This window comes from Arthrobacter sp. JUb115, assembly GCF_004365035.1.
GTDB lineage: Bacteria > Actinomycetota > Actinomycetes > Actinomycetales > Micrococcaceae > Glutamicibacter.
Genome location: NZ_SOBS01000009.1, coordinates 1 through 57671, shown reverse-complemented (window position 1 = coordinate 57671; position 57671 = coordinate 1). Strand labels below are relative to the sequence as shown.

Below are 57671 nucleotides of genomic sequence, written 5' to 3'. Positions count from 1 at the left end.
CACAAGGCGCCCAAATGACTGACGAGGGCAAGGAACGGATTGCCAGCCTCATTGCCAACGCAGCTCAACACAGCGCACTGCAAATCACTCGCGAACAAGTCGTTCGTCCCGGAATGTATGCAGCTTCGTTAGACCAGGAACAGTAGATGAAAAATCAGCGCAAGCTTCCTGAAAATCACCAGTTCCAGCCCTGGCCAACGCAGAACAGCAAGGCACCGTGGCGAGGGACAAATAAATTTTCGCCAACTGTGACCGGTTTTCACCCAGAGAGGGGCTATCCCCTGATGGAAGGCGTTGTTTGCGTTTCACAAGGTGGTACGTCCCCCTTGGTACAAGGATCGAAGATTGAGGTCAACGATGAAATTAGTTAAAGGCCTAGCGGCCCTCATAGTCCTTCTTGGGCTCATTGCGGGTCTGCCATTTGCTCTTTTCGCTGCAGCCGGCAACCCACTAGAACGCCTGCCTGATATCCTTCAGCTAGCATCGCGCCCAGACTACGGGCTCATCATCACGATGAGCACAATTCTCCCGCTACTTGGCTGGGGCTTCTGGCTCTATTTCATGCTCTCAGTGCTTATGGAGTTGCCAGCAGCCATCAAGGGGATCAAAGCCCCACGCATCAAGGGCTTCGGCTCCGCCCAAGGCATCACCGGGGCATTGCTGGCAGCTGTGATCGGCATCTTCGGTATCGCTGGCCCAGCCAACGCCGCCACTGTAGACACCTCCATGAGCAGTCACACGGTGATCTCTGCACCGCAACAATCCGGCAATGTCACCATCGACCAAAAGGCAGCTGCGACCGCAGCACAGAAAACCGACGGCCCGGAAACGTTCAAACACACTGTCCAATCAGGCGATACGCTCTGGGGACTGGCAGAAAAGCACCTCGGTGACGGCGCAAAGTACAAGAAGATCCTGGACTGCAACCCAGGCATCACCGACGCCGACGAGATCTACGCCGGCACCACCATCAACATCCCCAAGATCAAAGCGTCCACTGCGAAATCCGCACCGAAACCTGTCAAGACAGCACCCACCAACGAGTCCGTTCAACAGACCCAGAAAGACACCGCAAGCTCCTCTGAGCAAGACCACACCAATAAAGACGTCTCCGAGGCACTCAGCGCTCCAGCACCTGTTGCTACCCCAGAAGTGCAGGCCGCAGACGAAGCTCCCGCTGTTGAAACCTCCGAGGGCGATCAAGCAGATGACAGCTTCATGGGCAATCAGCTGCTCCAGACCGCTACCGGCATTGGTGGCCTGCTCGCAGCAGGAATCCTGGCACTACTAGGCCGCCGCCGCTTGCACCAGCGCCGCATTCGCACCGCAGGGCAACGCACAGAAGCAGTGAGCGAAACAGCCGCGCGAACCGAACGCGAACTACGCGATGTCGAAGACCCGCTAACCCAAGCCACCATCGATGCAGCACTACGCTTCCTCGGATCCTGGGCCAAAGAAAACGGTACGTCCCTCCCCAAGATCTTCTGCCTCCGCGCAGCCACCGGCAGCTTGACGTTCTACCTCTCAGAAGCCGCAGAACTACCTGCGCCGTGGACTAAAGACGACGTCGACGGTACGGTATGGAGCCTAGCTCCTGACGACGTACCAGACGCCGAAGAAGGCAGCGAAGCACCGTACCCGGCCATGGTCACTTTGGGCGAAGACACCAAAAACGCCCAGATCCTCGTCGACGCCGAGTACATCGGCGCCCTCGGCGTGGAAGACCACCACAACGGAACCAGCCACGAAATCCTCACCGCACTGGCCGTAGAGATGGCCTGCAGCCCATGGGCCGAGCAACTGACCCTGAGCCTTTGCGGAGTTGCAGATGACCTCCCATCAGCCCTCGGCACCGGACGAGTCACCAGCTACGAGAACATCCCAGAACTGCTGACCATGCTGGAAGGCAAAGCAGCTGACGTCAAAGCTGCCATGGAAGCCGCCGGTACCGAAACCATGCATCAAGCAAGGGTGCTCTCTGGACAATCCTGGATGCCAGAAATAGTCCTACTGGGAATTGAACCCACCGACCGGCAGCGTCACCAACTACTGAACCTCGTTGGCCAGATCCCGCGCCTGGGCATCGCAGCGATCACTGCAGGCTTCACCATGGGCGACTGGAAGTTCAATGTCGACGATGACGGCTATGCCACCCTCGACCCCTTGGGTCTGTCGCTGAAACCACAGAAGCTTGACCAAGAACAACAGCAAGCTGTGATGGAACTGCTGGCCAAGAGCAGCAAGCAGCCACAAGCACCAGCAAACGGTACGTCCCCTCAGAAGGAATTCAACGACGAAGAGTTCGTCGTTGAGCTTCGCGCCGTCCCCGAAACAAATGAAACGCTCGTTGAGCCTGGGACAACTGGCCAAGCAGAGCCGGAACAGCAGGAGGTGCCTGCAGAACCAGTTGGCTCCGAACAGCCGGAAGAAGAGGCCTCCTCACCTCAGATCGAAGCAACCGATGCCATCGCACAGGAACACGAAGCTACCGAAACGATTGCGTCTGCAGCCGACGAAAACGCGGAAAGTCCAGATAGCTCACTAGAGCCAGAGGCTCTAGATGCTGCTGGCGCAGAAGACGCGCAGACTACCGTCAGTGACGAAGCCAAACCAAGCCTGGAGATCGTCAAAGACCAGGAGCCTGCAGCTGTTCCCGCAGACGGTATGTCCCCTGTAAACAGCGACGAGCTCGATAACCCTGAAGCTGAGCTGGATTCAGAAGCCCAGCAGCTATTGGCATCCCTCGCTGAAGAAAAGGTCCCAATGATCCGTCTTCTGGGCACCGTCGATGTCCTCAATACACGGGGCAAAATGCCGCTTTCGCCAAATAGTGGAAAAGAATCACCAGGTACTGCAGCCCGCTGCATCTCACTACTGGCCTATTTGGCCATGAATCCAGGGGCAACCACCGAGCAGTACAACGAAGCCTTCTGGCCAGGAACACAACCTTCAGGAGCCAAAGGCGCGCAGAACCGCAACAAGCTGGCCAACCTCACCCGTGACTATCTTGGCCAGGATGAAGATGGCACCATGCTCTTCCCGCACGCCCGCAACGAGCGATACAGCCTCGACGAACGAGTGATGTGCGACTGGACTATTTTCACCAAGCTCATTGGGAACAACGTCTACACCGTTTCCCTGCCTCGACTCATCGCCGCCATAAAGCTGGTCCGCGGTGCACCATTCGAAGGGATCCGCCCGAAGAACTACCTCTGGAACACTGAGCTGCACACCGAAATGATTGAACTGATCACGGAAGCAGCGCACGAACTAGTAGACCGCGCCATGGCCATGAAGAACCCAAAGCTTGCCCGCCTCGGAGCCACCGTCGGTCGTATCGTCGACCCTGCCAACGAGCAGGCCTGGCGAGATGCGTTGAACGCCGAGTACATCGCCAAGAACCGCAACGCGGTACAAGAAATCGCTGACAAGTTGCAGGACTACCTGGGCGCCTACGGAGATGACGACGAGCCAGCTGACGAGACTCAAGAGCTGATCAACCAGCTGCGAGAGGTCGGATATGTCGCCTAACCCCGGAACCCCAGGCACCAGCCGTGGTGCGGTGGCCTTCATGAAAGCAGAAGCAGCGCGCATGAAGGCCAGCGATGGTATGTCCCCGGCCGTAAGCATTCCCATCAGCGTTGCCTGCACACTGCTCCTGGTACTGCTGATGCAACAGACCATCCTGCTGTACCAAATGCCGGCCATGGCACTATCGCTAGTTTTCGGTGCACTGGTCAGCATCAAAGACCTCAAACAGCGGCGGGTCCCAGATGCCTACACTCTGCCTTGGACCGCAGGGCTCCTGGCAGCCTTAGCCATGGTCATCGTCATAGTGCCCCAAGGATGGTCTATTGCCGGGCAAACCCTGGCTCTTACCGGCGTACATGTCGGCTTCTACGGCCTGCTGCTTCTCGGCAAGGCCACCAGCATGGGGGACCTCAAGCTCAGCTTGCCACTCGGCCTGCTCCTAGCTCCCTTAGGCCTCGGTCCCATGATTTGGGCTGTCGCCCTGGCCGGAATCACCGGGCTGATCCACGGCTTGGTACTCAAACGCCAAGGCCAAAGCTCCTATCCGGCAGCTCCCCATATGGTAGTTGCCGCCCTACTCGTTTCCACTCTGGCGATCCTCGCCGAGCTTTCTCAAGTACTTCTCTAACCCAAGGACGAGACCATGGACAATGAAGAGCAGCACCTAGACGAGCTATCCCAAAAAATCCTGGACTTCGAAACCAAGCACTGGAAATACGCGGGCGCCAAAGAAGCGGCTATTACCGAACAGTTGGGCCTGCAGCCAACGCACTACTACCAACTGCTCAACCGCCTTATTGAATCAGACCAAGCCCTGGCCCATAATCCCATGCTGATCAAGCAGCTTCGCGGTAAACGCAGCACCAGGCGCCGACTGTAGTTCAAGTAAAGCTGGCTCATACAGGAACCCCCATGGCTGAAATGCCACCCGTTGGCGACCGGCAAGCTAAGCCACCACCAATCAACGAATTCCGGAAAGATGAGATTCATGAGTTCCCCAGCAACTGGCCGTTCCCGTACCGTCAACGAGATCTCCAAAACTCCGTGGTGGTATGTCCCCGGTGCTGCAGGAATCATGGCGGCAGCCTTCTCCCGGCACGAGCCAGGAGCAGGAATGATGCGCGTGATCACCTACCCGGTTTACCTTTCCCTTGCCTTCGGAGCGAAGCTTCGTGGACGGCTCTATCAGCAGAATCATGCGGTAGGGATCGTCAATGACCTCAAGCCATCGGCGGCCCATAGGCTAGCCGACATGCTCGGCCTTCTAATCGTTTTGATCTCACCTTTCTTGGCGGCTTCGCTCATTGATCCTTTCGGTATCTGGTGGGGCCTGGCACTGGCCTATGCTTTCGTGCCGGTCCTTGCCGTCCGTCGGCAGGGGAGCAGGAGCGCTGAACGGGAAATGAGCCGGAAGAAGCTCGCTAAAGATCTTGGACCGACTGGTGTTGAACTCAGCTGCATTGCCCGCGGAAAAAAGTCGGCTTCTGGTGACGGAAAACTTCTCATCCAGGGGCTAGCTCATCAATACCAGCAGAACCATACTGTGGGGTTGGTTGCTCATACTGACAAGCACCTGACGTTGTATGCGCTCATGGGATTCAAACGCATTGGAACCACGCTGGCCATGAAATATCCAGCTGCAGGGGAGTAGCGACAACTACGATACGTCCCCTCTAAAAGAAGGGGACGACCATGCTAGAGCTATTCTCGAAACCACACTGCGGCCCATGCACCGGAATAAAAAACTACCTGGAGAGCCGCAACGCCGATTTCAAGATCCACGACGTTACCGCTGAGCCGGACGCACTCGAACGCCTGAAAGACCTCGGCTACATCCAAACCCCTGTCGTCTTCGATACCCATACAGGCGATCACTGGTACGGATTCGACCCCACCAAGATCGACGCGGCCATCACAGCAGCGAACGCCCTGGAATTATCGGTTCATTAGACGGCCAGGTCCCCACAGACATGAGCTAACTGAGGGTGGCAGTCGCTGGAAACCTCACCTTATTAACCCGCCATCTTGTCGGAGGAAGAAACTTATCAGCGCAGCCGGTTATAAGGCAACAACCTTCACTCGATGAGAGCGCATGAAACAGGAAAGATTCCTGTTTTACCCGAAGGCAGATATACGGAGCCTAGGGGATGGGTAGCGGTTGAATGTCGACATTCGTGGTTCGGGGCTGGCGCGATTGTCGAGCTTCCGTAGGAGGAAGGCGAGAACGAGTCAGTAGCCGAACTTCTCGCCCACTTGCTTACGAGCGCAGGTAATAACGGATAGGTTTTCTGCTGCAGTGACTAGCGAATCAGTCAGAACAAGGGGAATGGATAGGTTCAGGACCTTCAACCGTTGGTTCCTAAACCGTTATGTCGAGTCCAAACCAATATCCCGATCCTGAATCATCGCATGAAACAGATCAGAATATTAATACCGAAAAAGTGCCTATGATTACAGGAAGACTTAGGACCAATGAAAGTAACATGGCATATTCAGATAACCGATGGTTCCTGGGGAGGGAATCCTTGAAATCTCGCGAAATCAAAAATGACACGAGAAGTCCGATCGGAGGGATTGCGACGGCGAGGACAAATAGGAGTACAGTACGGAACCTTACAAACTCCACTGAACTGGTCGAGTCAATGATAATCACCTATCCCTAAGAACCTTAGACATACCCTTGTAAAGTATGTGGCACTTCGAAAGTATACCAACAACTAGGCCCCTAACGCCCGGCCAGTATTAGGCTGTAAACTATGTATCTCGTTTCATGTTTTTCAGTTGTTTGCCCGAAGTGATAATAAAACAGAGAATTAACGAACAGCTGATACCCAAATAAAATGTCTGCAAGATATTGGTCACCCCTATGGCAAAGTCGTAAAAGACAAAGCCCATTAAAGGCGAAACTGCAGAAAGTATTGAAAATGCAAGTATAAGAGCGAAAAGTTGAATCAAAAATATTTCAATAACTGCAACGATCGTTGATTCGTGCCTTCTGAATCCCAAAGTCATATACAAGAAGAACTCGTGCCGACGAATAAAAATACATAAACTGGCAATCAAGCCAGTCAAGACCCCGGCAGCTACCCAATAATATTGTGATTGCCTTTGGCTCCAACGCTTTTCGATACTTTCAATATCAGTATCAGAAACTTTTTCAAGGGATAGACTTTCGATCTCATGAAAAAACGAACTTAATAACGGGATAACTTTCGTTTGCATTGCTGGAGAAATCTTTATCCAACATTCGGCTACATCTGACGTAGACCTGTACTCTTGGAATACCCACCTGTTCATACCCTCAGAAATAGGTGTAGAGGTCACTCTGTTCAGAGCCTGGGGTTCCCTGTCGCCAGGGAACTTGATCTTCGTCTCGCCAATTTCTTTGATAAGCTCCTCTGTCACCGTATATTTAGTTGCAGGATCAAAATGCTTTTCAAAAACAATTAACATGAAATTTCCGTCTACTTTAGAGACGGTTAGCAAGGTTCCAGGTGCCTTATTGGAAGGCAAAGATTCCTTTTTATATAACATGCCAACTGTTTCGACACCTGAAATATTTTCCGTTCTCTTGCATAGTTCATTGTCTATTCCGCCATCTGCGCGTGCGACAACAATTCCAGCACCTGAGCTAATTGCGACTTCAATTTCAGTGCGATATGTGCGAGCAGCTAATGATTCAGTTAAACATACCCCAAACAAGATTGAAGATAATAGAATTTTCGAATAAGTTGAGACCATTCTGTAATAATCATTGAACTGACGACAACTTGCCCTTGTTCCTTTCTTGCCCGAATCCTGGCAACTGTTACGAATACCGGAAATTCATTCCGTTCGCTTCAGTATCTTCGCAGCACAATGGTCACCGTTAGACTATTTTCCGTTCCTTCACTGTTCAGACATGTTTCAGATCGATGATCAGTAACTTCATGTTCTACCGTCAGTTTTGGCATTTTCGATCCGGTAACCGGTGCCGCGAAAATGGAATCAAGTCATAATATGAGGCTATAGAGGGCCTGTAGGTCAAAAGTGAGTTCGTTTCAGGCAAGAAAAAGCGCCCCGGAGAAGAGGTTGATTGTCAGATCATTCCTCGCAGCTTCACCACAAAGGGAAGCCTCGCGAACGGGGCGCTTTCATATAAATTGTAACAGGCTAGAAGCCTTGCAGGCAGGCCAAACTGGTATGTCCCCGACTATTTACCTGCCAGCAATTGCTGAATGCGTTGGGGAGTCATTCCCATCGCAGCAGCGATCTCATTGTTTCTCCAACCGGCCTTGACCAAGCCCCGAATTCCTTCCAACCGATGCTGCTCCGCCTTCAGGCGTGTAGCTTCTGCCTCGACTGCGAGCTGGCGCCCTGTCTCGAAGTGCGCAGCTTGTTCAGCGGGGAATTCAACGGTGACGTCGACAACCAGTTCTTCTAGCTCGATCCCTAGTTTTTCCGCAGCTTTCATGCGACTCAAGGACCAAGCCCGCTGTAAGGTGTTGGCCTCTACCAGGATGGATGGATCTTCAACGGAAACAGTCCACCCGTTGCCATTGGTAGTCCTGACCGCTGTTCCGGCCACGTGCGTCTGCGCATCGGTATCTTCTGGAACCGAAGTCCGCTCAGACGCTGGAAGCGGCTTCCCGTTCTTTATCCAGGCTGCAAGCTTCTGCGGGCTGTACCGGCGAGCGCGTTCGCCTGGTTCTGGTGGGGTGCGTAGGTCGAGGTTGGTGCCGTTGAGTTGGGACATGAGGTAGCGGAAGTAGGCGGGTTTGATGCCTGCTTTGTCGGCTGCTTGTTCGAGGGTGAGTCCGCGCATGGGGTTGTCCTTGGGTGAGGTTGATCTGACCTTCCTAATTGTAGCAAATTGTATTTTACTAAATTCCGACGATGGTTGGTTGGTTAATGTTGCCTACAAAGGTGTGGCCCTGTGTGGGTTTGCGGGTCGATGTCATGCGATGAACCTGATGGTTGTTTTGGCGCTGTTCGTTTCGATTGTGTGGTCGTGGTTTGGTTGGCGGAGAGGGTTTGTGTGCGGCTCAATTTGGGAGTGTTGCGCGTCTCATTATTCTGGTACAGTCTGTACATACCAGCCAGGCAAGAGTTGTGCGATCTGTCCGGCTTCCTGCCGTCAAGGCCACACTCGCGGATTACCGCTCGGGATCAGAAGGAATCGCATGTCTTCAACGACGAATTCGGGCTCTTATCAGCCCTCTCAGGGGCTCATTGAAAAACTGGGCCTGCCTCGGCCGCTTGTCTGGGGCTTCGTAGGCCTACTCCTCTTCATGATTGGCGATGGAGTGGAGTCAGGGTACATCGCTCCGTACCTTGCTGCCCACGGAGCCGGGTCGGAAACCAACGCGGCAGTCATCATCTCCGTCTACGGACTCATGGTCACTCTGGGTTCTTGGCTCTCCGGAGCATTGTCGGACGTCTGGGGTCCCCGGCGGGTAATGCTGATCGGCCTGGCGTTATGGGCCGCACTCCAGGTTGTTTTCCTGGCTGTCGCACTGCCCGCCGAGAATTTCACGCTTATGCTCGTTGTTTACGGGCTTCGCGGTATTGCCTACCCGCTTTTCGCCTACGGCTTCCTGGTATGGGTTCTTGGCGCAAGCCCTGCAAACCGCCTCGGCTCCGCAGTGGGATGGTTCTATTTCGCCTTTACCGGCGGCCTGCCCACGCTGGGTTCCCTGGTCGCCAGCGGAACCGAGCCCTTGATCGGCCAGTACCTGACGTTCTGGGTCTCCTTGGGATTGGTCATCCTCGGCGGCATCGTTTCGCTGGTCGGGCTTCGCAAAGCGCAGGGCGGCGAACGGCTCGTTCCGCAGGACGTCACTGTCGGACGCAGCCTCGTCAACAGCGTCGCCATCGCATTCACCAACCCGCGAGTCGGCCTCGGCTGCCTGGTTCGTGTCGTCAATACCGCACCGCAATTTGGCCTGTTCGTCTTCTTCCCGGCGGTGTTCGCCGATGATCTGGGCTTCGGAACTTCAGGATGGCTCCAGCTCGTCTTCATCCTGGGCGCAGCCAACATCTTCGCAAACCTGTTCTTCGGGGTGCTCAGCGACAAGCTCGGCTGGCACCGGACGCTGCGCTGGTTTGGCTGCATCGGCTCAGCCGTCGCTGTCACGCTGTTCTACTTCCTCCCGCAATATGTCAACGACGATTATTGGGTCGCAGCGCTCTGCTCCGCGCTCTTCGGTATTACCTTGGCTGGATTCACCCCGATCTCCGTGCTGATGTCCCTCATGGCACCCGGCCAGAAGGGCAATGCCATTGCGGTGCTCAACCTCGGAGCAGGCGCCGCGACGTTCGTTGGACCGCTGATCGTCGCGATCTTCCTGGCACCGCTCGGTGCCGGTGGAGTCACCATCATCTTTGCAGCGCTCTATGTCCTCGCTGGCATCTCGGTTCGCTGGCTCCAGGTACCGGATGAGGCGCAGAAGGCCGTGGAGCAGGGCCTGGCACTCGACGACCTGACAGATGTCGAATCCGCGAACACCGGACACACCAAGAACTCCTAACCCGAAACACCGACCCGAAAGGATCATGAATCCATGCCACTAGTCAGCGGACATGAAGTCATCGCGAAATGCACCGAGGAAAAGTTGGTTGCCGGCGCATTCAACACCACCAACATCGAAACAACCATGGGAATCGTCGAAGCCATCGAGCGCACAGGCGTCCCGACCTTCATCCAGGTCGCTCCGACCAATGCCGTCCTCTCGGGCTTCGACTACATCTACGACATGGTCAGCCGACGCCTTGCAGACTGCCCGGTTCCGGTCGCTTTGCACTTGGATCACGGCAAATCGATCCAGCCCGTCAAGGATGCCCTGGCGGCAAAGTTCACTTCCATCATGATCGACGCTTCTGAAGAGCCCTATGAAGAGAACGTACGCGTTTCCCAAATCGCTCGAGACCTGTGCGGTCCGGAGATCTCCCTAGAAGCAGAACTCGGGAGCATCGGCGGCAAGGAAGACGACCATGGGCCAGAAATCGCTAATTCAACCGACCCTTCGCAGGTCGCTGACTTCATTGCCAAAGTTGGTTGCGACATGCTGGCAGTCTCCGTCGGAAATGTCCACGGATACTCCCCGGATGCACGCATCGATTTCGATTTGCTGAGCAAGGTTCGAGAAGCAAGCTCGGTCCCACTGGTCATCCACGGCGGCTCAGGCCTGCCAGAAGAACAGCTGGCCCGCCTCGGCGAGTTCGGCGTCGTGAAGGTCAATGTAGCCAGCGACTTGCGCAATGCCATGATCCGCAGCTTTGGCGAGGCCTACAACGCCAACCCCGATGAAGTATCCCTGATTCGAGTATCGAAGCAGTCAGTAAACGCCATTGCCGACGTTGTCGAACGCCGTATTCGGATGTTCAACCCGTCAGTGAACTAGTCAAGGAGAACCTTGGTGCTCGGTACCATCACCATTGACATCGGAACCACCAGTGTCAAGCTTTGCCTCTTCCGTCCCGACGGCGGACTTGCCCTCGTACGCCGGGCGGCGACCCCCACCGTCAATGATGAATTCGGAGAGATCTACGACGCAGCAGAGCTGCTGTCCGTCATCCATTCATTCATTCGCCAGCTGGAGCCCCAGCAACGTGAATCAGTGCAGCGTATTGCCATCACGGGGGTCGGCGAATCCGGTGGACTTGTTGACGAAGATATCGCGCTGGTATCCCCAATGGTGCTTTGGCATGACCAAAGAGGTACCGAGTACCTGGCGAAGCTCAGCAAGGAACAGCGAGCCCGGGTCTACCGCGTAACAGGCCTGCCGGTCAACGGAAACTACGGCATCTCAAAAACTGCCTGGACTGCCAACCGGGCCGGAGACGCAGCGGAAGCAAGCTACTGGCTCAACATAGCTGAATACGTCGCAGCAACCATGACCGGCACGCGCTGGTCCGAGCTCTCGCTGGCCAGCAGAACCATGGCCTTGGACCTGACCAGCAAAACCTGGTCGGCTGAGGTGTGCCAGGACTTTGGTTTGCACACCTCCAATTTCCCACCCCTTGCGCCTGCGAAAATCGGGCATGAGATCACCTCGGCATTTGCCGCTGAAGTAGGCCTGGACCCGGAAACGCGCGTACATGTCGCCGGGCACGACCACATGGTCGGAGCTGTCGGTGCCTCACTCCAGCCAGGCGAACTGCTCAATTCGACTGGGACCACCGAGGGGCTGCTGATGCTGCGCGACCAGCCACGCCTTGACAAAGATGCAGAGCACGCCAAATTGGCCAACGGGATTTCGTGCACCGGGGACCACTACACCCTCTTCGCTTCGATCCCTACCGGCGGATCCGCATTCGCGACCTTGCAGAAGCTCTTGGACACTACCGCGATCACGCTCAATGGAGTCCTCGAAGATCTCCACGAGAAGTACGTATCGGGCGTTATCGACCTCGGCCACATCCCCCTGGTCCTCCCGCAGTTCAGAGGCAGTCCACCTCCAACCAAGAACTCGGGCGCTACAGCTGTTATCTCAGGCCTGGGGAACAACAGCACCATGGAACAGCTCGTCTTCGGAACCTTCTTGGGCATGGTGGCTCAGTTCCACGATGTCCTTGCCCTATTCGACGAGCCAGTTGATCGAGTGAAAGTCATTGGCCCGGCCAGCGGGAATATGCTCTGGCTCCAGTTGAAAGCTGATTACCTCGGAGTTCCGCTGGCAGTCTCCCGATTCCCCGAAGTCGTATCTCGCGGCGCCCAAGTCCTTGCTTCGGGCTCGCCCATCAGCTGGTACGAGAATGACGTCTTCGAGATCCACCCGAACCTCGAACGCCATACGCAGCTCATGAAATGGCGTGCTGATAATTCAGCCAAGTGGGAATACATGAAGGGATTCCCCGCATGAGTGCCATCAGGGTCACCGACAGCGACCACGCCTCGAACGCCACACTGATAGCCGGTATCGACTCTTCGACCCAAAGCTGCAAAGTCACCGTGAGGGATCTCGCAACAGGAAAGCAGGTCCGCTGGGGCAAGGCCTCCCACCCTTCGTCAACGATCGTCGATCCAGAAGTATGGTGGGAAGCGCTCCTCACCGCGGTTCGCCGCGCCGGAGGCTTCTCGGATGTCTCCGCGATATCAATTAGCGGGCAGCAGCACACGCCGATCTTCCTTGACGTCAACGGAAGCGTGACCACAGATTCTCCTTTATGGAATGATCTCGGCTCCCACAGCCATATGGTTGCACTCAACGATGAACTGGGGAAAGACGAATGGATCAAGCGCACCGGCTTGCCTATTACCCTCTCCGATACCGTTTCCAAGCTGCGCTGGCTGAAAGATGAGCGTCCCGACGCTGCCGACCGCACCTTTGCAGTAGCCGTGGTGCATGACTGGCTCTCCTGGCGGCTCATGGGCGAGGGACCAGGAGGAAATCTCGCCCGCCTGATGACCGACCGCTCCGAAGCAAGCGGCACCGGTTATTGGTCTCCCGACAACGGGGATTACTGCCTGGATCTGGTCAAGCATGCCCTGGGCAAGGAAGTGCTCTTGCCAAAGATCCTTGGGCCCACAGACGTTGCAGGCGTCACCGGGCGTGGAATCCCGGGGATCCCGGAGGGCATTCCCATTGGCGTGGGCAGCGGCGACAACGCAGCCGCAGCGCTCTCCCTGGGCATCAATAATGGCGATGTCGTCATGTCTCTGGGTACTTCAGGGGTGGTCTATACACGATCCGATAAATCAGTGCACGACCTCAACGGCTACGTCTGCAACTACGCCGATGCCACAGGCAAGCACCTGCCGCTGGTTGCGACATTCAATGCCGCAAGAAATTTCGAGGCCGGTGCCGCGCTCTTGAACTGCAGCTACACCGAGCTATCAGAGCTCGCCTTGCAGGCCAATCCCGGTGCGGGCGGCTTGACGCTGCTGCCCTTCTTCGAAGGCGAGCGGACCCCCGATCTGCCAACGGCCCGTGCTTCACTGCACGATGCGACGCTCGGGAATTTCACGCGGCCGAACTTTGCGCGCGCAATCATCGAAGGAACGCTTGCTAGCCAAGTTGGAATGCTGGATGCCCTCAAGCAGTGCGGATTGGAGTCGCAGCGATTGCTTCTGATCGGCGGTGCGGCGCCTAGCGCCGCAGTGCAGACAGTTCTGTCCCAGCTGGTTGATTTGCCCATGATCATCCCTGAACCGGACGAATATGTGGCCAAAGGTGCCGCAATGCAAGCAGCCGCGGCGCTTGATGGGGAATTCCCCCAATGGCAGGTCGAAGCCGTGCAGCTGCCGCCCATGGCTCATGAGTCCCGGATTCTCGACCAGCATCAAAGTGCAATGGATCGGCTCGGGTACTTGAACTGATTTGTCCATGATGCTGTTGGGGGCTGGGCTCGGCGTGAATCGCCGAGCCCAGCCCCAACAGCGTTTAATTACGCTGCGGCGGTGACGTTGACTTCCAGCGGAACCGTGTCGGTACGGACCCAGGTCTCGAAGTAATCGAAGACCCCATGGGAGCTATCCCAGGACTGCGAGCAGATCCGCAGGACCGGGAACCCAATGGAGACCCGCAGGTGCTTTGCGACGACCTCGGTCGCAGGCAAGGCATGTATCACGCGCTTCGCGCCTGCTATATTCAGGCCTTCACGGCGCAATGCAGCGTTGACAGAACCTGTGCCGTCCAGGACTGCACGGTCTTTGGCGATGAGGGTCCCGATCTCTGCCGGAAACCAGTTCACGCTATAGAGCGCTGGTTCTTGATCCAACGTGCGCGAGCGCTCGATGAAGTACACCTGCTCGTGGGCAGGAAGGCCCAGCGCCTGGGTGACGTGCTCGGCCGGCACGACAAAACCCGAACTGATGACATGGGTTTCTATTCCCGTGCGCCCATGCTGCATCTGGGATTCCAAGAAGCCTTCAGTGTCCTGGACAATCCAGCCCGACGGAGCAGGAGGCAGCGTTGCGAAGACCCCCCTCCGCGCCACTTTGCGCGCGTAGCCTTCGTTTTCCAGCTTCAACAGCGTTTGGCGCACAGTGGCCCTTGCCAAGCCATAATCGCGGCTGAGTTCGAGCTCACTGGGCAGCTTCTCTCCTTGGGGGTATTTGCCCTCGACAATGTGTTCCCGAAGTATGCCGAGAAGTTGCTCGTAGTAAGGAACTGGTGAGCTGCGATCGATTGTGATGGTCACTGAATCCTCCTTGATTCACATGGTATCGCGTTGATTCGCAGATTTGATTCCAATCTTGTATGTACAGACTAGACAATATGCTGTGCATCACGTTAGCATAAATTGGTCGGCAACCGCCGAAGCATCTTTTAGCGTCAAAGGGGAACAGAAGAAATGGCCAAAACCATGCGCGCAGCAGTTGCTGACGGCCGAGGCGGCATCGAGATTCAGGATGTTCCAGTCCCAACTGCCGCAGAAGGGTGGGTCGTCATTTCTCCGGTAGGAACCGGCGTTTGCGGTACGGACTTGCATCTGGTTTCAGGAGACTACCCGCACGGAAAATTTCCCGTTGTGCCAGGCCACGAGTTCGCCGGCTACATCACGGAAGTCGGAGCAGGCGTCACCAGATTCCACGAAGGAGATTACGTAGGCGTCAACCCCAACATTTCCTGCGGGACCTGCCAGTGGTGCCACAAGGGCGCGACCAACCTCTGCCTTGACCTGCGCCCGGTGGGTGTCGCGGTCGATGGCTCGTGCGCTGAGTTCGTCGCCGTGCCAAGCCGCATCGTCCACAAGATCAGTGATTCGATCTCGCATCGCGCCGCTCCGCTGATTGAGCCATTCTCTTGCGTCCTGCACGCATTGGAACGCGTCCCGGATTGGCGGGAGCAAGAAATCGTCATCTTCGGGGCAGGATCCATCGGCCTGATGGCCATCATTCTCGCCGAAGCCGAAGGAGCCGCAGGAATTCGAGTGGTCGAGCCGAACCAGGCACGACGAGAAGCGGCGGCAGAGCTGGGAGCAATGCACGCAGTATCGTCGCTTGAGCACCTGAACCGCGACTCCTTCGACATCGCCCTCGATGCCAGCGGCCACCCCGCAGCCATTGGCCAAGCGATCGCATCGCTCGGCACTCGGGGCCGCCTCATTCAGATGGGCGTGGCCTCCCCGGAGGCAACGGTGCAGCTGAACCCCTATGAGGTTTTTGCCAAGGAGCTGAGCATCATCGGTTCGAACTCGCTCGCTGAAAAGTACGCTGAATCAGCCGAACGCATGGTCGACCTCCAACCACGTCTTGAGAATCTCGTGACGTCCCTGTACCAACTCGAAGACTATGCCGAAGCGCTAAAAGCCGCCACCAGCCCGGACCAAATCAAAGTCCAGATCGTCAACTAGCCTTCCGGCAGCCACAACCATCGCTCCACTATGCATTCCTTGGAGCGATGGCGGTTGGCGCGCCCAATTCCACCTCTGAGGATTCCACCATGAACCAACCACCCACCAGGACTTCACACAAAGTTCTCGATAAGCTCGGCCTTCCCGCACCACTGCTTCTGGGGTTCGTCGGAATCCTCATATTCATGATCGGCGACGGGGTCGAGTCCAATTACCTCGCCCCGTTCCTCGTCAATAGCCAGGGTTTCACCGAAAACGCCGCAACGCTGACCATCAGCGCCTACGGCATCTTCGTGACCCTCGGTTCATGGTTGTCAGGTGCCCTGTCCAACGTTTTTGGCCCTCGCAAGGTGATGTGGATCGGCGCCATCAACTGGGTCGTTTTCGAAGCGATCTTCCTGGGTTTCGGTGTCCATCTGGGCATCCAGTGGATCGCGGTTCTCGCCTACGTCCTGCGCGGCATCGGCTACCCGTTCTTCGCCTATGCGTTCCTGGTGTGGATCAACCTCGCAGCACCCGCAAAACAACGAGGCACCTCCGTGGGCTGGTTCTGGTTTGCCTTCGGCGCAGGCCTGCCAACGCTTGGGTCCCTCGTCGCCAGCAAGACAATTCCCATCCTGGGAGAAGAAGGCACGCTCTGGTTGTCAGTTGCCCTTGTCGCATTGGGCGCAGCACTAGCACTCTTCGGCATTCGCGACCGCACCCATGCCGGACCAGTAGCCACTGGCAACGGAACGGTACTCCAGGGAATGGCCCAAGGCCTGAGCATCATCTGGCGCGAACCCAAGGTCACCGTCGGATCGGTAGTCCGCCTGATAAACACAGCTCCCAATTTCGCCCTCTTCATTGTGGCTCCAATCTATTTCGTTGAAGTCATCGGGTTCTCCCAAGCTCAGTATCTGCTCATCGTCACGATCGTCTACACCGCCAATATCTTCGCCAACCTCTTCTTCGGGGTCATCGGGGACCGGTTCGGCTGGCGAAATACCGTCATGTGGTTTGGCTGCGTCATGAGCGCCATCGGGCTTGTCCTGCTGTACTACGTGCCGCTGGCTGTGGGGCCGCAGTTCTGGATCACGGTACTTTGCTGGTCGGTATTCTCCATCGGACTGGCCGGGTTCGTTCCGCTGACGGCCCTCGTCCCAGCCATTGTCCAACCAAGCGAACGTGCAAATGCCCTCGCCGTCTATACGCTGGCGGCCGGCCTCTCCTCTTTCGTCGGCCCAGTCCTGGTCGGCGTTCTCGGCGGATCCCAAAACCTGCAAGCCACCATCTGGGTCTTCGCGGCGATCTACATCATCGGCGCATTGCTCTGCCTCACCCTCAAGAGCACCGAAGACCCTGGGCAGGCCAAAAAATCCCTCCCAGCGGCCCAGCAGCACTCGGCCAAGGCCTGAACCCGGCCTCCGGGCCTCATCCAGCAGCAACTACCAACTATCCATGGAGCATTAATGACCATCGCATCCCCCGCTTCCTCGTCCAAGCCCCACAAAGATCGAAATCTGGCGCTGGAACTCGTGCGGGCGACGGAGGCAGCGGCCATCGCGGCCACGCCATGGGTCGGAGCCGGCGACAAGAACAGCGCCGACGGGGCGGCCGTGGATGCAATGCGCTTGCAGCTGGCGACGGTCAATTTCGACGGGGTCGTGGTCATCGGAGAAGGGGAAAAAGACCAAGCGCCCATGCTCTACAACGGCGAACGAGTTGGAAATGGAACAGGGCAAAAGTTCGATGTCGCCGTGGACCCGATCGACGGAACCCGCCTGGCAGCACTGGGGTTCAATAATGCCCTGTCGGTGCTAGCCGTTGCCGACGCAGGGAGCATGCTGGATGCCTCTTCCGTGTTCTACATGGAAAAACTCGTCACTGGTCCCGAAGCCGCCGATGACGTTGATCTGCGTCTGCCGGTCAAAGAAAATCTGCGCCTGATTGCCAAGGCCAAGGGTCTCAGCATCAGCCAGTTAACAGTGAGCGTCCTGGACCGCGACAGGCACCAGGATCTTGTGCGTGAAATCCATGAAGCCGGCGCTCGTACCCAAGCGGTCATTGATGGAGATGTGGCCGCAGCCATCGCCGCAGTGCGTGGCAACACAGGCATTGATGCCCTCATGGGCATCGGCGGTTCACCAGAGGGCGTCGTGACGGCGTGCGCCATCAAAGCGCTGGGCGGAGTGATCCAGGGTCGGCTAATGCCAACCTCCCCAGAAGAACAGGACAGGGGCCTGCACGCTGGCTTGGACATGGAAAAGATCTATTCCACCAATGATCTAGTCAACAGCGAGAACTGCTTCTTCGCGGCGACCGGAATCACCAACGGCGACCTGCTCAAGGGAGTCACCGTCGACAGTGCTAAGTTGACTACACAATCCATTGTCATGCGCTCCAAAACAGGAACCGTGAGAACCATCGACGCAGAGCACAAGATCACTAAATGGTCTCAGGATTGATGAAAGTGGTTCTACAGTTTTGAGCTCGAATCACTGAAACTGGTTTTTCGAAAAGTGGTGCAAATGAGAACAATATAGTGCGCTAGTACAACCACGATCTGAGCTGGTCAAGTTTCTGAGACACAATCTTTGATTGTTTCCTAAATACCCTCAAGCCGCAACAGCCTGAGAAAACCTCTCCTCATACAAATCCAGGACCGCCTGAGGGCTCAACCCACCATTAGCCGTATGAGGACGCTTCCTGACTCTTCTATATCTGTCAAGATGCTTCCTGCGCCTTTTGCGCTCGTGCCGATGCTGTCAGAATTCTAAACACACGACGAGCCAGATAGCGTTTGATGCACCGCCGAATCTCTTTGTCAGTCTTGCCTTCGGCGCGACGTTTCTCAATGTAGTTTCGCGTCTCGGCATCATAGGTCATTCGGTTAATCGCGGCCATGTGAAGAGTGCTGTTGAGTCTTCGATTGCCTCCCCTGTTCAGCCGATGCCGAACCGTGTTCCCCGACGACGCTGGGATGGGATTCACCCCCGCAAGGCAGGCGAAAGCGGCTTCACTGCGAACTCGTCCCTCATACGACCAAGCCACCAAACACTTCGCCGCGGCCACGGCCCGGAAGCCCTTCTCCATTAGCAGAGGCGCAGCCTCGCTGACCTTGACCAGCTCATCCAATTTCTGCTCGTTGGATTTCAGTTGTTCTTCCAGATCCAAGATGTGCTTCGCCAGCCGAACCGCCTCGGCACGCGCGATACCCAAAGATAGTTCTTCTTCTCGTTCACGCCACCGGGAGATCTCCTCGACTTGTACCGAGGTGAGCTTCCTTCGCGCATCAACGCCAACGCCATTGCTGCGTACCAGAGCATTCAAGGCGTTTACCGAACGGGTTCGGCCTTTGCTTATGGATTCGCGAGCAGTCACCAGAATTCGCAAGCCCTGACGGATCCCCTCATTCATGCGGGGATGACGCAGTTTCTCAACCGGCAAAGGGAGAACAGCCCTAGCCAATCGGTGGGCATCTAACACGTCGGATTTGCCGATGCCACGGTGCCGGCGAGGATCGCTCCGTAGGACGCGGCCCCTTCGATGACCCAGAGGGTGTCGGCGTCGGCGTCGGTGCGCCTGGCCACCTATTTGATGGCCCGGTTGATGCCGGCCGCGGTGGTCGGGAATGATTGGGTGTCTAGCAACGCGCCGTTGGTGGCATCGAGGATAGCATAGACATGGTTGCGTGCGTGAGTGTCGACACCCACGACAAATGGGTGACATTGAGAGACGATTGACATGGCGGTCACCGTTCTTTTCCTCTGGTGATGGACTTGGTGGGTAGCCGCTAACGGCCGGCGCCAGTCCGGGTAGGAATCACGACGGAACAGAACTGTGAAGGGTCACGTCCAAAGGGGCGGACAATCTTCTAATGAAGCTACCGAGGTGGGCCGGGCGGGCACCGGCCAATCCACCACCGTGGGCGGACAAGTCAATCAAATGACACCCAGAGGGGCAGTTGTACCAAGAGTCACTCCTACGGAGGTGGGCGGCCTGCACCCATCCTGCCAGCTCGTCCCAGACCAGCTAGAAAAAGTCTCACAGTTGTACCAAGTCTCGATGTACTCCATCACCGAAGTCCGGGCCGCCATGCGGCTAGTGAACGCCCGGTGATGGAACATCTCATTCTTGATCGTTGAAAACGCTGACTCAGCTACGGCGTTATCCCAACACACCCCGGTGCGGCCCATCGACTGCCGAACCCCGTGCGCAGCGCACCACCTCTGGAATACATCCGCGGTGTACTGCGTGCCTCGGTCTGAGTGGAAAACGCTGCCAGGGCGGATGAAACCCCGCGAAACAGCCATTTCCATCGCATCAATTACCAACTGCGTCTGCATGTTCTCTGCCATCGACCAGCCCACGATCTGACGCGAGTACAAATCGATCACCGTAGCCAGATACAACCAGCCCTTACCGGTACGCAGGTAAGTAATATCGCCAACCAGCTTCGCCCCAGTGCGTGAGGAACGGAAGTCACGCTTGCCGAGCTTATCGACCATATGGTTCTTGATATGCGCCGTCCGAGCCTGATGATCACGCACTGTCGTGGTCTTGAACCCGCTCATCAGCTTGTCCTCGATTCCGAGTTCCTTCATGATCGACAGGATTGTGGACTTCGGGATCTCTTCTTCTTGGTTATTGCGGATCAAGTCCACCAGATGGCCGGCGCCAGCAACTTGGTTGGACGCCTCGTATTCGTCTCAAACTAGTTTCGACCGGTGCGCCCGCAAGACTTTAGCTTCACTCAGCTGCTTGGAGGGGTTCAGCCACCGGTAATAGGCGGCCCGGGAAAAACTGAGTTTCTGGCACATCCACTTCACCGCGTACTGGCCGGTATGGGATTTGATGAAGTTGAAAGCGGCGCTTATTTCTTGTTGTTCGACGCGAAATAGGCGCTGACATCTTTTAAAAATTCGTTCTCCCGTTTCACCTCTAGCAATTTCTTGCGCAGCATCTCGTATTGGGCCCACTCCACAGGGCCTCGTTCTTCGGTTTCCGCTTCGGGGTGCTCGGCGCGGTAGGCGCGGACCCAGTTACCCAGGGTTCCTTTATTGATGCCCAGGCTTGCTGCGACCTCCATGAGGCTCTTCTGGGACGAGATCACCAGCTCTATTGCTTCGGCACGGAATTCCGGGGTGAACTTCTGACGTCTGGTCATGCACACATTCTCCTACGAACGCGTGTCTCACAGGATCATGACAGCTCAAGTGTGATGTGAACGAACTTTCTTTATTTAGCTGTGTGTATGCCTATGCGTTATTTCGGTAGAAATTTCTGCAAGGTTAGCGGTACCGGGCATTGTGGGAGAACCCGTTATCTGTTGAAGTATGGTCCGGCTTTGTTTGGGGAGATTTTATTCTTCTGAGTATTCCGAGTACGCCTATGGAGAGCAGTCCTGCGAGAGGTCCATGTAGGGTTGCGATATCGGCCACTGCAAAGACCATAATCCAATTCAATACTTCGGCAGGCGGGTATCCAGTCCAGTTGCCTGCTGAGATCAGGATGGGTGTCGAGTAGGCAATCATGGCAATGCAGAAGAAGATTGCCCATTTGAGGGGTGGCATGGTCCGTATGTGTGTGCCGCCTAGGACAAGAGCTAATACCAGGAGTGAACCAACCCAGCGCCAGGGGTCGAGAAGCGTTTGATCGACAAAGGTGAGTTTGTTGTGAATCGCTTCGTTCACGAGTCCAGTTGATGCGATGTAAGAAGGAAGGATTGGAACTATTAGGAGAAGGCCTAGTAGTACTGCGTAAATCGGTACCTTCAGTATCGATTGGGAAGTTTTCATCGTAAATTAGTACCCTCCACGGTATCCTGCAAGCTTGACCACTGGGCAGACAAATCGGACCAGGCAGGTGGCATCTTTATATGCACGAGTGTAGACGTTCCGGAAGGCTCCGTTGCCTCCGTGAATGGCGATTTCATGGTTTGGCATCTGTCGGTGTTCGCCGGAGATGATGGACCAGCTGCCTGCTCGTGTCACGGTCATGGTGAATGCGGCTTCAATTGCATTGGGTACACCGGTGCAGAAGGGATTTCCTGCGTGTACCTTGAATCGAAGATCGACTTCTTTGCTGTTGCTCAGTGAAAGGCGGGAGACGGAGATGTTTGCTGAGCTTGCTGTTTTGGTTGCTAGTAGCTTCTTTGTCGACTTGTTGTAAACCTTGGTCGGAGAAACACCCTTTGTGGCTGATGTCAGTTTTCCATTTTGTGTCCAGTCGATCCCGGCTGTTACGCGGGTTTTATAGCCTCCTGTGGGATTCCATGAGCGATTATTTCCATCGAACTCGAACTTTGAGCCACTGTACTGTCCGCAGCCTGCTGGTGGTGCATTAACCTTTGCCATAGGGATAAATGTCTGATGCCTTACTGCAGACGTAGTGCGAGCGGCAGCAGCGACCGAAATGTCAGAAGCAGCGGAAGAGATGCTGGATTGGCTTCCGCTTCCTTCCGGTACTGTGACTTCCAATCCCCACGTAGCGGCCTCCGCAGAATCGTTGCCGACAGTTTCGACACGGTAGGAAGCGAGTTCGCCAGGCACGACGTCTGTGTCGCGGAAGTTGTCCGAATCGACAGATGCAATCTCTAGGTTGTTCTTGAAGATTACCGCTCCCGTAGCTCCTCGCGGAAGTTGCCATGACAGGTCCACGAAGTCTGGCGCGGCTGCCCACATTGCGCGCCCTTTTTCTCTATCGGCGTTTGCCATCGTGAGGTCGGCGACGGCGTAACTGTCTGACGATTTGAGAATTTGTATATCCGCGGCTTCGCTGGCAATGTTTTGCGCGGCTTTCATAGATTGGTATGAGGCTGCTGGCGCTTTGATTTTTTGTCTGGCTATATTTTGAAGCGTGAAACTTGCTTTCTCTGCCGCGTGGTGGTTCGTAGGGGTTTGGGGCACGGTGGAGGCTACTGCCGTACTTGCGCAGAGGCTCAAAGTGGCGACCGATGCGAGAACGATTGATCCAGTCTTTGAGAGAAGGGACATGTGAATCTCCTTAAGTTGTGTGGGATCGCTTGCTTCATTGCAGCGACCTGAAGTCCTGCTGGTTTAGAAAAGTGAATGTCTTAGCACGAATCTACGTACCGGCAATTTAAGAAATTACTCTAGCCGTGTGATTGAGAATAAAAATGGAAATCATAGAATTTGTTATCGGAACGTTAGAAATTGGCCGTTGACACGGTATTATTTTGATTTTTAGCGGTTTTGCGATGGAAAAGATTTGCTATCTTTCGCTATCTGATGTAGCAGAAGTTTGATCTTATGCTGCAGTCCATTCGTTGATCAGAGAATTGCTTCCACTCATGACCAGTGTCCAATCCGTATTTCTCGGGTTTCGCTTCGGGTGGCTTTGGAATCTGGGAATCTGAAAAATGTCGTGTTCTTCGGGATGAGGCGTTCCCTGTTCGTTCAGAGACTTCAATTTGGTGATTGTTGTAATGCCTGCAGTTGATCGGTCTAAATGCGGTGGCTTTGATCTACTCTCAGCACCCTGGCCTCTTATTGCGTGGTGTCTAGTTTCGGCCGGTGGCTTGATCCTGGGGCCGGTGATGGGCTGGTTGGAAGCTCGGGAACTGTGGACGTCAGTATTTTAGTGCGCTAAACTTTGGTTTAGCGCACTAAAATACTGGAGGGAATGACCGTGAAAACTTTTGACCGCCTGCAAGCCTTCACGCAACAAATAGCGGCAGACCCATCGCGGGAAACCCAGCTCAACCTTGAGGTCGGCGAACCGCTTCACTACATCCCAGAAGTCACGCGTCCCTACCTCGCGTATTCACCCAACATTTGGGGCGCCGAAGAATCCAGCGCCTTGAAACTCGGTGATTTCACCAGTTACCTGGAGTCACGCTCAGCCTCGGCAGCAACTCTCAGGGCACTCGCGATCCGCCTCATCATCCGGACCAGGATCATCACAGCCGAAGCCAATAGCGGTGTAGTCGGTGTAACACTTCAGCTATTGCGTGATGACGCTGAGCTCCAGACCAAGCGAGGGCACCGCTGGGCCGATGAAACGCTCTCACTTATCCGGTACGCCCATACCCATCTCAATATCGACTTGGAGACCTTGCACCTAGCGCTCGCAGAGGTGATGGAGATGAACAAGTGCGCAGATATTCCCCATCAGCGCCGAAAGGGGTTTGCGAACGACGAAGCGACGCTTTGGATCGACACAGCCCTGCGCTTCCAGGAGGAAGGCTCTCCTGAGGCTGTGGGACGGGAGGCTTCTGATCTTGTGACTGCGGTCCAAATGATTCGACGGGAAATGCACTTCACTAGTATTTCCAGCGCAATGCGTGCAATTGAGGCTGGCGAGCGTGAAACCAAGGAAGCGATTGCCGAAAGGGACCGGCGAATTGTCTCTGCCTGTGAAGACGGAGTCTCTTCTACGGAGATCAGTAGCTATGCCATGATCTCTAATGGGCGCATTTCGCAGATTCTTAAGAAAGCACGTACTGAACAGCAAGACTTACCGAATGCGTTAAGTCTTCGCGGTCTGGCACAGAAGAACATGACAGCGACTCAAGCAATGGTGGTGGGTGAGGAGCGAACAATGATGTGGGGAGATCCTGCTACGTCCGGTATTGATGACTAGGTTGGCTGCTTGCCTTCGGTAAACGACTGGCGGGGCTTTTGCATCTGCCGCTTTTGTGAATGCTTGTGAGCGGCGCTGGGGAAACTCTAGAGCGCTGCAGGATCGTTACCGGCGTCCTGTCCTCAGGTGTGACTTGGGATGGTGCGGGAGATTGTTGAAAGGGGCCAGGGTGGGGACATACCGTCCCCGCCCTGGCCTCTTTTTGCGTGGTGTCTAGTTTCGGCCGGCTGCTTGTTTGCGCAGCGAGTTGTAGTACTGGTCGATGATTTCTTGTTTGATGCGGCCGCGGGCGTTGACTTGGATGTTGTTCTTGGCGGCCCATTCGCGGATTGCCTGGGAGTCTGTTGTCGCCTGCTGGGTGTTGTGCTGGGCTGAGTCGATGTAGGGCTGGAAGGCGGCGCGGAAGGCTGCGGCGTTGGTGTCGTTGAGGTCGATCTCGTAGCTGTTGGCGTTGATGGTGAAGTTGATGGATTCGGTCGCTTCGGTGCCGTCAATGTCGTCGATGAGGGTGATGCGGGTTTCGCGGGCCAAGTGGGCTCTCCTTAGTGGTGGTATGTCCCCGGATACGGGGTGGGTTAGTTGATGATGCTTGCGAAAGATGCGGGCAGGGTGATGTTGGGTGGTGCATTGCGAAAGAGTGGGGCGACTTGCTCGGCCGTGAGTCCTGCAATGCCGGTGCCGATCGGGGTGAGGAGGAACGTGAGCTCCTGATGCTCCGTGGCATAGTCGATGAACTCTTGGGCCTGGTGTTCGAGGGTAGGTAGTCCGCTCATAGAGTCGATGGCGTAGCTTTGCCCATGGTGGCCGGTTCCTTTGCCGAATTTCGCCCCGAATTTGAGCCATGCGGTGCGGGCCGCGCCACCGAGGTGCCGCCCTTTAGCATTCGAACCGAAGACGAACACTTCGTTTGGGGCTAATCGGGTGATGCGCTCAGGGGTGATGGTATGTCCCATAGGTGTTCCTCCAGAAGACCGTTGTTCACGGATTAGCTGTCTTGTGGCTTGATCTGCAGCAGGGCCAGCTGCGCTTCGAGATCAAGCTTGCGCCGGGTAAAAACAGTGACCACGACCGCAGACATCGCGGCAGCCAGGGCCAGGAATGCGTAGGTAGGCCAAGCGACAGCAGCACTCTGATTACTCAGGGCACTAGTCAACCCATTATCTGCCCAGAGGTAGGCCACTAGGAGGACAATGGCGAGCAAAATAGTCCCGGCAAGGACCCACGCCATCTTCAAGAGCCGGGAATTCACGGCTAATCCTGCTTTGATTGTTCGGATCTCATAAAGTCGAGAAGCTTCAGACACGGTATGTCCCTCCAATATTGCTGATCTCTTCTTCCTAACCAGCCTACAAAAAGTCGAAGTACTGCCTAGAGGCCGTTACATGCAGCGCTCCAAAATCCTCTTGATAGCTTGATGCTCAGCAGGAGTCATCCACACCCCATATTTGGCTTTCACCTCTGTCTGCCTTGCCACGTAATCACACCGGAACCCCTTATTCGGAGGCAACCAGGTCGCAGCGTCCTTATCCCCCTTGGCCGCATTAGTGGGACCATCGGAGGCCAGCAGATTCAACGGGTCATTAGCGAACTGCAACCGCTTCTCACTACTCCACAGCTGGGCGCCCTTTTGCCAGCTGTCAGACAAAGCAACGACATGATCAATCTGCACTGCAGTGCTCGTGGAAGGACCGCGCACGAACTCAATCTGCTCTCCCGTGTACGGATCAGAGAAAATCCCCGAGAGCACCGTGCACTGCGCCGATCCTGGCTTGAACTTCACCTCATGCAGGTCACGGGCCAGCACATCATTGCGCGCATCGCACCCATTGCGGTCAGGGTCCTTCCACCCTTGGCCAAACTGATCCCGCGCATACCCAATTTTCGCGGTACGTCCCTTCACCTCAACCTGATCCAGCTGCTTCAACGCCAGAGCATAGTCCTGCTTCAACGAAGGACTCACCGATTCGGCCGAGTCAGAACGCCACGACGAGAGATCCACAGAATCCACCGCTGAACAACCACTCAAACCCAGACCAATGATCAGCGCAGAGACCCCTGCCCACCGCAGCTTGCCACGCACCAGCGCGCCACTACAGAACATAGCGATCCTCCAATCCAGCGAAGACCTGAGACCGTGAAGCAGCATCCATCTCCAAAGGACCTAGAAAAACCCTCTCCAGCTCATCGAGCACCTCACCAAACGGAACCCGCGCCTGCTCACTAGAAGGCCACTGCACCAAAGGGAGTCGAAACCGCCCCTCACGCAACACCACCACCAAATAGGCCCGCGGAATTCCCGCTTTTTCAGCGTGCGCCTTGTTAGACCACGTAAAAAACCGCACATACTGGTCATCGCCATCACGATGCACGCGATGAAAACTCTGGAAACCGGGCTCCTCGACATACGAGAAGCCATGCCGACCCAAGGTCGGCTCCAACTGCTTGCGTGAAATCATCACATCCCTTTCTCTTCCACGGCGCTCGCCGGGCATCAAGCCTGTCCTGATTGCTCAGGGGATAGCTCTGTCTGGATCGGCTTTCTGCCACGGATTCTCCAATGGTCGCCGAGGCCAAAATCAGTGCCTAGAAAATAAACCTAGACAAATGGTTGTCACATGACAAGTCTTTTAGTAAAGTTGCATTTGTCAGATCAAGAGAAAGAGGTTCGCAGATGCGACACGAAAAAAAGGTTCGCAAGCTCATACCAGAGCTTGAACGCCAAGGATTCCGAGTCAGGGAAACCAAGTCAGGCTGGATGATCTACCCACCCAACAAGGACCAGCTGACCATCGGAACCCACCGGACGCCGAGCGATCACAAAGCATGGAAAAACTTCATGGCTGATCTCAAACGGCAGGGATTCATCGAACCGCAGTAGGTCGCAAGACCGCCGGGAAACCCCGGCGGCCACCCTCCCCACCTCTAGAAAAGGAACCACCATGACCACTTGGCATATCTACACCAAACTGACCCTCCCGCAGCCACTTCACGAAGACGCCGAACTGCTTGATCTCACGGCCCATCTCACTGACCACGGGGTCTCAGCAACCATCGATCCAAAGAACCTCGCCAGCATCACCATCTCGCTCACCCTCGAAGCTGACGAGCACCTCGATGCGGCCCAGCGGACTACAGGACTGCTGACCACCGGCCCCCTTGCCGGAGCCGAAATCACCACGATGACACTACGCACAGAAAAGGACTTCGACGCCGATTACGCCACCGCGCAAATTCCGGATCTGGTCACTCTGACCGACATCGCCACCCACGCGGGCATTACCCGCCAGCGCGTGCGCGAACTATCCCAGAAAGACCCCACCTTCCCGCCGGTAGCCCTCAGCACCAACACCGTTGCCCTCTACCTCAAAGCCAGCGCAGAAGCCTGGGTCCGGAACCGCAACACCACCACAGGGCGCCCAAGGGCTCAACGCTAAAAATTCAGACTCCCATGACAGGAACTGCCCCCACCCAGAGCTAACTACCGCATAACAAGCAGAACAGGATGCCCCGATGACCCACTCACTGGCCCAGCACACCGAGAAACTCGCAGCAACGAACAACCGCGAATCAACCGCTTATCTCGCCACGCTCACTGCAAAAGAACTGACCGGACTGATCAGCGACTGCCAGCAGGTCATCGAGGAAGAAACCGTCCGCACCACAGCAACTAACGAGCGCCCCAGCTGGGCCGCTTGCTCCCACCAGCAACTCATTGACCAAGCCACCAGCGTCCTAGCCCGCCACCAAGACAACAAGAAGGAGAGCGCACCATGAGTACCCCGGAGCACACCACCCTCACCCTTGGGGTCCTCCGTCCAGCAGACAACCCTCACTACATCCACACCGGGCTCAGCGCCATCTATGACGAGCTAACCCTCGTCGGCTACTACGCAGATGAGCAATGGGAAGTCCATCACCTCACTGAGGGCACCAGCACCCAGCACGAAGACATTGAAGCTCCCGTGCTACTTCGCACCAAGACGATCTACGGACAGACGGAAGCCAACCTCATACCGGCCCACTGGGACACCACAAGCAACACCTGGAAACCAGATCATGAATGGCACACCAGCGGGGGAAACCACGCCCACACCAGCGACTCGCGCTATCTGCGCCTCATCCAAAACCAAACGGGCCATAGCTACAACGGCGCGCTGGCAGTCTACGACCGCACCAAGCACTGAGAAGGACAAGGCAATGAGCATAACTATCACGCACACCCCAAGTGCTGGAACACTGCTCGAAGGTACAGCCCGCGGGGACGGGGCCAACGAGATCCTTAAAGCCCGCGGCTGGAAGTGGGGCCGCGGATTAGAGAAATGGTATGTCCCCCAGTCCCGCGACAACACTCCAAAGCTGCAGATCATCAAAGAAACCACGAAAGCACTCACTGCAGCACACCACGCTGTTCACGTACACCTTGATCACTCAGTCCGGAATACGGCCGAAGTTGAAGCGGACCTCGCCGAACGCGCTGCCCAGAGGGCTCAACACTTGCAGGGCGTCGCGGAACGTAAAGCGCACGAAGCCAACGAGGCTGAACAAGCATTCTTTGCCGCCCACCACCGTCTCCCAGCTGCCGGAGAACCAGTCAAGGCTGGCCACCACTCGGAAACTCGGCACCTGCAGGCGATCGACAATGCAAACACCGCCTGGAAGAACAGCGTTGAAGCCGACCAGGCAGCACTTCAGGCGTTCGAAAAAGCCGAAGCCGCCCACCACGCCACAGGCGCGCGGAATAACCCGCAGACAGTATCCAACAGGATCGAAAAGCTCACCGCACAGATGCGCCAGCTCAAGCGGTCCATCGACGGATACACCGCGAACCGTGCCACACCCTATGAGCGTGAAGTTCCACCAGCATCTGGGGAAGCAAAAACCCGCGCCCAGGAAGAAATGGCTGCACTTGCAGAGCAGATCCAGTACTGGCAAAGCGTGCAGCGTGAACACCTCAAAGCCGGACGTATCGGCAACTACAGCAAAGACACCATTAGCCCGGGCGACTACGTCCTGATCGGTCCGCACTGGCACCAGGTGCTCAGGGCCAACGCTAAAACCGTGAGCGTCGATAACACCGGCCGCACTGGCAAAGCTCCATACAGCTCCATCAAAGGCCACCAAAAGGCCGAACCACCAGCTGACCAACTACTCAGCAGCTAACCCTTCATCAGAAAGTAGGTTCCACGATCCAACTCATGAAACTCATCCCACGACCACCACCACAACGAATGGAAAGCATCATGTACACGCACATCAAGATCAAGAAAAACCCTTACGCCTGGCCATCCTGGCTCGTGTCCTATGAGGGACATACCATCGGCTCATCTCACAGCCTGCAGATATCCCGCATTGCAGCGAACTTTGCCCAGTCGCACGTCAAAGAGATCAACCCAGCGAACCTCTGCGCTAGTTATCTCATCACCCACGTCGCCGAAGACATGAACCACGGCGGGTACCAGGAATTCTGGACCCCTGCACCGACTCACCTTCTGGCACTGGCTCCGGCCGCCTGAACACCACCACACCCGAAAACTGAGGATCCCCGGTTATGACTATCCAGAAAAAAGCTCAGGAGTTCACCCAGACCATCGTTGAAGATGTCAAAGGTGCTGAGAGCATCGCTGGACGGGTGCTCAGCTATCAGCGCCAGAAAGCAAAACGCCAGCAACGGGGCCTACCTGCCCCCAGCGCCATCGAGCACGAGAATCTACGAACAGCAATCTCCTACCACTTTGGAGAACCAACAGCACTATTCTTCGACCGGTACGAACGCCTGCCCTACGACCGCCAGTCCCTGCTCGGATGGCCAATGACCTGGGCTGGACGACAAGCGATCAACAGCTGGCTGTTGATAATTACCGGCACACTTTGGGTGCTGTTCTACTTCTATCTGCGGAGAATCCTAGATTTCAAGGAGTTGGGATCTCCTGAAAAATACTTCGCTCACGCTGCTGTGACCGGACTCTGCGCAGTTCTACTTCTTTTCGTGCTGACCCAACTGATCCGACAATTCCCGCCCAAAAACTTAGAACAACGCCTACTCGACTATGAAGGCATGAAGCAAAGGCGGATCGCTGACACTCAGGCCCGTGAAACGGCAGCAGAACAAGAACGGATCGACCGTATTGGCAAAGCGAAAGAACGAGAAATCAACGCCGAACAAGCTCGTGCAGAACGCCTCATCCAGGACTCACGCAAGGAAAGTCAGTAAGGCATGTTTCTGATCGTCTTCGCTCTGCTGATACTCAGCGTTCTCATCTTCTTTACAGCCTCAACCCTCAGAGAATTCGGGATTCGAAGCTTCAGTGGCCCGTCTGCACTCATCGTAACTTCGCTGTGGTCCGCCATGACCTTCTGGATGATCTTGAATCCTCACATCACAACTTGACCAGAAAAGAGGTCCCTATGTGGACAATACTCGGACTAGCCGCTCTAGGAATCTTCAGCTTCTGGCTTCTAGGCTCAGGAGCTCCCATGATCTTCCTCCAGGACAAAAAAGGGGGATTCTCCATCAGAGCTGTCACCCTGGTGCAATTGTTCCTCACCTTCCTAACCATCGGCTGCCTCAGCTCAGCGATACTCCTTGCCGTGACATAGAACGTCAGGAAATGCGATGAACGAGGAGCAAATACACCTAGTCAACGATCAACTATCGATCCCCGGTTTCACCTTTGTCGATAGCTTCATCGCCCGCTGTACAGCACTCACCGCATCAACCACCACCAATATCAAAAAAGTGACCTGCCAGCGCTGCCTCAGGGTCGCCGAACGAAAAACCTCTGGAGCTGTGACCGGTATGTCCCCTGACCGAGGCTAACTACACCTACAGAAAGAGCAATCCCCCAAAGCATGCAAACCAGTCCCAGAAAGTAAAAAGCTATGGTTATCGGAGATTCTGCAATGAACGGGGTCGACTCTTCCTTTCAAGAGATCATCCCTGCACTTGTAGTCGTGATCCTTTTAGGCTGCGTCCTTGCAGCTTTAGCACAAGGAATCAAAGCAGCACGAGGCGAGGCATCTGCAGGCGGGGCACTAGCTATCTTGCTATTTGGAGGGCTAGTCGTCACTGGATTGTCTGTGCTGCCAGGGATCTTGAATAAGGAAACCGGCAACGAGAACAGCGAAGCGAAACCCGATCCTTCACCAACACCCACACCGCTACCTGAGACTACGGCACCAGCAGATACCGGAACACCCCTCATGGTCCTCCTCTGGATCGGCGTGGCCATCGCAGCCATCGCCCTCATCGCAGCCATCATCTGGAGCATCAGCAAGCTGCGCCAGCGCCAACAGCGCCAGCGCAAACAACTAGAAGCCCAAGAGGCGCAGCGCAAAGCGCTAGAGGAAGAACAAGCCAAAATCGCTGAACGCTGGAAGACCGTCACCGACCGCCACGAGGCAATGCGCCGCAACGTACTCAAGGCAGAAACCGACTGGGACATGCTCTTCGACCTCCCCGCACTGACAGACATCAAAATTAGAGCCACCAGCAAGCTCTACCGGGCCATGCGAGACGCAGAAAACGCCATCCCCGACATGCCAGCCACATTCACCCTCTCCACGGACCTCAACACCCTGGCCTACCCCAAAGCAGTCCACGCCTTCGAAGACGCCTGGGAAACCGCCTACGCCAACGCCCAGAGGATCAGCACCACCAAAATCCCAGCCAAAGAACTCAAAACCATCCAGCGCATCCGCGCACTACTCACCATCGCTGAAGGCGTCGGAGCCACCGACCACGAACGCCACACCGCCTACACACAAATCCGCAAAATGCTCGGAGACCTCAAAACCATCAAAGTCCCAAAACGCGCACTACTGCACATCGAAGAAAAACAACGCCTCGCGCTCGCCGTCTAGGCAAAACATGCAGGCGGAAACCATCAAGGATTGACAATGAAGAAGGACGCCATGCGTTACACAGTGTATGAAGATTTCGATGTTTTAGGGGCTGTCAACAACCAACAACATAACGGAAAGTCCTGATAGCGTACTGACTTTTAGTCGGGTGCGGGATCCTGGGGCTGTTCGTGGTGGTGCTGTTGGAGTTTATTCGATCATGGCTTGATAGATTTATAGCTGGAACTTGCTCTTGCTTATCCTTCTCTGGATTTGATGTTCTCTGCTCATCGGGCACCCGTCCAAGGATTTTACAGTCAAGGTGAAGGGGCGCCGAGGGGCATCGATGACGTTTTGGAGCTCATGGCTTTGGCTGTTTTGTAGCAGCATCGAGCCGGCGGTGGATATATGAGAAGAGCGCGAAGGCATCGTAGAAATCTGGCATAATTTCGACATTGTTGATTCGACTCGAATGTGCACGAGGATTCCTATAGTGGCCGTGAACGCCAAGGAGCAGATTCTTGAAACCACGGTGTTCGCTAATCTCTGAATCAGTCTCATATTTGTTGATGTAGAGATGCGGAGTGTCTTGGCGCGTTCCGAAAACTCCGTTGTATAGAGCGTCACCATCACCCGCCAGTTTAGTCATTTCTCGGATGCGATTTGGGATGCTCTTAGACGCTTCTGTCATCGCGTGGAACAGCGACCGTGTAATAAACTCCTCAGCACAGTACCTGAATAACTCTTCGTGGGTACCGCGTCGACGGAGTTCAACATGAAGTGTTCCAGCCAGTGTTGCTGCCTCCGAGATGGTGCTGGCCTTTTTACCGCGGGCCAATTTTCCTTCATCGGTGATCCGATATCCATGGTGGACCATGAATTCGTTCAACTGATCGCGTAGTTGCGTAAATCGCGCGGGGTCACGCGAATAGCGACTTGGTGACATTGTTTTGTTAATGAAGGCGATGACACAGTTGCCGGCCTTTTGGGAGTATTGCTTGTTGTTCAACGTGAAATATAGGCTCTCACGCTTATTCCTTCCATCCTCTCGCCGCTGGATGCCAATCATCGGAAGAAGTGAGTCAAGTTCTGAACCGGTAAGGCCGGGAAAATCGGTCTGAGCGAGAACATCGCAGACTCCCTTAATGAAGTCCATTGGAAATGCCTCAGCTCTTTTTGGCGATGCCATCACATCTCTCCTCCATACTGCGTTCACGTGCATCGTAAACGACTACCGCGGATGACATTCAGTTTTGGTCAGCTGCATAGATCTAGAAGCACATTTAGAAAGGTAAAGACTGTCCGAGCGCTTCGATCACTTCGCGAGCAGTTTCTGCGGTTTCATCCGTTGCCGCCTTGCTAAGACCACTCGCCACTGGCGCCAGCAAACCCTTGACCATCGTTATTCCTCGACGTACAAGACCTTGATCCGGTTCAGCCTTGACTACTTCCTGCAGAACGCTCGTGGCATTTGAGCGGACCTCATCCTCGTCTGAACTATCAAGTTGAAAATTCGGTAAGCTCGCTAGAATATCGGTGAGCAAACCTGCAAGAGTTTCATAGCCAGGAGCAACTTGCTCACTAGCATTCTGCGTCTGTTCAACGTTCTGATTGCCCCAAGCAAGCTGTGCATGATCGCCCTGAACGGTCACTACCGGTCCGTTGTAGTTGTTGATAGTTGTCGCAGTGGGCAAAGAAACAGCTGAAGGGTCAGTTTCCAATGGAACCCTAACGGGATTTTTAGCGAATTCACGCTCGATATCGCGCGTCATCTTCCGGATCGCTTGCTTGTTGATGCTGAATCCTTTAGGCAATGTCAGGCCACTTTCTACTTTGAAAAGTATCGATGATTTGAGTATCTCATGGAGCACCGATGCTGCGTTTTCGTTTCGAGGAGAACATCTGTGAGTTAGTGAGAAATGCTTCCTCTCCTAGTGTTCTACCGGGTCTTCGTCTGCTGGGTGTGCGCACTGGCCCTGTGTCGACTGGTGGTCCTTCCCAGCTCCGCGTTTCAGCTCCAGCGTTCTGGGGTAGTGCTCGGAGTGGTTGCGCTCGCCGTGCACCGGACCCTGGTTCTTTACCTGCACGTGCTGCTTGGTGCCTGGTTGGTGGGGGGACATACCGCCCGTGTGTGGGCCGGCCGCTGTTGGCAGCTCATCGTTGGCGGCTCGTCCTTCCTGTGCGGTGGGGTGTTGGTCTTCCTTGGCGGCCGAAGATCCGGGCGGCCGAAGGTTCTGGCAGTTGATGGTTCGGGTCGGCTTCGTTGACTAGTGCTCCCACAGACCACAGGCCACCGGGCACGGACTAGAGGGCCAAGGGTTGGTGTGGGGTCGAGGCGCGTGGTGGGGCCAGTCCGAGATCCGGGCGCCCTGGGCTCGGGTGCTGGCAGTATGTCCCCTTGGGTGTCTGCCGGCCGCATGCATGAGCCCGCTGGTAGCGGCCGTGACTGCATGCACCATGTAAACCCCCCCCTTTTTTCTGAGGCAGCTTTCTGAGGCAGCGTTCCAAGAAGCTGCACCTCGACCGGCTCAGCGTGGAAGACCGCCCATGTTCGGTGGAGCCTCCAGGCAGCTGCCCACACTCTTTTGGGTGCGTGTATCTTGTGACGGCTGCCTGCACACTGCCTGTCTTCGCTGGTTCTGATGGTGTTGATGAATACGGACGGAACTCGCGTCCTGGGGTGGTGTTCGGAGTGGTTGTTTGCCGTGCGCCGGACATGGCTTCTCTGCCTGGCACTTGGTGCCTGGTTGGTGGGGGACATACCGCCACAGCGGCGGGCCGGCAGCCTAGGCCTCGAGGGCTGGATGCACCCGTGCCGGACAGTAGGTCCTCCATGCCTTGCTGCGCTTGCCGTTCGTTTCTGGCATCGCTGTGGACGCAAGGGGGCGGCTCTCCGGCAGTGTTCTCCTCAACGCGCGGATCTCGCCTAGATCTCGTGCAGCCAGGTGAATGGTGAGTGGGGGCATACCGTCGGCCATGGTCCTGCAGCAGAACTCTGGCCGGTGACGCCGCGCGCGAGACCTGGTCATTGCATCCAGTGGATCGGAGGCCTTGTGCATGACCCAAGGGACGCGGCGTTAATCCGGCCTCGGCGCTAAGCCAGGTCCCGCGGTCCGAGATCCCTGACCGATGGTATGTCCCTGCCCCTGCAGGCCGCGCACTCCAGGGGACCGGCAGTATGCTGTGTCAGATGAGTGCCGCTGGGCGGTATGGTCCGTCTGCCTTGCATGCCTCCCATGCGCTCACCAACAGGTTTCCCGTGCTGTTCCCAGTGGGCTTCAGGTAGGCTGTGGCTCCTCGTGTCTGGAACGGCTTCTTTCGGGACTGTTGGTGGTCAGTTTGAGGTCAAGGTGCGGTGTTGTCGATGTCCGAGTGACATGCGACGGTCGGCCCACATGCGCTGCTGGTCACGAGCGGCGGCGATGACCTCCGGGTTGATGTCAGCGACGGCGATGCCTTCTCTTACCCACTCGCCCATTCAAGCTTGCCGCATGGTACATCTGGACCGCCATGCTAGCTGAAATTAGCCGCCATATAAGGCCAATAGCCACAACTGCCGGAGCTACAAATAAGGCTCTCAACACAAGCGTTGAGAGCCTTTCTGCACACCCGGGTACTTGGGACTTAACCCAGATGCTATTGCCTGGCACCTTGGGGGATTGCCAGGCAACTAGCTAGTGCAGCATTTGGGGATTCCGCACTAGCTGAGAACTCTTCTAGTTTCCTAAAGGTAAGTTCCTATCAATAGGATTACATTCAGAATGAAAAGCGGTCAAACGAGTGGAGGAAGTGGTGCCTGTTCAATAGGCCCCTCCGCTGCTCGTTCTAGCGGTGCAGGTAGATATTCTGATGGATCTGAGTCCAGCCATCACCTGTCAGCGATTTGGGATCTGCGTCATCAGCAACCAGGAGGACTTGGGTTCCGGTCCCGTTGCTTGTGTTGACGATGGCGTTGTTTCCGCCGAGTAACCCGCACCCGCTGAGCCAGTTACTTCCTGTTGTGGGATAGGCCAGCACACAGCCCATTTTTTTATCTGTTGAGGTGCCGATGAAGTAGTTCGCGCCCTCGTATTCGACGGCAAAGCGCAGTGAACCTGGATCAATGATTTCAGGGATTTGGCTTGCCTGAGCCGTGGGCTGTTCGGGTAGCGGATCTTGTTCCAAGATTCCTAGATCGCTGGCTGATGCACAAGCTGTCATGACTAGCGCAGAAGATGCGATCAGCAATGTTGTAAAGAGTCCCTGTTTCAATTCCCGCACCTTTCGAATGGCCCTATTAAGTGATAGTAGCCCAGTCAAGAGCTCCTTGGGGTGCCATGGGGAAAATTCCTGAGTAAAATCACGTCGGTTTATAAAGATACTGTAACAATCAAGTTCGCCTATTATTTTAGCCTCGTAAACTTGATAGGTTTCAAAAACATTCGCGTGTCCATTTTTAGCATCTCATTTTTCCAAAGAAGGGAAATTGAAAATGAGTAGAAAATTAAAGCCTCTCGTGGCCTGTGTTTTCGCTTTCTTGCTTGTCTTCTCGACAGCGCAAGCAAGCCAGGCAACTACGGTGTGGTTCTTTGACGGAGTAAAAGCGCAGTATGTAAAGGCCAGCTGGTATGCCAACGGAACCACTGCAACGAAGCAAACTGAAGGATTCGTTCCTCATCGCTTGATGACTGTGACTGCTCAAGGAATCACGAACGCTGGAGTAAACGGTACCGTCTACAAATCAGTGAGTGGGACTGGCCATGCTATCGCCCCTTATAAGACGGCTTCCAAAACTCATCATTCACAGTGCTGGTGGCAGTATGCAAATGCCGGTACATCTAACTACCAAATTCGCTGCGCTTACGAGAAATGAGGTGATTTAAATGAAGAATAGCACTCGAAAGAAATCAGTACTCTTCGGAGGGGTAGCTGCACTTGCCGCTCTTGGAATTGCTATCGGGGTATCCTCCGGCTTGAATAGCCCTCACGAAGCTGTGGCCAGCGATATTCCATCTCCAGAAGCCCAACTGAAGGTGTTGAGCCAACCTAAAACTGCAGCAGACAAGCTTCCCGCTTTTCTTGCTGAGTCTCTGAAAAATTCTGGTCTTAGACCAAAGACAGTACGTTTCATTGGGGAAGACCAGGAGAACAAATTCTGGGTATCGACTCATGGCGATATTGGTATCTGCCTGTTGACCGAAGCAAAATTCGATGGTGGCGCAGGTGGGATTTCGTGTGGTGACGCACAACATCTGACTGAAACTGGTATCGGACTTGTTTCATATTTTTCTGATGGTAAGACGGAGAAAGCTGTTCAAGCTCATTTGATTCCTGATGGTTATGCTTCGCAAGCCAGGACTCTCAATAAGGCAACGGTTGGAGAGAATCTTATCTTGGGTAACCCGGCTATCAACGGTGAAGAAACAGTGGTGCTTGCCCCTGAGGTTAACCTGCGATCGTCGAAGTTGCTGCCGACTTTGCAAATTTCGGATATTGAGGTGAGCGAAGCACCCTGATAAAAGAAACTAGGGAACAGGAAAGTAGGTGCCACGCCGTTAGGCGTGGCACCTACTTGTCACGGACTTAGTGGCAAAAATTTGTCCGGTTGTGCCTGATTGAGTATTTTCTAGCTGGGTACCCCGGTATCGATCATTTTGGGTGCGCTGGCTATACTAAGAATTTTCTAGGGGCCTGGATGAGTACACACAATTTCGCAACGTTGCGCCGCGCTGTCATCGAAACATCATTATCGAACAACTGGGCGCAGGCAGTCCAGGAATGGCAGGTGGTAAGCGTTGAGGAAGACCCGCGCGGGACAGGAATCTGTGTGTGCGGCAAGACTTCCCTTGTCTATCTCTACACAATTCATAACTGGCGAACCCAAGAGTCTCTATTTCCAATTGGAAGCCAATGTGTCAACCTATTTGAGGTCGAAGAGCTTGATCTCAGCGTTAACGTGCTCCATCAGCTCTTGAAGCTACGATCTGCATACACCTCCCATAAGAACGTTGATCTCACGAGCGAATACTTCTCGCGAGCGTTGCTTGCCGACCTGTGGCAAAACGAGGCGTTCCCACCGAACGATTTCAATCGAGGGAACGGAGACAACGACTACAAATTCCTGCTTGATCTGTTCAATCAGCGGCACGACTTCACTCAGAAAGAAAAACGCAAGGTCTGGGTGCTTATAAACAGAACGATCAAAGAGTTTGTGATGAAGGACGAGCGTCTTGGGGTAGTTGTTTAAGCGCAAGCAGGGCCATTGCCTTAGATAGCCAGAATCGATCGATATTGAACAGGTGCCAACATGGCAGTTATTCCAAGCAGATAGTCCTATTTATCAAAGGTATTGAAGGCTTGGACTCTGATCATCGGCTGATCCAGCAACATAATTCCGGTGCCGAGTGCTACTGCCAGACCGACACATAACGCTAGATTCACCTCAGCCCACACGTTAAGGATTTCGCCTAGCTTGTTCAAGGGCAGAAAACTGCCGTTATCCCTGATGCTATCGACTCATAATGACCGTCTGAACCACTCCTCAGGAAGAGCAGTATGCGCAGTAGCGGGGTGAGAACCAAGAGGGTATGGATCAAATTCGGTCTGCTGCTACGAAGTCCTACGCTAAAGCTCTATGCATCGTTGTCACCTCATAGCTGAAATGTGTCAGTTGTCTTCTATTACATTGCCACCTGGAAGCGCTCGCCGATCATCTCTGTGGGGTGTTCTTTCCTGTTGGTGGGGGAACATGCCGTGCGCAGGGACCTTCGGCCGCTTGAGGCCTGGTTGTAGGCTACTGGCTGCAGGCTGCCTCGATTCACTTGGATTTTCCGGTTCTTGGGGTCTGCTCAACTAGCGGTTGAAGTTGCCGCGGGCGTTTATTTTCGGTAAGCGCAAAAATGTTTGGTTTGTCAGTGGCTGCTCGTCATGCCGTGATCGAAAGCAGGCTGCCGGCCGACGGATTTTGCTGGACTGTGCGATGAGAGGGAATAGGCCCGGGGAGCACACCGCTATTTAGCCGGGGTCGGGTTCCGTTGTTGTTCGTTGTGATACGTGTGAGTCTGTTGAGCGGACCTTGCTAAGTGCGGGCGTTGCCAGGAGTGGTTGTTCGCCCCTATGCATGTTCATCTGGGGTGTTTGTGCAGCGGTTTGGCCGGTGGTTATCCGGCAGCTCGTTTGAGTGGTTTTCGGGTGGCTTCGCTGAATACGCGCAGAACTAGCTCTTTGCTGGCCTGGTATTTTATTCTTGGTGGCTATTTCGTCTGCAGCTAGTTCGCTGTCAGGCTCTGGAACCTTGAGAATTAAGTAATTTACGCGTGTAATTTGTCGATAAGATTGACTGCTTCATCGACTTTCTCTTGGTTATGGCCTGGGAAGCGATTAGTCATGAGTTCAGGATAAGGGAAAGCATTTATCTGGAATTCAAACCAACTCATTCTTGTTGAGTATCCGTCATGCTTAGCTTCGATTTACACGTTGGAATCTTGGGATTTGCTTCCTCAGGATCCAGTTTTTCGAGGCACTATTGTCCATGATTCTAGATGCGAAATAATCGTTTTTTGCGTTAAAGTGGCGTTTCCGATGTGGTGTATTGCTGTGATCGATCTCTCAAGTAAGTAATCAAATATGCAGACAATAACTTATGGCAGGTAGGCGCACGTCTGGGTAGCCCGTTGATGAATCAACGGCTGAAGCTTACTTGGTACCTTGAAATTGTCTGCCGCCATCAATCGTAAGTATTGATCCGGAGATATAGGATGCTTGTTCAGAGCTGAGGAACAAAGTTGCTGAAGCAATCTCAGAAGGAGTAGCCAGTCGACGGAACGGGTACGTGGATAGCAAGTCCCTCCAGCGTTCCGAATCACCGAATTTTTCGTGGGCAAGCAATTTCAGTCGAGACACCTGACGAGGTGTTTCAGTTGGTCCTGGATTAATTCCATTAACCCTAACATTGTGCTCGTGGCTCTGTCCGGCGAGAGATTTTGTAAATGAAATAAGTGCCGCATTAGCACTTGATACAGCAATTGTGTCAAAATTAGGGTTTTCCCCGGAAGTTCCAATAATATTAACTATTGAACCTTTGGAGCGCTCTTTCATGTAACCATAGACAGCTCTAGTTAAATTGATGTATCCAAAGACTTTTAGATCCCATGCGTTTCTCCAAATCGATTCATCGAGACTAACCAAATCACCTTTTGGAATGTCCCCTGCCACATTGACTAAAATATCAGCTTGTAAAAAATGGCATGGAATCGTATTTATGGAAAACCTGTTCCTTAGGTCAACAGCAAACGTCGCGACTGAAACTTTCGAGTTTCGACGGATGGACAATTCCAATTCACGAAGCTTCGACTCACTTCTAGAGAATGCAATGATGTTGCATCCTTCTGCTGCATAAGATTTTGCTACCGAGGCTCCGATTCCTTGAGTTGCCCCGGTAACGAGAACTGTTTTTCCAGACAATCCGAGGTCGAGCAACTTATGTCCTTTCTTCTTGACAGCCAAAGGGCCAGAAGCAGCTGAGTGGCAATCCGGGTGTTTTGAGTGCTGGGAAATCTGATAATCGCGGCGCGAAATTTTATTTTGACGTCCTAAAGCATGATTGCATACCGCCTGGCCCTCACTAAGCGGGCGTCGATATTTGCCCAGAGCTACATTTTCTTAGAAATATATCGATAGGGAGTTGAAAATAATCGAACCATAAGATAGGTTTCGCAAGCTCATATTTGCTCGATCGTCTAGGATGAATTAATCACCTCATTCAAAATTAACGGTAGACATACCCCTAAGTGTGTGACTAGGCTCATGCCAAACACCTGTTTCAGAGATGAGCGGGGCCTGCGTTTGCCCTAGCCGCATGAAGTTGAGGAGGGCCATGAGACTGTTTATGTTGGTTAATCCACTTGTTATGTATGCAGTTGCGCGTGGTCTACGGCAAGAGGCCTCCTTCATCTTGGCCGGATTGTCGGATGCCGAGGATAAATCGCTACACCCTATGAGCGCGAGCAGGTATGTGGATGCAGGAGTTTGGGTTCCACCAGTTCCACAACAAGAGTGGTTGATTGACGTGGACTGTATTACCGCACCCGTCCAAGAATGGGTCTCACACATACAATCCTTGTGCAAAGTATTTGACATAGATACGATCCTCCCGGCCAATGATCATGACCAGTTCTTTCTAACTCTTGCTCAGGAGCAATTTTCCACCCTTGGTATCACGGTTTTAGGTCCTTCTCATCATTCGGTTAGAAGGATGAACGACAAGTATCAGTTAATGCAAGATGCGCAATCAGTGGGGATATCGGTCCCTTGGACAGCTCTTGCATCACAATCAGAAGTGCTGGGTAAAGTTTCAAGAACTTTTCCTGTTGTCCTAAAACGACGGTTCTCCCAAGGAGCATCTGAGGTCTCATATTTTGAGTCTTCTGATGAACTCAGATCTAGAATAAAGGAAATTTCATCTAGAGAGCCGTCCAGCAATTGGATCGTTCAGGAGTATATCCCTGGGCGTATTGAGCCGTCATGTACAGTATTTGCTTCAGGTTCTTCTGTGTTTTTGAGCGCTTTTCACATCAAGCATCGTTATATGGCACCATCGGCATCTACAGCGGTAGAAGTTGTTATGCCTTTTATACCTGAGACTTCACTTCACAGCTTGGTGAAAATCCTAGATTTTGGAGGTGTGGGAGGCCTTCAGTTCAAGCTTGATTGTCGTGACGGTGCTGTCAAATTGATTGAAGCGAACGCACGGATGGGGCAGAACACGCGACTGGTTCTCCCCTTAGTGGAGGCCGCTGGATATGATCCTAGCAAGGTGCTGCTCGCAGCACTTGAAAACGAAATTCACGAGAAGTTCAGCTTGCGTGTTGGTGATATTAGCGTTTCTCCTTGGGACGACTTGGTTTGCATTTGGGTGCATATAAATTTGCGAGGAAGAGCCAACCGGGTAGATAACTCAAGGCCACGACTATCACTCTTCATCCGACAAATTCTTGCCAGCTACTCGGGCCGAAGGGTGTATCTGGACTACATAAGCCGATCTCTATTTACAGATACGCGTGCCGTTCTGAGATTCTTTGCCAGGCTATTCGCTCGGTGCCACAATCCTGAACCTGTTCCTTGGAGCGGATCCGAGAGACGGCATCCAATCCGTTATGTACAGGACGTTGCATGATGGCAACGGGTACGAACAGATTGGCTAAGAACTTCGGAACGACATTTGTCATTAGTGGAGCAACAACTCAGGGTACGTATTTCCTACTGGCGGCCTTGGCAGTTCTAAAAACCGAGGACCCCAAAGCAGTAGCATTCCAGCTGATAGCCCAAGCGCTACCTGCGCTAGTTTTATTGGTATTGATCAAGAAAGCCGGCGATCGATGGAACTTTAGAACCTTGCTGATTTGGTTGCTACTAGGCCAAGCAGCCGTAGAAATTATTTTCAGCATCGCTACATTCATACTTGGTTACCAACTACCTGCAGCGCTGATCGCTAGTCTCCTACTTGGCATAACAACTAATGCGCAGGCGCCAGGACGTAGATCCATTTTGGCGGATCTCCAGCCAGAGGAAACTCGCCGCAAGAATATGTCATTGCTGACTACCTACAGCAATATTGGACGTCTTGTCGCTCCGGCGATCGCCAGCTTCCTCATGGGATCAAATTTCTGGCCGGTATGGTTCATACTTGATGCTGCTTTCTGCGTACTCTCAGCAATTCTGGTCAGGCAGGCACTAAAGATAACTGGACGATCGGCGGCAGCAGATTCATCAACTGAACATGATTCGCGACCTCGCGCTTACAGCAAACCTGTGGTTATATTCATGATTTCCTTCTTCCTGCTGTGTACTTTTGGATTCAACATCCAAGTAATTGCACCCATGGCCGGAAGAGACCTGTTGCACGACGCAGCGGCCTATGCCGGCATCATTGTGTCGGCACACACATTTGGTTCGATTCTAGGAGCATTTGTTGTCACAAGAACTCACGAGTGGCTCAGAGGCACATACATAGTTGGCATCCTCGTTCTTGGATCGTCTTTTTTCCTCATGACCCCATGGAGCGCACCTGTACCTCTCTTGATTTTCGTGGCAATTGGTGGGTTTGGTCGGGGACTTGCATTGACTGCATCTTCAGTCATGACAAGTACGTGGGGCGGAAATTCGGACTTCAGGGAGAAACTGATGGCTTTCACGGCCGTTGTTTTTACGGGTAGCAATCTTTTGAGCGGACCGATCGTCGCCACAACAAACTACTTTGGAGGAGCGATCCTGACCTTAATTGTCTGCGGAATCGGCACCCTTCTTGCGATTATTGGACTTGCCATGGGGAAGGACTGGGAAGCGAAAAGCTCTCTTCCAGCAGAGAACGAATCAACAAAAGAGAAAACCGAATGACTTCCACCTAATTCATGGTGATGAAGGCATGCTCTAGTCGATTGGGTGCATGCAGTAAATCGAGATGGTAACCAGGAAGGAGTGGACACCATGGCTGAAATCGAACGCGCACTTCGCGATCTTGAGAACGAAGAAATGTCTAAGAACCTGCATATGTAGGAACACTTTGTGTTGCGGGAACGAGTCATTCGTTCCCGCAACATTTTCAATCGTAACTAGTCTAGAAAGGCCTGGAGCTAGATGGTAGAACTAGCCGGATACTCATATGGACAAGGGTTACCAGCGATGGCAGCCAGCGTGAAGGGGCTTGCCGAAGCAAACTATCCATCGAGTTGTAACGTGTATTCAGGTCTTCGGAACTCAAGCGAACTTTCAACGCATCATGCGGAAGCAACGTTGGACCTCGCTAAAATAATTGTGGGGACTAAACCTCATTTCGGCTATCGCTATAACAGCAAAGCACCTCCAACAACTAGGATTTTCACGTGTGCCAGTCAGCATCGATTAGATGGCATAACCCCTGAAATCAATGATTTTCCTTCGGACCTCTCATCTTCATTGTTCGTGTCAGTTCGAGAACAGTGTGATGAAAGTTTGAAAACTTCAACTTTTTCACCTTTGATGCGGGAAACAGCGTCAGAACTCATGCTCAGGCTTGGCTACATTCGTGAAGCTGCGAAATTGGTACACCTTCCGGAATCGTTACTTCAGGAGGCGCCACCAACGGATCAGATTGAAATTTCTGTTGAGGATGGGGTCGGTCAGTTTCATGTTCTTTCCAGGGCATATCCAAATCAAAGAGACCTTGCAGAACTATTTTTCCGTTGCGGGCATGACAAGAAGTTCAGCAGCTATCAGAGGTCAATTTTCCTTAAAAATTTTGTGGTCTACTTTGGGCAGCGAAAGACGTGGGATTCACGGTTGCCTGCTGTGGCTGAACGACTGATCAATATGCTCGGCAGCGTTGGCCTCCAAGGTCATCATCAGGACTTGTACGCACAAACAGTGTATAGGGCACTGGCCTTTATTCCATTCTTGCAGCGAAATATTGATGGCGCATTAGACCTCCTGGATAAGGGGCTCGAACATCAGAACAGAGCAAATCTCGAAGGCGAAGACGCCCTGCTCTGGCGTGACCACGCGTTTCCTTTGTTTGAGACCTTATGTAAAACAACGATGTATGCAGGCAAGCTCGACCGAGCATACATTTTTGCGACGAAATTGACAGATCTGAGCCCAGGCGATTATCGAGCATGGATCGCACGAGCAGATGTTCTTATGCGGCTTAACAAGTTACATGAAGCGTCAGCGGATCTTCTACGGGCGGAAAGCCTGGGAGGACGCCATGTTGCCGCGGCAAAATTCGGTCTTTTCCAAATCGCGCTACTAGAGGGAGAGGTAGAGCGAGCCGGCGAACTGCTTGCTGAAGCACGGACTGTAGATCCACTTTCGTCTTCTCTGAGTGAGTTATCGACAAAGAAGATCTCTGACAGGATAAACGGATGGAAAGTCGATAGTCATGACCGTAACTAATTCGATAACGGGTCCTGAGACCGGCGAGCCAGCATCATTTCAATACGTTTTGCCTCGGGGGCAAATGGTCCACAATATCATCGCCGGTGATGAATCGGTTTCAGATTCTGAGTATCGATGGACTTTAGATGCACCTGATGGTCAAAACTGGTTGAAAGTCCCTTCATTTGATGCTGATGCAAATCAAAGAGCCTGCAAAATTGGAAGCAACGCTGAGTCTAGTGTCAGGGATTACGGAAATGACGCGTTGGCTCAAATATTATATGATGCGTCAATTATTTTGACCAATGATCAAGAGCTCCCCTGGATTGTTGTAGCCGAAACGGGAAAACCAATCTCAGAGGCAAGGGGCGAAGTGCTCTCAGCCGCACGAGTTCTCCGGCAATATTCAAGAATTATTCCTGAGGCATCTAGGGGACGTGTTGAGAATTCTGTTTCTATGTCCGTTTGGGGTGTTGCAATACCGGAACCTGTGGGATTGAGCCTTCTGGTTCTCCCATGGAATCTTCCTGTACAAATACTGGTGCACAAATTAGCCGCCGCGTTGTCTGCCCGGTGCCCGGTAATAGTTAAACCTTCACCCTTGTCACCATTAAGCGCAGCGAGAGTAGTTAGAGCTTTCACGCATTCCGGCCTGTGCAGAGAAGCAATCTCCGTGGTTCATGGTGGCCCTCAAACGGTGTATGACCTATTAAGCCGTCCCGAGATTAAGATGATTTCCTTCACGGGAGGTACCAAAGCTGGAAAGGCTGTCAGAATCGCCGCAGCCCAGAATGATGTGAAAGTAGTGACCGAGCTTGGCGGAAAATCGGCAAATATCGTGCTTGAGGATGCTGACTTAGAAAAATTAGTAGCTTCAATCTTGAGAGGTCTCACAAGAAATCAGGGCGCGACATGCACGGCTCCCACAAGGCTGCTTGTTAGCAATCGAAGGTCCGCTGAAATCCGGGATTTGCTCACGAAAAAAATGGATGAGATTTCACCGTCAGATCCCTATGAAGAGGCATCGCGACTTGGGGCAACCCGAACGAAAGATATAGCTGAACGAGCTAATCGAAGATTGGCTGATTCGCGAACGCGAGGTGCTGATGTATGTGGCGGACAAGAAATTACTGTTCCTAACAGAAAAGGAATATTCATCCGCCCTGCCATAGTGTGGGGCCCCTCCGTCGAGGACCCCATTCTGACTGAGGAACTCTTTGCCCCCGTGCTGACTGTCCAAGAATTCGACACAGTTGACAGTGCTGTTGAGCTAACTAATGAATCTCCCTTTGGTTTATCAGCGGGAGTTTGGGCAACCGACACGGAAAAGGCGAAGTGCATCGCTGAGCGTTTACATGTAGGAACGGTTCACATTAATCATTATGGCCGGCGCGATTCGATTGATCTTCCAGCATCAGGGAGAGGGGATTCGGGTACAGGCGCGGAGGGCGGGCCAGAAGGTGTACGTGAATTTCAAGAATTAAAGTCAATACATATTGCGAAAGGTGACTAACAGTGGATGACCGAAATGTTCGAAAAATTGTCCGAGGCTTTAATCGACCAGAATCTGACTTGTTGGCCGAGTTCTCGAAACTCTATACAGGAATCATCGCGGATGCGATGGGAAAACTAGGAATCATGCAAACGAGCATGGCCCCGATTGCTCCTGGAATGAAATTGTGTGGACCTGCAACTACAGCTATGGGTCCTGACCTTACAGTTCGTCGAATGGCGATTGATCTGGCGCAAGAAGGCGATGTGCTAGTGGTCGCTGCAGGTGGCATCAGAGACTACGCGAGTTTCGGTGACGGAACAGCACGCAGAATGATGACCAAAGCAATGTCTGGGGCAGTAATTGATGGGTGTGTCCGTGATGCGGCAGGGCTTCGGAAAATCGGGTTTCCTACATTCTGTTTGGGGACTACTCCCAAAAATTACCATTATCCATCCTACGGAGATGTGGGTGCAGTAAACGTGCCTGTCATCTGCTCTGGTGTGCTAGTCAATCCCGGAGATATCGTCGTAGGCGATGACGATGGAATCGTCGTTGTTCCACTTGAAAACGCCAAACAAGTTTTGGACACGGCCAAAGCAAACTTTATTTCTGAAACAGCATTACGCGATTCTTGGAGCTACTACCCTCCCTTTGATGTTGAAGCAGAACTTTTGGAACGCGGGTATAGCTTTGAATAACAGCAATAAACAAGTATTGGACGTACGGTTTGAGCCTGGTGAGCTGAATAAATTTGGTCGGTTGCCGTTTTCAGTCAGCCCAATCGGGTTGGGCACCTACCACTTAACATCGGATCGACGAGTTTCCCACGAAGATGGTGTTTCAATAATCAGGTCTGCCATTGAACATGGAATAAATGTGATTGATACTGCGCCCTTGTATGGCGTAGGAGAAGCCGAGCAAATCGTTGGTGAAGCCCTGGGCGGAACCAGATCTGAAAATATAACTGTCATTGACAAGATTGGAAGGTTCGAGAAGAGCATAGTTTCACGCCTTTCGCAGGAAGCATACACAGATCCAGAACTTATGCTTTCTCAGCTTAATCACTCACTTCGAACCCTCGGAACAGACCACATACCTCTGCTTCTCCTACATGAAACAGACTGGGATGAATGGGGACTGTATCCAGATAGCTCGGGGGCACCAGTCTGGGAATTCATAGAAAAGGCTAGGAAACAAGGAAAAATCGGAGGAATTGGTCTTTCCGTACGAAAACCTGATCGAGCTGAATTCCTCTGCAAAACGGGTAGATTCGATGCGATGCTCTTCGTTCATTATCACAATCTGGTCTGGCAGGACGTCGCAGATCGACTACTGAACTTGGCAACAAAACTTGATATCGGTGTTGCGGTGGGTGCCCCTTATCGTCAGGGACTATTGACATCGACTGATCCAGGACTGAGAAACCGGCTTTTGGCAGAAAGAAGGACTTCGGTACCTCCTGGAATCATTGAACGTATCGCGGCAGCTCAAGATCTGGCTCGCAAGTATGAGATGTCGTTAATGGAACTAGGTCTTCGATGGCTCGTTAGCGACGAACGAGTTCACACCATAATTGTGGGCCCTAGAAATCCTGCAGAACTACGGCAAAACGTGGAATGGGCCAAACTTGGAGGTTTACCAACCGAGATACTTAGGGATGTACGGGAACTGGGGCAGATAGAACCGGGGGAATGGCAATGAGTTCACCCCTCCGCGTCGGAATTATCGGTGAATCAGGTTCCGGAGACTACGGGCATAAGATTCATCTCGGTTTCGCGGCTTGCAAAGATATCGAAATTCTCGCACTAAGCGACGCTAATGCAACAGAAATAGATGTAATTGGTGACCAGCTTGGTGTCACACATCGGTATCTGGACTATCGAGATATGCTCAGAAAAACTGAACTTGATGCGGTAGTTGTAGCCACCAGAAACATTGCCCGGCATCACGAATATGTAGTCGCTGCATTGCAAGCTGGCCTGCATGTCTATTGCGAAAAACCCATGGCTCAGGATCTCGTCCAGGCAGATAGTATGACCGATTGTGCTCAAAGGATGGGACTCAAACTTGCCGTAGCCTTGCCAGGAGGGCATGAACCGAGATTTCTCGATGTGCTGAGAAGAATTGACAATGGCGAAATCGGCGAAATCCTTTCAACCAGGGGCATTTGCAAGTGGGACCACCGTGGAGGTGGAGAAGATGCGTTCGTACTCGGAATGCATTTTTCAGATCTGTCACGCAGAATACTTGGTGATGTGATCCATGTTTATGGGCAAGTATCCCAAACCAACGAAATGTTTCCAGAAACCCATAGCCGCGATGGGGCTGAAGGCGTCGGACTTGTTGCAGGTGATCATTTTTATGCAACATGCAAACACAAAAATGGAAAAATTTCGACCATCGAATCACACAAATCTCAGACAGAAGACAGAGCTCTTCAACCGTACAGACTCGAGATCTACGGTACAAAAGGGACGATTGTTCATCGTGCACCTTATGCGGATGGAAGCACATATATATCTAGGCATGTTGTACCTCATCCAAACAACAGCGACTGGAAGCTAATTCATCAAGAAGCAGACAACTATAAAGATCATCATACGCGCGCTGCCTATAATTTTGCTTCAGCAATAAACAGCAAAACTCCATTGTACTGTTCTGGTATAGATGGCATGAAGGCGATGGAGGTCATCCATGCAGCTTATCTTTCTAGTAGAACAAATCAAGTAATTGATCTACCGCTAACACAACGTGCTCATCCGCTAGTGAGCACCAATAAATGATTGATTCTATTTTAGAACAAATTCATACTGTCTTGAAGCTTGTTTCTTCCGAGAAGCTGCATATGGATTTTTTTGAAAAAGAAGGCTCTCAAATCTTGGCTGAATATGAGAGAATTTTTGCGATTTGTATTGGCAAGTCGTCACAGAAGTCTGCAATGGGCATTGCTTTATCGATTGGTTCCGAACTACGAGAGGGAGTTATCGTTGATGACCAAACCGAGCTGATGCCTTTCCCTTTTTCCTCAAAGTTTTCGCATTTTTTAGGCAATCACCCTATCCCGGACGGAGCGAGTGAACTGGCAGCTAAGGCGCTGTCAGCTAAGATAGCTGATTGGAATCTTAGCGGTAATGACCTGGTCATTGTAAGTATCAGTGGTGGTACTTCCTCTCTTATTTGTTCGCCTGTTGCCCCGATAGAGATGTCTGAGCTGCAGAATGCAGTTAGGCAATTATTGGGATCAGGAATTACGGTCACCGAAATCAATTCAATCCGTCGGCTTGTTGGAACCCTTCACAACGGCAGATTGCGAAGACTGATGGAGCCCGCTTCAGTGATTACTCTGCTGCAAAGTGATAACGCGCAGTTTGATCTCTCAGCTGTAGGATCTGGACCAACTATTGCGGTGAATGAAGTTCCCAGTGCGAATGCACTAGATATATTGCTCAAGTCTCAGCCGAAATTTCATTCGAAAGTTTCAAAAATTATTGATGGCAAATGGACGGGTGACAAATTTCGCGGCAGTCATCGAATTATTGAGCTTTCGAATTTGGACACCCTATTGCAGGCTTGCGTTAAGGTTTTCTCATCTCATGGTTTTGAGGTGATTCCTGTAGATGCGCCAATCGGTGGCAGTTGCCATGAAATATCTGACTCTTTTTATAGTTCAATTGAACAAAACCCGAGGAGGGGAAGATTCATTTATTTTGTCTGTGGCGAGGCCACGGTTTCTGTTCCTCAAGGATCATATGACTTGGGGGGAAGGTGCCAGCATATGGCAGTTACTTTGAGCGAGAAGATCATGCCTATTGCTGACGCAACGGTTGTCTGCTTTGCAACTGATGGTTGTGACAATATATCAGGAATTCACGGCGCAGCTATTTCATCTTTGATGGCAAGAAATATGGCTGCAGAGTTCAACGTTCGTCAGGTTCTTGATGTATCCGAAACGCACCCCATGCTGGATTCCATAGGAGCCCTTATTACCGGAGATAAAACAGGTGTGAACCTCTGCGACATATATCTGGTCGTCTGTTAACAAATTTTACTGTCAATGTATATCTTCAAACCGATTCGAGGATTCTATAGTGTCGATATCAATGAGGTCTGTAATTGTGACCGGGGCTGCAGGGGGAGGGACAGGTGCTGAAATTTGCAGGGCATTTGCAGCTGAAGGTCTAAGGGTATATGCGAATGGCAAGCCTGGCCAAGAGCCTGAGATTGAGCGACTAAGGATTGAAGGGCAGGCGCTGAGCGGGGAAATCATTCCCGCAATATTTGATGTTTCAGATCCGGATGAAGTTCAATCCTTCTTCGAATGCCTGGATGAGGATCAACGAGGACGGATAACTACATTAGTTCACAATGCCGCACCATCTAACAGTTATATCGGCATCGACATGCTTGACCAGGAAGTCTGGTTCCAAGACACTTCCACAATTCTGAACGGCGCCTTTCATTTGACGAAAGCCTGCATTCCAGCGATGAAAAATGCTAGGTGGGGCAGAGTTATCTATATATCTTCCAATGCTGCGTTTCGGGGCGCCTATGGACGCAGTGCTTCATATGTCGCTTCCAAGTCTGCTCTTATAGGGTTATCAAATCAGGTCGCATTGGAACTTGCCGCTTTTAACGTTACTTCGAACGTCGTGGCTCCAAGCCAGATTGATACCCCTCGCGCGAGACGTGGTGGTAGGAGAGACGACAACTCCATGGCCGCCTATGCATCGCACGTACCTCTTGGGAGAGTCGCTTGCACCAGAGACGTTGCTGATCTGGCAGTGTTTCTAGCTAGCGAAGCAGCTAACTACATTACAGCACAAACAATTAGGCTTGATGGCGGGGCGAAACTAGCGTCTGCTTCAACCCGTCCAAAGCAGTCGTTTGGTCACCGGAGGGCGCGCTGATTGGCGCGTTAACGAGGTTCAACGTTCTTTTTCGAACCTATTCATGAAGGACCCTTCAATGGCTGACCCCTGTCACGAACTATGTTGAGTTTACGCGAAAATTAAGCCGACGGCCTGTCGCGCGGCAGCGCTTGGGTTCTTGGAGCTCACAGTTTTGATGGTGCTGATGAATGCGGACGGAACTCGCGCCCTGGTGTGGTGCTCGAAGTGGTGGCGCTCGCCGTGTAGCGGGCCTGGTTTCTCTTTTTGGCACCTGGTGCTGCCAGGCGTGGTGGGGGACATACCGCCTGTGCGCGGGCGGCCCGCGGCGGCGGGCCGGCTGCTGGTGGCAGCTCGTCATTGGCGGCTCTTCCTTCCTGGGCGGGTACCGCGGCTTTTGGCGCGGCGGGCTGTTGGTCTTCCTGGTCTACTTGCTTTCCCTGGTCGCCGAAGGTTTGGGCGGCCGGTGGTTCTGGCAGGTGATGGTCCATGGCGGCTTCGTTGATTCGCGCTCCCACCGGCCGTAGGCCACGGACTGGAGAGGGCCACGGGCTGGTGCGGGATCGAAGTTCGTGTTGGGTCCGGTCTGAGATCCGGGCGCCCTGGGCACGGCTGCAGGTGGCGGTATGTCCCCTCGGCCGCGGGCCGATTCGGGATGTGCGATTGTCAAAGCGTTGATGTCCCCTTCGGGGGTGCTGGCCGCGTCCTCATCAGAGCTACAGGCCTGCCAGCAAAATGAAAGTACTGGCATGTGACTCACTCCACTGCTGTCTTGGTCTACATTTGAGGGGGAGGGGGGAGGATCGGCAAAAGCCGATCCCGGGGGAGCGGGTGAAAGCTTGTAGATGCTCCAGCTCGCTGAACAGCGGCCAGCTAGAGGGATAAAGACCTTATGCGCCGCGGAGTTGTCCAGCATCTTGGCGCGAAGCCTTCTCTTATCTGAGCAACCGTGGTGTCCCCAAAAGATGGGTGCTCTGGGGGCCTCGGTAAGAAGCCCCCAGAGCAAGGTCCCTAGTTTCCGAAAGCGTCAGCGATTGCTGCTGCCGTTTCCAGAATGATCAGTGCTCCATGGATCAGAATCCACAGAGCAACGCTGATGATAATCAAGGTGCGCACCTTCATGGCGGTCCTTCTTTCTTTCGTGGGTGGATGAGTCTCAAGAACTTTTGGACTCAAACTCACCCCCGGGTCAGCTGTGCTGACCCCCGTTTTTTAGTTCATTGGCACCTGCGTCAGCGATCGGTATCAGCAGGACGGGTTCTCCCATGGCCAGTGCTTCAAGAACGGGTGAACAGGTACTGCAATATGGCAGCGCGTGGATTGTGTGCTGCCGGTCGCCTACCTGGTGCCTGGCTGGTGGGGGACATACCATCGGGCGGCCGGCCTCAGCAGGCCAGCCGGCGCCATCGGGAACGCCTGGTTCTCCCACTCGTGGACGGGATGTCCTGTGCAACGCCGAGAACGAGAAGCATGCCGATTCCAAACTAGGCCTCTTGTGCTGGATGCCCCCGTGCCGGACAGCAGGCCCTCCATGCCCGTCTGCGCTCGCCGTGGCCACACGGGACCGGGCATCCAGCAGCGTTCTTATCAACGCGCGGATCTCGCGTAGATCTCGTGCAGCCAGGCGCCTGGTTGGTGGGGACATACCGTAGGCCACGGTCCCGCAGCGGAGCTCTGTCCGCTGACGCCGGGCGCGGGCGGGCCCTGGTCGTTGCCTCCAGAGAATCCGGGAGCCTTGCACGTGACCCGGGCGCGGTTTCAAACGGGCCTCGGCGCTCTACCATGCCCCGCGGTCCACGATCCTTGGCCGGTGGCATGCGCCCTGTTTCTGCAGTTCGTGCACTCCAGGGCTCCGACTGGTCCTGGTGTGCGCTGCAGGCCGCTGGGGGACATACCACCGGGGCGGGCATCCGGCTGCGCGGCCGCCGGCTCCTTCTGGGTCAGGTCGTTCTGGGCGCGGTCTGCTGGTGGTACGTCGCCTGCTTTCCTTCAACGCCTGCTCTCGGAAGGGGCGGGCCCAGGGTAGCTGCATCTCCTCGGCCTGGCGGCGGCCACATGACGGTATGTCCCTCCCTGCCGAAACTGAATCTTCTTGTGGTCTCGGGGCTGCACACCTCGTGAAGCGTGCACCTCCTGCATCCTGGTGCGCGCCCCAGGGGACCAAGGAGCCTCCACTACGGGCCACGCCTGACAGCATGCATCCGCTGTTTCACCTCGCAGGCGGTGAGGGCGCTCGCCGTGCATCACGTCAGGCAAGAGTTACCTGTGCCGGGGATTCAAAGACTGTGAATCATGTTCAAACGTTCAGCAGGACGGTAAGACGCGGGCTAATGGGATTGCTGAGTGTGGGTGAGCCACTCAGTGGCAGTTGCCACTCGGACAAGTTTGCGTGATGCTATGTTGCAGGTGGAGTGACGAGTACCAGATCGCGGGGGACAACATCGTCACGGACGCGGAGCTCTGGAAGCTCGGAGCCTTCCAAAGACGCCAACTTCATACGGGTTTTCGCTTGGTTCAATGAAGTTTCCAGCGACTGAGCAGAAGCAATCGCAGAGTAGAACGCTGAAGCGAAAATAATCGCTGAACTGTCGTTGATGCTTTCAGACATCCCGATCACTGCTGGCACCGTATAGAGGATCTCATCGGACCCAGCAAGGCTTTCGCAGGCATTGAGAACAAGGAGCCGCGGCGGATCGTCAGTGTTGCCGAGGACCTGGGCGAGCAGCTCGAAGGTGATTCCTTTGCCCTCATTGCCTCCAGTTTCATTCTCTAAGAGGAGGCCTTCAAAGTTGGCATGGCCGGAGAAATGGACGATGTGTGGCCGGTGGTCATTGAGTCCGTCAATCAAGTCACCAGCGGTGGCAGCGGGTAGGTGTTCAACTTCCACGAGGTCGCGGTATTTTGAACCACGCAGAGCTTTGCGAACTTCGCGAACTTCCCTGTCTACGCGGAGCCATGTTCCATACTGTTGTTCAGTGCCGTCAGGCAGAACGATGGTTTCTTCGGTAGCTTCGGGATTCGCCGTGAGATAAAGAACCCGCAATTTTTCAGGTTCTGGCGGGCGCACTTGGACAAAACGAATTTCCGAACGCGGCGTCGAGAGCCGAGAGACTTCCCGGGCATGAGCCAGTTCTTCGCGCCGTCGCTGAGAGTCAACCTGTTTTTGCTTGGAAGCGGCGCTACGAGCTTCACTGGCTTCAGCGGAGCGCAGCGAGGCTCTTTTAGTTGCTATGGTCTTCTCCACAGCAGCTGCATCTTTTCGAGCTTTCGCAATCTTAGCTTCTGCGGCAGCCACTTTCTTGTCCTCTCTTTCAGCTGCGGACGACGCACTGCGGATAGTAGAGAGACTTTTGGACCGCGCTGCCTGGTCACGCTTTCTTCTGGCAGATTCACGCGCTGTAGCCGCGTCTTTTTCAGCTTTCGCAATATCGGAGGACAAGGGACTTTTACGCGCTTCTAACCGAGCGATCTCCGAACGAAGCGAGTCACTTCGAGCCATGGTCTCTTGCCTTTCTTGCTAAATGAAAGATTCCGCCAGCTTGTCCTCAGGACATTCACCATCTGGCAGGAGTTCCGAACCTTGGGCTTATCGTACTGAAGTGCACTGACATTTTGTCCGCGAGAGGCTTTGAAGTGAACTTCTGCGCTTGGTGCGATTGGCGGGGACATACCATCAAGCAGGCTACTGGCAGCGAGCCCGCCGGCGCCTTCGGGCACAGAGTCCTTCATCGGGAGAGATCGTCTTGGGCACGGCCGTGGGTGGTACGTCCTGGTCTTCCGTCAACGGATGCCTTCGGAAGGGCCGGACCTGGTCACTACCCGGAATCTGACTGCCTGGGGTCGGCCGGTGACGGTATGTCCCCGCTCTGCTGCACACCGCGGTCCGCGCGCCGCACCCTGTTGGACTACCATGGCGCTCGCCGAAGATCCTTTGCCCCGAGAACAGAATGCCTGCTTTAGATGGCAGGACGTTCGCGGGCTACATCCCTGACTCGCTGCTGACCCATGATCCAATCAGCGATGGGCTGATCGATATAGCCGGTCAACCGCGCAATGTCCCGCAGTCGTCGATTCGCCTCAACGTGGAGCAGCGGTTCGCAGTGGGCCACGCGGTTACGCAGGCCGTGGAGGTTATTCAAGGGCACCTTGACCTGCCGCAAACCCTCAATTCCGGGTTTGATGCCGGGGAAGGCGTTCTTGACCGCTTCTTCCCAGAGGTGCAGCTGGGGCGTTGGATTGCTGTTGGGCCACGGGACCAGATGGTTCCATGTACCGAAACTGAGCTGGGAGACCAAATCGTCGTGGGTGACCTCAGCATGCTTGCGGGCATGAGATGAAGGGCGGGAAGACTTTGCAGCACCCGCATTATTACGAGCTTTCTTCAAAGGCGTGGCCACTAGGCCATGCAGCGGGATAGCGGTGTCGATGCACCATTGATCGGTGAAGATTTTACCCGGATTTCGGGGGTTATCCGATTGCTGCTGATTCCAGTCCCTCAACTGGGTGTCGATGGCATTGCGAACAGCAACCTCGGCATGACCCAAGACTTCATGGAATGCCCCGGCGAGACGGGCATTCCAAGCATAGAGGTCATAGGCCAAGGCCACGTCGCCGCCAGCTGCAGTGAGGTAGGTGCTGAAACGGGAGTCCCCGAAAAACTGGGCGGGGTCAGGTACTGGTGAATCTTGCAAAGTAGAGTCCTCCAAAAGTGAAAGTTGAATACGGTGTAGCGCGCGCGTAGGATGGAGGTATCGCGAGGAACAAGGATTCTCGCTGAATACATCGTACGAGCCCCGCCTTCAAGCGGGGTTTCTGCGTTAAACGGATAGTTTCGGATCTTGTTTTGCCGATGATCTAGCGGCAGCTTTCGCTTGGGTAAGAAGCGACTTCCTGTTCTCCTTGGAGTACGCTTCCAACGGCCATCGATGCCAGATATGCCGATATGTATTAGTCGTGAACGGGTCATTAGCTTTACGGCTGATCTCCTGCATGAGACCTAGACGGCGCAGTTCTCCAAACCCTCGTTCCGCGGTCCTCTCGCTAATTCCGTACCACTTACCGATCTGCTCATAAGACTTATCTAGTGTCATCGCTTTAGGGTCTTGGGTTTCCCGTAGCAAAATGAGCAACGTGACTTTTCCTGGCATAGTCAACTGGTCGACGTGGCCTTCGGTCCAATACGCGTAGGGCAATGCGAAATAGCGTTTCTTGCCTTTGTGATCCAGCCCTGCTTTAAGAGTGAAAACAGGCTTCTTTGCGTGCAGATCATCTACCGCAAGAAGATCGACCTCGGGGCCGGAAAGAGAGTTTGCTGCACGTTTCACAGCGCGCATTTCACTGTTGAGCACTAGAGCCCATGCCTTCCACGACAGTGGTGTGCCTTCGAGAATAGGACTCAGCGCGTGAATGCTCAGCAGCAGATCCAGTTCGAGACGGCTGCGTCGTTTTAGCAGCTTGGAAAGCACGGTGTCGCCACGGTCATCTCCAGTGAACTTCTGAACGAATTCAAAGTCGATATTAACGAATCCGCGTTTTGCGCGCGTGAATAGATCTTCGCGAATCGTTTCGGGGGTATACGGGTCCTCATCTGTTAGCTGGTCAGCGATGGAAATTTCTTTACCATCTGGGGATGTCAAAAGTTCGGTGTTCATGCTTGAACTGTACAACTTCAGGTTCGTATTCACCGCATAAAATGATCAGTCGAAACGACCATTTGAGGTGCCATTATGCAAGGTCATGCGATTCCTAAGTGCAATACCTCTGCGATACCCTGCAACACCGTTAAGCAATAAGGCTCTAGACGACCGATGAGCGCATTTTCGGAATTGCGAAATGAACGCTCGGCTCTAACTTGCTATCAATTTCGGCCGATAACCCAAAAGCCACTGCTAAACCGCGCCAGCTCCTCTCACTGAGGACTCCAGAAGCAGCGACCTGGCACTGTGCAGGCACCGCCCGGGGACATACCAGCGGGCGGGCCGCCGGCAGCACGGCCGCCGGCGCCTTCGGGAACAGAGTCCTTCATTGGGACAGACCGTCCTGGGCGTGGCCGCCATGGTATCTCCCCACGGGGGCTCACCTGGTGAGGGAATTCCTTCTTCGACCTGGCTCACGCCCAGGGCCCAGTGTTCTCCAGCGCGGACCAGGCGCGGTACCTTGTGCTCACC

The 57671-nt window shown here is 54.0% G+C and carries 55 protein-coding genes and 2 pseudogenes (1 of these 57 running past the window's edge); 37 read left to right on the top strand and 20 right to left on the bottom strand.

The annotated features are described in order from the left end of the window. The 7 genes from EDF61_RS14710 to EDF61_RS14680 all read left to right on the top strand — a co-directional run. Positions 1-146, top strand: partial view of a hypothetical protein gene (locus EDF61_RS14710; protein WP_133834557.1) — the final stretch only. It extends 1666 nt beyond the left edge of the window; the window shows 146 of its 1812 coding nt (coding positions 1667-1812); the start codon falls outside the window, past its left edge; its stop codon occupies positions 144-146. After that, positions 147-371, top strand: a complete 225-nt coding sequence (locus tag EDF61_RS14705) for a hypothetical protein (RefSeq protein ID WP_133834556.1) — start codon at positions 147-149, stop codon at positions 369-371. A gap of 142 nt (positions 372-513) precedes the next feature. Further along, positions 514-3531: a LysM peptidoglycan-binding domain-containing protein gene (locus EDF61_RS14700; RefSeq protein WP_166650832.1), complete on the top strand. Its 3018-nt coding sequence runs from the start codon at positions 514-516 to the stop codon at positions 3529-3531. A gap of 40 nt (positions 3532-3571) precedes the next feature. Beyond that, on the top strand, positions 3572-4159 hold the full coding sequence (locus tag EDF61_RS14695) for a prepilin peptidase (RefSeq protein ID WP_166650831.1): 588 nt from the start codon (positions 3572-3574) through the stop codon (positions 4157-4159). A 15-nt stretch (positions 4160-4174) separates the two neighbouring features. Further along, on the top strand, positions 4175-4411 hold the full coding sequence (locus EDF61_RS14690; protein ID WP_133834553.1) for a DUF3263 domain-containing protein: 237 nt from the start codon (positions 4175-4177) through the stop codon (positions 4409-4411). 108 nt (positions 4412-4519) lie between these two features. Continuing rightward, on the top strand, positions 4520-5182 hold the full coding sequence (locus EDF61_RS14685) for a hypothetical protein (RefSeq protein WP_133834552.1): 663 nt from the start codon (positions 4520-4522) through the stop codon (positions 5180-5182). A 41-nt stretch (positions 5183-5223) separates the two neighbouring features. Next, positions 5224-5481, top strand: coding sequence for a glutaredoxin family protein (locus tag EDF61_RS14680; protein ID WP_133834551.1), 258 nt, complete (start codon positions 5224-5226; stop codon positions 5479-5481). Positions 5482-6285: 804 nt separating this feature from the next. On the opposite strand, the gene EDF61_RS14675 is transcribed toward EDF61_RS14680, so the two are convergent. Continuing rightward, positions 6286-7272: a hypothetical protein gene (locus tag EDF61_RS14675; RefSeq protein ID WP_133834550.1), complete on the bottom strand. Its 987-nt coding sequence runs from the start codon at positions 7270-7272 to the stop codon at positions 6286-6288. A gap of 451 nt (positions 7273-7723) precedes the next feature. Continuing rightward, complete coding sequence (locus tag EDF61_RS14670) at positions 7724-8335, bottom strand: hypothetical protein (protein WP_133834549.1); 612 nt, start codon at positions 8333-8335, stop codon at positions 7724-7726. Between the two features lie 358 nt (positions 8336-8693). Between EDF61_RS14670 and EDF61_RS14665 the strand changes: the two genes are divergently transcribed. The 4 genes from EDF61_RS14665 to EDF61_RS14650 are packed head-to-tail and all read left to right on the top strand — an operon-like array spanning position 8694 to position 13831. Continuing rightward, the gene (locus tag EDF61_RS14665; RefSeq protein ID WP_133834548.1) at positions 8694-10040 is read left to right on the top strand and encodes an MFS transporter; all 1347 of its coding nucleotides are present in this window, start codon (positions 8694-8696) and stop codon (positions 10038-10040) included. A 33-nt stretch (positions 10041-10073) separates the two neighbouring features. Further along, positions 10074-10913 (top strand): class II fructose-bisphosphate aldolase, encoded by an 840-nt coding sequence (locus EDF61_RS14660; protein ID WP_133834547.1) that lies wholly within the window; start codon positions 10074-10076, stop codon positions 10911-10913. A 15-nt stretch (positions 10914-10928) separates the two neighbouring features. After that, positions 10929-12374, top strand: coding sequence for an FGGY-family carbohydrate kinase (locus tag EDF61_RS14655; RefSeq protein ID WP_166650829.1), 1446 nt, complete (start codon positions 10929-10931; stop codon positions 12372-12374). After that, positions 12371-13831 carry an FGGY family carbohydrate kinase gene (locus EDF61_RS14650; protein ID WP_133834545.1) on the top strand — a complete coding sequence of 487 codons (1461 nt, stop codon included), beginning with the start codon at positions 12371-12373 and terminating at the stop codon, positions 13829-13831. The genes EDF61_RS14655 and EDF61_RS14650 overlap by 4 nt, the downstream gene beginning before the upstream one ends. Before the next feature lie 68 nt (positions 13832-13899). Here EDF61_RS14650 and EDF61_RS14645 read toward each other — a convergent pair whose 3' ends face one another. Beyond that, complete coding sequence (locus EDF61_RS14645; RefSeq protein WP_133834544.1) at positions 13900-14655, bottom strand: GntR family transcriptional regulator; 756 nt, start codon at positions 14653-14655, stop codon at positions 13900-13902. Between the two features lie 153 nt (positions 14656-14808). On the opposite strand from EDF61_RS14645, the gene EDF61_RS14640 reads away from it, so the two are divergent. The 3 genes from EDF61_RS14640 (at position 14809) to glpX (ending at position 18257) form a co-directional block, all read left to right on the top strand. Then, positions 14809-15810, top strand: a complete 1002-nt coding sequence (locus EDF61_RS14640; protein WP_133834543.1) for an alcohol dehydrogenase catalytic domain-containing protein — start codon at positions 14809-14811, stop codon at positions 15808-15810. A gap of 89 nt (positions 15811-15899) precedes the next feature. Then, positions 15900-17207 (top strand): MFS transporter, encoded by a 1308-nt coding sequence (locus EDF61_RS14635; protein WP_166650828.1) that lies wholly within the window; start codon positions 15900-15902, stop codon positions 17205-17207. 54 nt (positions 17208-17261) lie between these two features. Beyond that, complete coding sequence (glpX, locus tag EDF61_RS14630) at positions 17262-18257, top strand: class II fructose-bisphosphatase (protein ID WP_133834541.1); 996 nt, start codon at positions 17262-17264, stop codon at positions 18255-18257. Between the two features lie 259 nt (positions 18258-18516). Here glpX and EDF61_RS14625 read toward each other — a convergent pair. The 4 genes and pseudogenes from EDF61_RS14625 to EDF61_RS14610 form a co-directional block, all read right to left on the bottom strand. Beyond that, positions 18517-19538, bottom strand: a pseudogene (locus EDF61_RS14625) (IS110 family transposase). 303 nt (positions 19539-19841) lie between these two features. Continuing rightward, positions 19842-20959: pseudogene (locus EDF61_RS14620) on the bottom strand (IS3 family transposase); the annotation flags it as partial. A gap of 124 nt (positions 20960-21083) precedes the next feature. After that, positions 21084-21590 carry a hypothetical protein gene (locus EDF61_RS14615; RefSeq protein WP_133834540.1) on the bottom strand — a complete coding sequence of 169 codons (507 nt, stop codon included), beginning with the start codon at positions 21588-21590 and terminating at the stop codon, positions 21084-21086. 6 nt (positions 21591-21596) lie between these two features. Continuing rightward, positions 21597-22787: a DUF3238 domain-containing protein gene (locus tag EDF61_RS14610; RefSeq protein WP_133834539.1), complete on the bottom strand. Its 1191-nt coding sequence runs from the start codon at positions 22785-22787 to the stop codon at positions 21597-21599. Between the two features lie 655 nt (positions 22788-23442). Between EDF61_RS14610 and EDF61_RS14605 the strand changes: the two genes are divergently transcribed. Beyond that, positions 23443-24396, top strand: a complete 954-nt coding sequence (locus EDF61_RS14605; RefSeq protein ID WP_133834538.1) for a hypothetical protein — start codon at positions 23443-23445, stop codon at positions 24394-24396. Between the two features lie 213 nt (positions 24397-24609). On the opposite strand, the gene EDF61_RS14600 is transcribed toward EDF61_RS14605, so the two are convergent. The 5 genes from EDF61_RS14600 to EDF61_RS14580 form a co-directional block, all read right to left on the bottom strand. Then, positions 24610-24927 (bottom strand): histone-like nucleoid-structuring protein Lsr2, encoded by a 318-nt coding sequence (locus EDF61_RS14600; RefSeq protein ID WP_121867936.1) that lies wholly within the window; start codon positions 24925-24927, stop codon positions 24610-24612. 44 nt (positions 24928-24971) lie between these two features. Further along, positions 24972-25349: an A1S_2505 family phage non-structural protein gene (locus EDF61_RS14595; protein ID WP_133834537.1), complete on the bottom strand. Its 378-nt coding sequence runs from the start codon at positions 25347-25349 to the stop codon at positions 24972-24974. 32 nt (positions 25350-25381) lie between these two features. Beyond that, positions 25382-25645, bottom strand: coding sequence for a hypothetical protein (locus EDF61_RS14590; RefSeq protein WP_133834536.1), 264 nt, complete (start codon positions 25643-25645; stop codon positions 25382-25384). A gap of 129 nt (positions 25646-25774) precedes the next feature. Then, positions 25775-26476: an HNH endonuclease family protein gene (locus EDF61_RS14585; RefSeq protein WP_286172273.1), complete on the bottom strand. Its 702-nt coding sequence runs from the start codon at positions 26474-26476 to the stop codon at positions 25775-25777. 10 nt (positions 26477-26486) lie between these two features. Next, positions 26487-26852 (bottom strand): hypothetical protein, encoded by a 366-nt coding sequence (locus EDF61_RS14580; protein ID WP_133834535.1) that lies wholly within the window; start codon positions 26850-26852, stop codon positions 26487-26489. A 215-nt stretch (positions 26853-27067) separates the two neighbouring features. On the opposite strand from EDF61_RS14580, the gene EDF61_RS14575 reads away from it, so the two are divergent. From EDF61_RS14575 to EDF61_RS14540, 9 genes are all read left to right on the top strand, one after another. Next, a complete protein-coding gene (locus tag EDF61_RS14575) occupies positions 27068-27274 on the top strand; it encodes a hypothetical protein (protein WP_060700378.1) in 207 nt (68 codons plus the stop codon). 61 nt (positions 27275-27335) lie between these two features. Further along, positions 27336-27830 (top strand): hypothetical protein, encoded by a 495-nt coding sequence (locus EDF61_RS14570; protein ID WP_133834534.1) that lies wholly within the window; start codon positions 27336-27338, stop codon positions 27828-27830. Between the two features lie 76 nt (positions 27831-27906). After that, positions 27907-28170 (top strand): hypothetical protein, encoded by a 264-nt coding sequence (locus tag EDF61_RS14565; protein WP_133834533.1) that lies wholly within the window; start codon positions 27907-27909, stop codon positions 28168-28170. Further along, on the top strand, positions 28167-28580 hold the full coding sequence (locus EDF61_RS18830) for a DUF8317 domain-containing protein (protein WP_166650827.1): 414 nt from the start codon (positions 28167-28169) through the stop codon (positions 28578-28580). The genes EDF61_RS14565 and EDF61_RS18830 overlap by 4 nt, the downstream gene beginning before the upstream one ends. Before the next feature lie 13 nt (positions 28581-28593). Then, positions 28594-29556: a DUF3560 domain-containing protein gene (locus tag EDF61_RS14560; protein WP_166650826.1), complete on the top strand. Its 963-nt coding sequence runs from the start codon at positions 28594-28596 to the stop codon at positions 29554-29556. Between the two features lie 80 nt (positions 29557-29636). Further along, positions 29637-29909 (top strand): hypothetical protein, encoded by a 273-nt coding sequence (locus EDF61_RS14555; RefSeq protein ID WP_133834531.1) that lies wholly within the window; start codon positions 29637-29639, stop codon positions 29907-29909. Between the two features lie 35 nt (positions 29910-29944). Next, entirely contained in the window at positions 29945-30607 is a 663-nt protein-coding gene (locus EDF61_RS14550) for a hypothetical protein (RefSeq protein ID WP_133834530.1), read from the top strand. A 402-nt stretch (positions 30608-31009) separates the two neighbouring features. Next, positions 31010-31213, top strand: coding sequence for a hypothetical protein (locus tag EDF61_RS14545; RefSeq protein ID WP_133834529.1), 204 nt, complete (start codon positions 31010-31012; stop codon positions 31211-31213). Positions 31214-31488: 275 nt separating this feature from the next. After that, on the top strand, positions 31489-32256 hold the full coding sequence (locus EDF61_RS14540; protein WP_133834528.1) for a hypothetical protein: 768 nt from the start codon (positions 31489-31491) through the stop codon (positions 32254-32256). A 340-nt stretch (positions 32257-32596) separates the two neighbouring features. On the opposite strand, the gene EDF61_RS14535 is transcribed toward EDF61_RS14540, so the two are convergent. The 4 genes from EDF61_RS14535 to EDF61_RS14515 form a co-directional block, all read right to left on the bottom strand. Further along, complete coding sequence (locus tag EDF61_RS14535; protein WP_133834527.1) at positions 32597-33424, bottom strand: TIGR02391 family protein; 828 nt, start codon at positions 33422-33424, stop codon at positions 32597-32599. A gap of 94 nt (positions 33425-33518) precedes the next feature. Next, a complete protein-coding gene (locus tag EDF61_RS14530) occupies positions 33519-34106 on the bottom strand; it encodes a hypothetical protein (RefSeq protein WP_286172272.1) in 588 nt (195 codons plus the stop codon). A 60-nt stretch (positions 34107-34166) separates the two neighbouring features. Further along, positions 34167-34355 carry a hypothetical protein gene (locus EDF61_RS14525; RefSeq protein ID WP_133834526.1) on the bottom strand — a complete coding sequence of 63 codons (189 nt, stop codon included), beginning with the start codon at positions 34353-34355 and terminating at the stop codon, positions 34167-34169. A gap of 1705 nt (positions 34356-36060) precedes the next feature. After that, positions 36061-36486, bottom strand: a complete 426-nt coding sequence (locus EDF61_RS14515) for a hypothetical protein (RefSeq protein WP_133834525.1) — start codon at positions 36484-36486, stop codon at positions 36061-36063. A gap of 220 nt (positions 36487-36706) precedes the next feature. On the opposite strand from EDF61_RS14515, the gene EDF61_RS14510 reads away from it, so the two are divergent. The 3 genes from EDF61_RS14510 to EDF61_RS14500 all read left to right on the top strand — a co-directional run bounded on the left by EDF61_RS14510 (position 36707) and on the right by EDF61_RS14500 (position 38461). Next, positions 36707-37087 carry a hypothetical protein gene (locus tag EDF61_RS14510; RefSeq protein WP_133834524.1) on the top strand — a complete coding sequence of 127 codons (381 nt, stop codon included), beginning with the start codon at positions 36707-36709 and terminating at the stop codon, positions 37085-37087. 10 nt (positions 37088-37097) lie between these two features. Beyond that, positions 37098-37730, top strand: a complete 633-nt coding sequence (locus EDF61_RS14505; protein WP_133834523.1) for a hypothetical protein — start codon at positions 37098-37100, stop codon at positions 37728-37730. Positions 37731-37909: 179 nt separating this feature from the next. Further along, positions 37910-38461 carry a hypothetical protein gene (locus tag EDF61_RS14500; protein ID WP_133834522.1) on the top strand — a complete coding sequence of 184 codons (552 nt, stop codon included), beginning with the start codon at positions 37910-37912 and terminating at the stop codon, positions 38459-38461. 1448 nt (positions 38462-39909) lie between these two features. Here EDF61_RS14500 and EDF61_RS14495 read toward each other — a convergent pair. Beyond that, positions 39910-40719 carry a short-chain dehydrogenase/reductase gene (locus EDF61_RS14495; protein WP_208294276.1) on the bottom strand — a complete coding sequence of 270 codons (810 nt, stop codon included), beginning with the start codon at positions 40717-40719 and terminating at the stop codon, positions 39910-39912. Between the two features lie 370 nt (positions 40720-41089). Between EDF61_RS14495 and EDF61_RS14490 the strand changes: the two genes are divergently transcribed. The 10 genes from EDF61_RS14490 (at position 41090) to EDF61_RS14445 (ending at position 52031) form a co-directional block, all read left to right on the top strand. Continuing rightward, positions 41090-42388 (top strand): ATP-grasp domain-containing protein, encoded by a 1299-nt coding sequence (locus EDF61_RS14490; protein ID WP_133834520.1) that lies wholly within the window; start codon positions 41090-41092, stop codon positions 42386-42388. Next, positions 42385-43608, top strand: coding sequence for an MFS transporter (locus EDF61_RS14485; protein ID WP_133834519.1), 1224 nt, complete (start codon positions 42385-42387; stop codon positions 43606-43608). Before EDF61_RS14490 ends, EDF61_RS14485 begins: the two co-directional genes overlap by 4 nt. A 240-nt stretch (positions 43609-43848) precedes the next feature. Next, positions 43849-45141 (top strand): tetratricopeptide repeat protein, encoded by a 1293-nt coding sequence (locus EDF61_RS14480; RefSeq protein ID WP_133834518.1) that lies wholly within the window; start codon positions 43849-43851, stop codon positions 45139-45141. Continuing rightward, positions 45128-46636, top strand: a complete 1509-nt coding sequence (locus EDF61_RS14475) for an aldehyde dehydrogenase family protein (protein ID WP_133834517.1) — start codon at positions 45128-45130, stop codon at positions 46634-46636. Before EDF61_RS14480 ends, EDF61_RS14475 begins: the two co-directional genes overlap by 14 nt. A 2-nt stretch (positions 46637-46638) precedes the next feature. Then, on the top strand, positions 46639-47316 hold the full coding sequence (locus EDF61_RS14470) for an RraA family protein (RefSeq protein ID WP_133834516.1): 678 nt from the start codon (positions 46639-46641) through the stop codon (positions 47314-47316). Further along, complete coding sequence (locus EDF61_RS14465; protein ID WP_166650824.1) at positions 47273-48319, top strand: aldo/keto reductase; 1047 nt, start codon at positions 47273-47275, stop codon at positions 48317-48319. The genes EDF61_RS14470 and EDF61_RS14465 overlap by 44 nt, the downstream gene beginning before the upstream one ends. Continuing rightward, complete coding sequence (locus EDF61_RS14460) at positions 48316-49401, top strand: Gfo/Idh/MocA family protein (RefSeq protein ID WP_166650823.1); 1086 nt, start codon at positions 48316-48318, stop codon at positions 49399-49401. The genes EDF61_RS14465 and EDF61_RS14460 overlap by 4 nt, the downstream gene beginning before the upstream one ends. Continuing rightward, positions 49398-50657 (top strand): DUF4147 domain-containing protein, encoded by a 1260-nt coding sequence (locus EDF61_RS14455; RefSeq protein WP_133834513.1) that lies wholly within the window; start codon positions 49398-49400, stop codon positions 50655-50657. Before EDF61_RS14460 ends, EDF61_RS14455 begins: the two co-directional genes overlap by 4 nt. A 49-nt stretch (positions 50658-50706) precedes the next feature. Then, on the top strand, positions 50707-51525 hold the full coding sequence (locus EDF61_RS14450) for an SDR family NAD(P)-dependent oxidoreductase (protein WP_133834512.1): 819 nt from the start codon (positions 50707-50709) through the stop codon (positions 51523-51525). 170 nt (positions 51526-51695) lie between these two features. Further along, positions 51696-52031, top strand: a complete 336-nt coding sequence (locus tag EDF61_RS14445) for a hypothetical protein (protein WP_133834511.1) — start codon at positions 51696-51698, stop codon at positions 52029-52031. A 1868-nt stretch (positions 52032-53899) separates the two neighbouring features. On the opposite strand, the gene EDF61_RS14440 is transcribed toward EDF61_RS14445, so the two are convergent. From EDF61_RS14440 to EDF61_RS14430, 3 genes are all read right to left on the bottom strand, one after another. Beyond that, the gene (locus tag EDF61_RS14440) at positions 53900-55003 is read right to left on the bottom strand and encodes a CHAT domain-containing protein (protein ID WP_133834510.1); all 1104 of its coding nucleotides are present in this window, start codon (positions 55001-55003) and stop codon (positions 53900-53902) included. A gap of 457 nt (positions 55004-55460) precedes the next feature. After that, positions 55461-56105, bottom strand: a complete 645-nt coding sequence (locus EDF61_RS14435; protein WP_166650821.1) for an Abi family protein — start codon at positions 56103-56105, stop codon at positions 55461-55463. A 216-nt stretch (positions 56106-56321) separates the two neighbouring features. After that, complete coding sequence (locus EDF61_RS14430) at positions 56322-57155, bottom strand: hypothetical protein (RefSeq protein ID WP_133834508.1); 834 nt, start codon at positions 57153-57155, stop codon at positions 56322-56324. Between the last annotated feature and the right edge of the window lie 516 nt (positions 57156-57671).

Coding starts and splice junctions, on each gene's coding strand:
- EDF61_RS14705 (WP_133834556.1), top strand. CDS start 147: ATGAAAAATCAGCGCAAGCTTCCTGAAAATCACCAGTTCCAGCCCTGG.
- EDF61_RS14700 (WP_166650832.1), top strand. CDS start 514: ATGAGCACAATTCTCCCGCTACTTGGCTGGGGCTTCTGGCTCTATTTC.
- EDF61_RS14695 (WP_166650831.1), top strand. CDS start 3,572: ATGAAAGCAGAAGCAGCGCGCATGAAGGCCAGCGATGGTATGTCCCCG.
- EDF61_RS14690 (WP_133834553.1), top strand. CDS start 4,175: ATGGACAATGAAGAGCAGCACCTAGACGAGCTATCCCAAAAAATCCTG.
- EDF61_RS14685 (WP_133834552.1), top strand. CDS start 4,520: ATGAGTTCCCCAGCAACTGGCCGTTCCCGTACCGTCAACGAGATCTCC.
- EDF61_RS14680 (WP_133834551.1), top strand. CDS start 5,224: ATGCTAGAGCTATTCTCGAAACCACACTGCGGCCCATGCACCGGAATA.
- EDF61_RS14675 (WP_133834550.1), bottom strand. CDS start 7,272: ATGGTCTCAACTTATTCGAAAATTCTATTATCTTCAATCTTGTTTGGG.
- EDF61_RS14670 (WP_133834549.1), bottom strand. CDS start 8,335: ATGCGCGGACTCACCCTCGAACAAGCAGCCGACAAAGCAGGCATCAAA.
- EDF61_RS14665 (WP_133834548.1), top strand. CDS start 8,694: ATGTCTTCAACGACGAATTCGGGCTCTTATCAGCCCTCTCAGGGGCTC.
- EDF61_RS14660 (WP_133834547.1), top strand. CDS start 10,074: ATGCCACTAGTCAGCGGACATGAAGTCATCGCGAAATGCACCGAGGAA.
- EDF61_RS14650 (WP_133834545.1), top strand. CDS start 12,371: ATGAGTGCCATCAGGGTCACCGACAGCGACCACGCCTCGAACGCCACA.
- EDF61_RS14640 (WP_133834543.1), top strand. CDS start 14,809: ATGGCCAAAACCATGCGCGCAGCAGTTGCTGACGGCCGAGGCGGCATC.
- EDF61_RS14635 (WP_166650828.1), top strand. CDS start 15,900: ATGAACCAACCACCCACCAGGACTTCACACAAAGTTCTCGATAAGCTC.
- glpX (WP_133834541.1), top strand. CDS start 17,262: ATGACCATCGCATCCCCCGCTTCCTCGTCCAAGCCCCACAAAGATCGA.
- EDF61_RS14615 (WP_133834540.1), bottom strand. CDS start 21,590: ATGAAAACTTCCCAATCGATACTGAAGGTACCGATTTACGCAGTACTA.
- EDF61_RS14610 (WP_133834539.1), bottom strand. CDS start 22,787: ATGTCCCTTCTCTCAAAGACTGGATCAATCGTTCTCGCATCGGTCGCC.
- EDF61_RS14595 (WP_133834537.1), bottom strand. CDS start 25,349: ATGGGACATACCATCACCCCTGAGCGCATCACCCGATTAGCCCCAAAC.
- EDF61_RS14580 (WP_133834535.1), bottom strand. CDS start 26,852: ATGATTTCACGCAAGCAGTTGGAGCCGACCTTGGGTCGGCATGGCTTC.
- EDF61_RS14575 (WP_060700378.1), top strand. CDS start 27,068: ATGCGACACGAAAAAAAGGTTCGCAAGCTCATACCAGAGCTTGAACGC.
- EDF61_RS14570 (WP_133834534.1), top strand. CDS start 27,336: ATGACCACTTGGCATATCTACACCAAACTGACCCTCCCGCAGCCACTT.
- EDF61_RS14565 (WP_133834533.1), top strand. CDS start 27,907: ATGACCCACTCACTGGCCCAGCACACCGAGAAACTCGCAGCAACGAAC.
- EDF61_RS18830 (WP_166650827.1), top strand. CDS start 28,167: ATGAGTACCCCGGAGCACACCACCCTCACCCTTGGGGTCCTCCGTCCA.
- EDF61_RS14560 (WP_166650826.1), top strand. CDS start 28,594: ATGAGCATAACTATCACGCACACCCCAAGTGCTGGAACACTGCTCGAA.
- EDF61_RS14555 (WP_133834531.1), top strand. CDS start 29,637: ATGTACACGCACATCAAGATCAAGAAAAACCCTTACGCCTGGCCATCC.
- EDF61_RS14550 (WP_133834530.1), top strand. CDS start 29,945: ATGACTATCCAGAAAAAAGCTCAGGAGTTCACCCAGACCATCGTTGAA.
- EDF61_RS14545 (WP_133834529.1), top strand. CDS start 31,010: ATGAACGAGGAGCAAATACACCTAGTCAACGATCAACTATCGATCCCC.
- EDF61_RS14535 (WP_133834527.1), bottom strand. CDS start 33,424: ATGGCATCGCCAAAAAGAGCTGAGGCATTTCCAATGGACTTCATTAAG.
- EDF61_RS14525 (WP_133834526.1), bottom strand. CDS start 34,355: ATGTCCCCCCACCAACCAGGCACCAAGCAGCACGTGCAGGTAAAGAAC.
- EDF61_RS14510 (WP_133834524.1), top strand. CDS start 36,707: ATGAGTAGAAAATTAAAGCCTCTCGTGGCCTGTGTTTTCGCTTTCTTG.
- EDF61_RS14505 (WP_133834523.1), top strand. CDS start 37,098: ATGAAGAATAGCACTCGAAAGAAATCAGTACTCTTCGGAGGGGTAGCT.
- EDF61_RS14500 (WP_133834522.1), top strand. CDS start 37,910: ATGAGTACACACAATTTCGCAACGTTGCGCCGCGCTGTCATCGAAACA.
- EDF61_RS14490 (WP_133834520.1), top strand. CDS start 41,090: ATGAGACTGTTTATGTTGGTTAATCCACTTGTTATGTATGCAGTTGCG.
- EDF61_RS14485 (WP_133834519.1), top strand. CDS start 42,385: ATGATGGCAACGGGTACGAACAGATTGGCTAAGAACTTCGGAACGACA.
- EDF61_RS14480 (WP_133834518.1), top strand. CDS start 43,849: ATGGTAGAACTAGCCGGATACTCATATGGACAAGGGTTACCAGCGATG.
- EDF61_RS14475 (WP_133834517.1), top strand. CDS start 45,128: ATGACCGTAACTAATTCGATAACGGGTCCTGAGACCGGCGAGCCAGCA.
- EDF61_RS14465 (WP_166650824.1), top strand. CDS start 47,273: ATGTTGAAGCAGAACTTTTGGAACGCGGGTATAGCTTTGAATAACAGC.
- EDF61_RS14460 (WP_166650823.1), top strand. CDS start 48,316: ATGAGTTCACCCCTCCGCGTCGGAATTATCGGTGAATCAGGTTCCGGA.
- EDF61_RS14455 (WP_133834513.1), top strand. CDS start 49,398: ATGATTGATTCTATTTTAGAACAAATTCATACTGTCTTGAAGCTTGTT.
- EDF61_RS14445 (WP_133834511.1), top strand. CDS start 51,696: ATGCGGACGGAACTCGCGCCCTGGTGTGGTGCTCGAAGTGGTGGCGCT.
- EDF61_RS14440 (WP_133834510.1), bottom strand. CDS start 55,003: ATGGCTCGAAGTGACTCGCTTCGTTCGGAGATCGCTCGGTTAGAAGCG.
- EDF61_RS14430 (WP_133834508.1), bottom strand. CDS start 57,155: ATGAACACCGAACTTTTGACATCCCCAGATGGTAAAGAAATTTCCATC.